We start from the raw sequence: 57671 nt of genomic DNA, 5'->3' as shown, positions 1-57671 counted from the left end.
TATTCTGAACATGCTTTTGGGCGAACATCATAAATAAGACATTTATTATCAGATTCATCAAAAAACGAACAAGGCGCAGTTTTTAACACCATAAAATCGTCTTGATCTCTTTCTAAATACTTCCCTTTAAAATCAACAACTTTCATTCTCAAGTGCTTAGAAATACGCTCTGTGTCTTTCTCTGTAAAAATTGGGCTGGTAGTTCTACAACAATTTCCACAGTCTAAACAATCTGTTTTTGCAAACTCTTCATCATGCAATTCTTGCATTACATAATCTAAATTTTTAGGCGTTCTTTTCTTTAAATTTGCAAAATATTTTTTACTTTCTTTTTTAGCTTGTTCAGCTAATTTTGGCAGTTTTTCTAGACTTGTTTCCATGTTGCAAAAATACAAATATTATGTCCCTTAAAATTTATATTCCCACAAACTTTAAAAATGTTTTAGATCAAATTAAGCAACTTAGTGCCTTATTTAACAGAAATACAATCCCTTTAGTGACTAAATTAACATAAATTTAGTCACTAAAGGTGTTTTTCTATATTTGTACTATGAAAAATGAAATAGAAAGAGCTATCGCAGAAAATATTTATAAAAAATTACAACCAAAGAAAGTATTGCTTTTTGTTGGAGCACGACACGTTGGAAAGACTAAATTTATCAAAAGTTTTTAAAAAAGTATGCTTCAAAAAATGTTTTAAAATTAAATGTAGAGTACAAAGAAGATACAAGTTTACTTTCTAAAAGAAACGTTGCTAATTATAAAAGACTGCTTTATGGTATTGATTTATTAGTAATTGATGAAGCGCAGCATATCAAAAACATTAGTTTCATAAGGTTGTTCGTTACAACTTTTTAGTTTAATTGATTCAAATTTAGTGCTTTTATTTTAAAGACTTCATGGGTTTCTGTAAAAATTTCAGGATCTAATTAATTCAATTTTTCTATTGCATTAAAGGGCGTTTTAACTTTGAGTTCTTTTCTTAAACTGCCGTGTCTCCTATTTAAGAAGAACTGAGATAAAAAAGACTCCTAAATGGATGTCCTTTAAAAGTTAAGGTTAGGAGAAAATAGGCACAAGTATTAAGACATTGTTCTTTTTCTAACAAGCAATATTTCATCATCTGAGAAAGACATCCAACCAAAATCATATACCCAAAAAAAGGTTTTATTCTTGCTATTAATATGCAAATGTGTATTGTACTTAAAATTAAATTTCTTTTTTTCTAGCAGTATTCTAGGCACTTTTTTTTGTGACAAATTTTTCCCTAAAACTTCTAACAATATGGATCGATTTCTATGTAAAATGATATCGATATCTTTGACAGCAATGGCCGTTACTTTTCGTAAATTAATATGATAATAATTTTTACATCGCTGCGAACAAAATTTCTTATCGCTTCGTCCTTTTACTAAGTTATTACATATTTTACATTTCATATACCTAACAAAGGTACGTTTTATATGTTTTTACACGCTATTCGTTATTAACGGTTAGTATACGCCTATATTTAAATCAACTTCATAATGATACAATTATCTTTTATATTTGAGAGATTAATAGGACTACTATGCATAATATACCAATTATTTATCAGCCTTTAAAGAATGCAAAACGCATTAAAATTTATATCCCTTATGAACTAAAGGAACTACGTACTACCTTTAAGAAAATTAATACCACTTTTTGGCATCCCAATCAAAAGTTATGGTCTATTATGTATACACAAGAAAACGTGGCACTGATAAAAAACCTTTTTGGTAAAAACTATAAAATAGTAAATCAGGTAACGCCTACTCCTATTGAAAAAAGACCGCTTAACCAATATGCAATCGAACAGCTTTTTAGATTGGAAAAAGCGTTAGTTTTAAAGAAGTATAGTGCCTCGAGTGTGCGAACCTACAAGAATATGTTTAGCACCCGTTGTGCATTATAAATAGTTAAAAAAAGTTATTCATTTGACTATTAAAAGTCGTATATTTAATTGACAATCAATCGATTAAATACGATGAATAACTTTAGAGCAAATTACGATAAAATTTTAGAAGTCTTAGCCACAATTACAGAAAAGGAACAATTTTTACGTCAAAACAGGAAACCAAAACTAAAAGACATTGAATTAATCGCTATGAATTTAACAGCAGAATATATGGGTATAGACAGTGAATGTCAGTTGTTTCGGGATATTCCAGAATATTTGTTTGCTAAAATAGAGCGATCAGTTTACAATAAACGGAAGCGAAAATTATTTTTTGCCATTGAATTTATAAGAACTCAACTCTCCAATAAGTTCACGGAGTTTGAAAACTATTATGTAGTAGATAGTATGCCTTTGGAGATTGTAAAACTCTCAAGAAGCGGGAGAAGTAAAGTTTGTAAAGAGTACTTTTATTCAGCCCCAAATAGAGGTTATTGTGCTAGTCAAAACATGCATTATTATGGCTATAAAATACATGCTGTTTGTTCTATTGATGGCGTGTTTAAAAGTTTTGATATTAGCAAAGCTTCTGTACATGATATTCATTATTTAAAAGACATTAAAAATCAGTTTAATAACTGTGTGGTTTTAGGGGACAAAGGATACCTAAGTGCTGACTATCAGTTAGATTTATTTGAGAGTAAACAAATTAAATTAGAAGTTCCAATGCGTAAAAATCAACAGAATTACAAAAAACAAACGTATATTTTTAGGAAGAAAAGAAAACGAATTGAGACCTTGTTTTCTCAACTTTGTGACCAGTTTAAAATACGGAATAATTATGCGAAAACTTTTGAAGGTTTTAAGACAAGAATTCTCTCAAAATTAACAGCACTAACTATCATTCAATACATTAACAAATTTGTTTTTAATAGGAATATAAACAATTTAAAAGTCAATATTGTTTAAATGCACAACGGGTGTTTAGCGTTTTTTTAACCAAATTTTCTAATAAAGATATTAGCCTAATATCCAAAGAAGAAATAGAAGGTTTTGTTTATGAATTAATTACAAAAAATAAAATTGGAGAGAGTTATCAAAATCAACTTATAAATGCTATTAAAGCCTATTATGAACACGTTTTAAAACTACCGAGAGAATATTACGAAATACAACGCCCAAAAAAGGCCGTGAGCATTCCAAATGTATTAAGTAAGGAAGAAGTTTTAAAAATTATACAGCATCCCAAAAACGTTAAGCACAAGGCCATTTTATGGACTATTTATAGTGCTGGACTTCGAATTTCTGAGGTCTTAAATTTGAGAATTATAGATGTTCATTCTAAAGAAGGATACTTGTTTGTAAAGGATAGTAAAGGAAAAAAAGATCGAAAAACTATTTTATCAAATCATTTAGTGGTGCTATTGCGTAACTATTTTAAAAAAGAAAAACCATCGTATTGGTTGTTTGAAGGACAAACAGGAGGGAAATACAGCACTACAAGTGTACGCGCTATTTTTAGAAAAGCAGTAGCAGAAACTAATTCCAATCCTTGGGCAACGGTGCATACCTTGCGTCATTCGTTTGCTACACATTGTATAGAAAACAATATAAATTTAAGGTATTTACAGAATATGTTAGGGCATAACTCTCCCAAGACTTCAGAAATATATACCAAAACGATTCATATTAACAATAAAAATATCGAAAGTCCTTTGGACAATATGCTAAAAAACGTTAATTTTAAACCGTAAAGCATATATGCAATATATCAACAATGAGCATATACAATTGTTGTGTGGCATTAAAAACAACATAGAACTCAAAAATAACAATTGTGAAAATAAAAGACATCCATTTAAAAAACTTTAGATCTTTCGAAAATTGTTTGATTGAATTTGAAGATTTCTATACTGCAATTTGCGGAAAAAATAATTCTGGAAAATCCAATATAATTCGGGCTGTATTAAATGTTTTACAAAGGCAAGGTTTAAGAAGGAATAGAATTAATTACAGTTCTGATTTCCCAATTTGGAAAGCAAAATCAGAAGAAGAAAACATATCGATTAATGTCAGAGTTCAACTTGACCAACAAGCGGATGTTGGATTAATTAAATTCTTAAAAGTTTTCTTACAAGATAAAAAAGATGATTCTGAAGATTTCGAAATAAAAGATACTTTGCTTGCTATAAAAATTGAACTTAACACTAAAACTTCATCAACTGAAATTATTGTAGACGATAAAACCGTAACTGACAAATATAAAGTTGGAGAAATTTTAAGACGTATTCATTTTGCTCAAGTAATAGTTTTTCATAACTCAACACAGCCTAATTCTTCATTCAGACACTCTCATCACGGACAAGTTGATAACTTAAATGAAAAGACTAAAGAACTTATTGAGGGAAAAGTTAGTCAGATAAATAAAGAGTTATCAAAGGCTGTACAAAAACACAAATCAGAACTACAAGAATTAATCGGAAGACTACAAGAAAAGTATCAAGTTGGGTTGACTTTTAGCGGTATTGATATGGATTATGAACGAATTCCTTACGAAATTTCACTCGGAGAAAAGAATTTTGAATTGCCTTTAGAAGATTGGGGAAGTGGAACAAAAAATAGAACTTTAATTTTAAGTAGTATTTTTAATGCTAAAAATATTACAGACCAAGATGATGAATCCAATACAATAACACCGATTGTAATTATTGAGGAACCTGAATCATTTTTACATCCTTCTGCACAATCAGAGTTTGGAAGAATTTTACAAGATTTAAGTAAAGAATTAGAAATTCAAGTTATTGCAACTACTCATAGTCCTTATTTATTAAGTCACCATAATCCAAAATCAAACATTCTTGTTAAAAGAAATGTATTTAGAAAAAAAATAAGAGAATCAATCATTGAGAATGTACAAGATGAAAATTGGAGAGAACCATTTGAACTTGCTCTTGGTATGGTTGGCCCAGAATTTGAAAGTCTAAAAGATGCATTTTTCAGTAAAGAAAATAATATAATTTTATTAGAAGGTACAATAGATGTTGAATATTTTAATCTATTAAGAGATAGTAGACATAAAGACAAAAAATTAATATTTGACGGAGAATTTTATCCATATGGTGGTTATGGATTTTTAAACAATCCTGTTCTATTAAAGTTTATAAAAGAACGTTTTAACAAGCTCGTGGTTACTATTGACCTTGACGCTATTAGTAATGTAAAAGCGAATTTTGAAAAAGCAAGTTATAAAAAAGACCAAGATTATTTTCTTGTTGGATTGGACAAACCTGGCTTTAGATGTATTGAAGGTCTTCTACCAGATTTTATAAAAAGCAAAGTTAATTCTGAAAATTCAGAACTTATTTATGGACTTCAGTCTGAAAATAAAGATGAACGTAAATCAGCAAAAGATAGACTTAAATCACTTTATTTAGAGGAATTCAAAAAGGACTTAAAATTTAATGAAACATACTTTGGAGAATTTTACAAATTAGTAGAAAAAATGAATAAGAAACTGAACAAATAACGCCACACAATCGAGTAGACGGCTGACTACCAAAAAGTAGCCAGTGCGCCTCTCACACCACCGTACGTACGGGTCTCGTATACGGCGGTTCACCAAATTGAAGTTTGCTTCTTATTTATGTAATCTACCATGGGTTTGTAACCTTTTCTTTTAAGTATAGAAAGGGTAATTGTAGTTTTAAGTATAGGGCTTTGGGCTACTGCCCAGCCTCCCATTCTTGTTCTACTCCAAGCATACGCTTGTCCGTTTTCTATTCCTAATCGAATTAGGCTTTTACGTTTTCTTTCTAGTTTTTTCCAATCATGCCAAATGCAATATCGTAACCTATTTCGCAACCATTCATCCAACTTTTTAAGTTTAGCATAAATGTTTGTTAATCGGTAATTATTCATCCAGCCCCTGCAAACTTGATTTAGTCGCTCGAGTCTTTCTAGTAAAGACATTGGTTTGGTTTTCTTGGTTAAACTTTTAAGATTGCGCTTAAACTTTTCCCAACTTTCCTGTTTTACAACTAGTTGATACTGCCCTTTTATGCCTTTCTTATAGATTGGCACAAAACCGTGTCCTAGCAATTTAAAATTTACAGGTCTGCGTATACCACTTTTAGCACCATTTATAGGGAGCTTTAATTTGTCTCTAAGAAACAAATACATGCTATTTCCTATTCGTTTTGCCTCGCTTTTGCTTTTAGCATACATACTAAAATCGTCTGCATAACGCACATATCGTACCCCTTGTTTTTGCATTTCTTTATCCAGAACGTCTAATATAATATTAGATAGTAATGGACTTATTGGACTGCCTTGTGGAATTCCTTTTCGGCGTTTATAAAGTTTTCCATTTATTGAAATGGGAACTCTAAGCCATTTTCGGATTAAACGCAAGGTGGTTCGGCATTGTACTTTGTTGTAAATAAGTTGCAGTAGGATGCAATGGTCTACTTCATCGAAGAATCCTTTTAAGTCAATATCTACAATATCCTGATAGCCATCATTGATGTATCGCTGGGCTTGTAGTACTGCCTTTTGGATGTTCTTCTGTGGGCGAAATCCGTAACTAAAGGTTTCAAATTCGTATTCGAACTTAGTCATTAATTGTTGGTTTACCCCCTGTTGTAACCATCTGTCTACTACCGTTGGTATTCCTAAAAGTCGGGTTTTACCATTTCCTTTAGGGATCGTTACTCCTAAAATTGCTTGTGGTACATAGCTATTATTACAAATGGATAGCAGTAGTTCTGACCTATTTTCCCTAATGTATTCAGGGAGTTTTTGATGCGACATACTGTCTATTCCGCTTGCTCCTTTATTGCGCATAACTTGACGTGCTGCTTTATAAAGATTCGTAGCTTCTAATACTTGGGCAATCATAGTTTTAAATAATTTGTTTACTCCTGTTGAGCTAAGACTAGGCTAGCAACGCCTCCTAGTCGAATTACAACGTAATTTAATGTTCAGTCCTTCCTTACTTGTGAGACCGTGAGGGTTTTCCCCTCCTCGTTTCCTGTAAGTACTATGACTTCTGCTGACTTCTCTATACAGCCAACTCGTGGCTCTAGAGACCTCCCCAGGTAATGGCATCTTCTTTCACTCAATTCCTGCCGTATCTACATACTTACCCTTTTGTTACTCTTTTGGGCGTTACAATGATGTGCTTGCTTACCCAAGTAAATATGCCTCTGTATACGATTTCTGTTCGTCAGTACCGAGTTTTGTAGTCTCGCTTTCTTCAGATGTAACTTCGCAGTTACCACCCTTGCGACTTACTAATGCTTCAAGACGTTACTCCTGTGCATAAGGGACTTGCACCCTCTAGTTGAATAACTTATCTTGCGATAAGTTAAAGATGCCCATACTGGGCACACACACCGTATAAAATTAATTGCTGGTTTTAGCTTATTTACGAAAGTTCTCGCAGATTTTAAATCTGTGTTTATTTACTAACTTTCGTGCTTAAAACACGCAACTAATCTTATACAATCACGTTGTAGCCAATTAACCGAACGAGATGAATTCAACAGAAAAAGGAAATATTGGAGAGGATTTTGTGAATGAAATTGCATTCAATTCTTTTATTGAACATTGGTGTTATCCAAGTCCAAAAGATGAAAATGGAGATAAAAAAGAAATATGTGACCTTTTAATTTTATTCGGAGACAAGCTAATAATTATATCGGTCAAGAATTATGAATTTAAAGACTTTTATTCTAGATACTTTAGAAGAACTATTGACAAGGCAGTTAAACAAATTTATGGAGCAGAAAGAAAGCTATTAAAAAGTAAAATAGATATTTTCATTAAGCACCCTAAAAGGGATATTGAAAAATTTCCAAAAGAAAGAGTTAAAGAAATTCATAGAGTTATTGTTAACCTAGGAGAAGGAGTACGATTTTATCCATTTAACAAAGAAACAAAAGATGAAAAATTCATTACTCTTTTGGATAAAGAAGCTTTTCAAACAATAGTTCGTGAATTAGATACAATTCCCGATTTTCTTGAATATTTAAGAAAGAGAGAAGAATTGTTTGCGAACAAAACTGCTACTATTATGCCTGGTGAAGAAGATGATTTCCCTGCAGAAACAGCAAAACAATTTTTTGAATATGCACAAAATAATTTTAACCCAACTGGCAATCAAAGTCTCTTAATTTCAGGAACTGAGCACGATTTATTAGCACATTACCTGAAAAATGAAAGGACATTTCCCGAACTAATTAATTCAGATGAGTATAATGGCATATTCATCCAATTAGATGGTGCTTGGAAAGATTTTAATGAACGCAAAGAAGTACAGCAAAAAAGAGAACTAGACAGGAACAGTTACTTTCTTGACGAACTAGTTAAAAGAGAAGTCTTAAACAATATCAATGAAAACTCAATAGAACTTGCAACAGCTATTATGTCTTTTGATAGGTTTAATCGGAGGATAATTTCCGAAAACTTTTTGCAATTCTACGACTCTTATAAAACCTCAAAAGGAAATTATTTAGCAAGAAGATATGCTGATTTTGGAGGCGTAGGAATTGTATTTGCTTTCTACCCAAAAGAAATGCCACAAGAAATGTCTAACAACTTACTTTCTGTAGCACTTGATAGTTTTTGTGTTTACTCTAATTATAAGAGTAAATCAATGATTCTAATAGCAACAACGAACGAATTTAAACAATTTAAAATGGGATTAATGAAAGACATAGTACCTTTTTCGAAAGAAGAAGAACTTGAGATAAGGAAAAATGTTGAATTACTTGGCTGGTTTACAAATCATCAAGAATTTAAAATAACTAGCAAAGAATATCCAGATTGAAAATAAAAAAACTGGCTACAACACCGTATATAATTTATTGCTAGTTCAAGCCTACTTACGAAATCCCTCGCGGACTTTCTTGGTCGGTAATTATTTACTAAATTAGTTGCTTAAAACACGCAACAAACCATATACAACAACGTTCTACGCAATTTAAAACAACAATCGTAACATATATGAAACAACTGATTTTAGTATTTATCATCTTTCTAAATTTTTCTTATGCTAATTCACAGAGCAATAAAATAGACCAAACAAAAATAAAGGAAGATTTAAACGAAATCTTAACTGATATATCTCAAAATTACATTTATCTACAAGAAAAAAATGTTGATTTAAATTGCATCCGAGAATATTACGAGAAACAAATTCCAGACATAAAAACAGAAGAACAAATTGTTCTTTTTTTTGAGTATCTCTTAGACGAATTTTATGATAGTCATCTAATCTTAAACACCAATAGAAATTCTTCATTCAGGTTATATTCACCAATATATGTAACTATCAAAAATGGAAAGCCGATAGTATCAAATGTTTGGCAAATCCAAATAGAAAATCTTGAACAAAATATAATTGGAGCAGAGTTATTAAAAATAAACGGAACTGATTTTGACAGAGCAATCGAACAATTTCCAACGCATTGCAGTGACAAAAAATCCCAAAGCGTTAGAGAGTGGATAGCTAATAAACTTTTGGCAGGTCGTTACAATCAACCTAGAATTCTAACCTTAAAATTGGAAAGTAAAGAAACTGTTGAATTTGATTTGGATAAACTAAAAATCAAACAATCTTCTGAACTTCTAACATTGACCGTAGAAAATGAGATTGGAATAATTACTATAAACAATTCATTGGGAAATAACGGTCTTATAAATGAGTTTGACAAAGCTCTCGACAAGTTGATGAACACCAAAGGACTGATAATAGATTTGAGAAATACCGTAGATGGTGGCAATTCATATGTGGCTCGTGGAATTATGGGACGATTCATCAATGAACCTAAGCCATATCAAAAACATTTGACAATCGAGCAATATGACGGAAATCCGATTTTAGAAAGAAGTTGGATAGAATATGTAAACCCAAGAAAGGAACAATACAAAAAACCCGTTGTGATTTTAGTCGGACGATGGACAGGAAGTATGGGAGAAGGACTTGTGATAGGTTTTGAAGGAATAGAAAGAGCAGAAATAGTTGGTTCTGAAATGGAGAGGTTGGCAGGAGAAATGAACGGGTTTTCGTTTAAAAATCAAAATTTTGGTTACCGCCTTTCAACAGCTAAACTATTTCACGTGAATGGAACGCCAAGAGAAAAGTACGTGCCTACCAATTATGTGAAACAAACGACAATTCAAAAAGATGAAACCCTTGAAAAAGGAATTGAAATAATTAACAAAAGTGAAGAATAAAAACTGCGTAGAATCGAGTAGACGGCTGACTACCAAAAAGTAGCCAGTGCGCCTCTCACACCACCGTACGTGCGGGTCTCGTATACGGCGGTTCACCAAATTGAAGTTTGCTTCTTATTTATGTAATCTACCATGGGTTTGTAACCTTTTCTTTTAAGTATAGAAAGGGTAATTGTAGTTTTAAGTATAGGGCTTTGGGCTACTGCCCAGCCTCCCATTCTTGTTCTACTCCAAGCATACGCTTGTCCGTTTTCTATTCCTAATCGAATTAGGCTTTTACGTTTTCTTTCTAGTTTTTTCCAATCATGCCAAATGCAATATCGTAACCTATTTCGCAACCATTCATCCAACTTTTTAAGTTTAGCATAAATGTTTGTTAATCGGTAATTATTCATCCAGCCCCTGCAAACTTGATTTAGTCGCTCGAGTCTTTCTAGTAAAGACATTGGTTTGGTTTTCTTGGTTAAACTTTTAAGATTGCGCTTAAACTTTTCCCAACTTTCCTGTTTTACAACTAGTTGATACTGCCCTTTTATGCCTTTCTTATAGATTGGCACAAAACCGTGTCCTAGCAATTTAAAATTTACAGGTCTGCGTATACCACTTTTAGCACCATTTATAGGGAGCTTTAATTTGTCTCTAAGAAACAAATACATGCTATTTCCTATTCGTTTTGCCTCGCTTTTGCTTTTAGCATACATACTAAAATCGTCTGCATAACGCACATATCGTACCCCTTGTTTTTGCATTTCTTTATCCAGAACGTCTAATATAATATTAGATAGTAATGGACTTATTGGACTGCCTTGTGGAATTCCTTTTCGGCGTTTATAAAGTTTTCCATTTATTGAAATGGGAACTCTAAGCCATTTTCGGATTAAACGCAAGGTGGTTCGGCATTGTACTTTGTTGTAAATAAGTTGCAGTAGGATGCAATGGTCTACTTCATCGAAGAATCCTTTTAAGTCAATATCTACAATATCCTGATAGCCATCATTGATGTATCGCTGGGCTTGTAGTACTGCCTTTTGGATGTTCTTCTGTGGGCGAAATCCGTAACTAAAGGTTTCAAATTCGTATTCGAACTTAGTCATTAATTGTTGGTTTACCCCCTGTTGTAACCATCTGTCTACTACCGTTGGTATTCCTAAAAGTCGGGTTTTACCATTTCCTTTAGGGATCGTTACTCCTAAAATTGCTTGTGGTACATAGCTATTATTACAAATGGATAGCAGTAGTTCTGACCTATTTTCCCTAATGTATTCAGGGAGTTTTTGATGCGACATACTGTCTATTCCGCTTGCTCCTTTATTGCGCATAACTTGACGTGCTGCTTTATAAAGATTCGTAGCTTCTAATACTTGGGCAATCATAGTTTTAAATAATTTGTTTACTCCTGTTGAGCTAAGACTAGGCTAGCAATGCCTCCTAGTCGAATTACAACGTAATTTAATGTTCAGTCCTTCCTTACTTGTGAGACCGTGAGGGTTTTTCCCTCCTCGTTTCCTGTAAGTACTATGACTTCTGCTGACTTCTCTATACAGCCAACTCGTGGCTCTAGAGACCTCCCCAGGTAATGGCATCTTCTTTCACTCAATTCCTGCCGTATCTACATACTTACCCTTTTGTTACTCTTTTGGGCGTTACAATGATGTGCTTGCTTACCCAAGTAAATATGCCGCTGTATACGATTTCTGTTCGTCAGTAACGAGTTTTGTAGTCTCGCTTTCTTCAGATGTAACTTCGCAGTTACCACCCTTGCGACTTACTAATGCTTCAAGACGTTACTCCTGTGCATAAGGGACTTGCACCCTCTAGTTGAATAACTTATCTTGCGATAAGTTAAAGAGGCCCATACTGGGCACACACACCGTATATAATTTATTGCTTGCTTCTTGCCTACTTGCGAAAGTCCTTGCGGATTTTCTATTTGGTTTGTACTTGCTAAATTTGTTACTTTACCACGCAACAAACCATATACCAAAAGTTGTGCACAAGCTGAAAAAAATTGGAACATAATGAAAAACACTACGATTGACATAAACGAATCCACTATTAAAAAGTATGTGGAATCATTACGACCTGAAAACCTTGAAGTTCGTAAACAAGTTGATATCGGGTATTCATTCGACGGGAAAGTTGTAATCCTATTCGAAATCAGACCTGAATGGGACAACCCAAAAAAGATGCAACAAATTGATTTTGCTAAAATCCGACATTATAAATCAAAGAAAAAATGGAATCTATTTTGGATGCGAGCTAGCGGAAAATGGGAGATTTACGAACCATTTCCTGAATCTACTCATTTAGGGGAAATTATAGAAATCATAAAAAAGGATAAACACGGTTGCTTTTATGGATAATTCAAAACAAAGTGTAGTTAGAGAAATTGCGCAAGAATTAGATTGCGGAAATGAATGCTACTACAATATGAAAACGAATGAAATTATAGCAATTCCTGATTTTTCACAAATTTCAGACGAAGAAGAATTTAAAGAGATTTTCCGTGAGCATTTAGAAAAGATAAATCAGAAAAAGAAAATTTTATAAAAATTGAGATACTTGAAAGTTTCGAATCATTTAAAATAATGGAGCGATTTATCGAGCAGTTAAATGACCAAAATTTAAAATTGGAATTACAAGATGTTTTACAACAGAAAAAACCTTTTCAGAATTTTAAGCATAAAATAGACCAATCTAATTTTCGCCAATCTTGGTTTGACTTTAAACAAAATGAATTGGAAAAAATAGTAGAAAATCAATTAAAATGAGAAAAGCCTGTGCACAACAAAGTACTGTGGTAAAAAACAAGTAAAATCTCATTAATTTTTCACTAAAGTACTTATATAGGTGTCATCATATATTAATCCTGATTTTGCTATGGCAAATGCCTGTTTTAATAGCTTATTACAAACTGCAATTAAAGCTAATTTTTTACGCTTACCTTTTGCGACTATTCTATCATAAATTGCCTTACACCCTTTATTGTATTTACAGGCATTAAAGCTGCACATAAATAATAAATTTCGCAGCTTTTGATTTCCTATTTTACTAATTCGTGCTCGGCCATTTACACTAGATCCACTTTGTCTAATTATAGGGGTTAATCCTGCATAACTACATAACTCACTTCCACTTTTAAAACGATCGAATCCATCCGTTAAAACCACTAACATTAAGGATGTTTTCTTTCCTATTCCTGGAATACTTTTTAAACGTGTTAAAATATCTTTATGCACTTCATTTACCAACAACAAAAGCTTTTCTTCTATAGTATCTATTTCTTTTTTGAGTTGTCTTAAACTCCTTTTTAATGAAGTAACAACTAATTTACTAGGTTGCCCTAAAACAGCTTCTCCATGTAATTTATTTTTTAACATAGTACTCTGTTTTGTATACACAGAAAGTAATCTTGTCATTTGAAGACATTCTAATTGGTGTTTTGAGTTTCCCTGCCAAAGCTTTAAATCTACTTGTTTTGCGTATTCACAAATAAGCTTAGAATCACTTTTATCTGTCTTTATTTTAGATAGTTTCATCTGAATAAAACGTTTTACTGATAATGGGTTTTCTACGGATAATACAACGCTATTCTCCTGTAAATAATACGCTAACTGATAGTGATAATAACCGGTAGCTTCCATCACACAATGGCTATTAAAATCCAAAAGTTTCATGAATTTTTTAAATCCAATTAAGCTGTTTTTAAATTGATAGTAATTACCATCAGAATCTGTAACATCAAAAACTAAATGGCTGATGTCAATACCAAAATATTTAATATCTTTATTCATAAGAAAATGTTTTTTGAAAGGACATACTACGCGAGTTTCAACGACTTAAAATCGAGGTCTAAAAAGCCTCATAGAACTGTACGAAATCTGTGTAGAAAAGAGAGGTGATTTTCAATGTTGACGAAGTCTTAAGCTTCTGCGTATATCATAACCTTAATCCCCTCTTTTGTTCTTTCTAATTTATATGTCTAATTTAGTGTTTTTATTAAAATGCTAACTTAAGCCGTATATAATTTATTGCTAATTCTAGCCCAATGTTATTAAGTTAAGGATTATTCATATTGTATCTTTCTGGTTTTTAGTTACTTTAGGTTTTCTTCGCGTTCTATATTTACTGGTATTTCTTTTGTTAGCGGGAACCGGACTCGAACCAGTGACGTTCGGGTTATGAGCTCTGTGTTTAAAATGATTTAAGCACAAATATTAAGCTAAAAAACCCTTAAAATTATAAAATCGTATGCAAAAACGTTTTTAGTTTTTAGATTATTGAAAATATTTAATGCATGTAAAATTTAAAATCAAATATTTATGATCATATTCAACTAATTTATAAACCAATATCAAACTTAAATTTATTTTTGTTCACATTATGACAAAAACCAAATATCACATCATTTAAACATACAGATATTTGTATCATTTTCTTTGTTTAATTAGGCGATAATAATAAAAGTAAAAGTCCAAATATTAGAGTGTTTAGCAAACCATATGGACTTATTCTCGAATCAAATTTTAGATCAATTTTAAAATTTAACCTATTTTTGACAACAATGCCCCTTTAGTCTCAAGAATAGGTCAATATGGTTTACATTCTAGGACAAATCATCCTTTTTGATTTACCCATTTTTTAATTCCTCTCCAAACCATTGTTAATTATGGAAATCTTCAACATAGTAAGTTGATTTTGGAAACCTTCCTATTTTATTATACCTTAAATAACTATCAAATATTGTGAAATCGGGGCCAACAACACGTGGGTCGTTTGTTCTCTTTAATTCTTCTATTAGAATATTTTTCATTTGTGCTTCTAGTATATGGTAATCTTGCTGACCTGACAAATTATTTAAACAATCCTTATCTTTATCTAAATTATAAAGCTCAAATTCTGGACGTTTGTTAAAAGCCAAATTAAAATATGTCTCTGTTTTTTCAGCCTTATAATTTTCAATAAGGTATGTTTTGGATGGCGACTCATCAATGTCTGCAAATATGCCTTCATAAACATAGTTTCCGGCTTTATTTAAGCCATAAATGGGTAGTAATTTTGTGGAATCCCTATCAGAGAATTTTTGTGGAGCGCCTGCAGGCCAGCGCTCTGGAGTTATATTCCAGATAAATAGATAGTCGTTTTTTCTAACGGCACGTTGCGGATAACCTTGGTTCAGGTATCTTGAAGAAGAATGGCGCTCCCTACCTGAAAACACTGGCTTATTATAACTTTCATTATTTGATGTTAATAGTCTTACCAAACTTTCACCAGTAATTGGCATCATATTACTTGGGCTTGTATTTGATAATTCCAATATTGTTGGAGCAATATCAATTAAACTTATTGGTGTATTGTATATTCTGCCAGCTTGAATTGCTTTGGGATATCGAATAGCTAAAGGAACATGAACACCAATGTCGTAACAATTAGCTTTAGAACGAGGAAATGGCATTCCATTATCTGATGTTACAATAATAACAGTATTATCTAGTTCTCCAATTTCTTGAAGATATTCCAATATTTTTTGAAGCTCTAAATCAAACCATTCGATTTCTACCGCATAATCCAATAGATCACCTCTAATTTCTTCATTATCCGGTAAAAATTTTGGAACGTCAACATCTTTCAAATTTTTACCCATTCTTTTCCATGATCCTTTTTCATAACTGCGATGTGGTTCTCTGGCTCCAAACCAAAAAAAGAATGGCTTATCTTCCTTTACATTATCGATGAAATATTTGAAATTTTTAGAATAATTTATGTTGCTAATGCCAAGAGCAAATCGGTCATCACCTTTCTCTTCATATTTAATACTATTATAGGCTTTACCTGCAGCATTTTCTGCACGCCATAGAGAATCTGCTGAACTTCTTGCATATTGGAATGGATCTACACCCTTTCCTGTTCTTCCTGTGACATAACCATTTGCTTCAAGCTCATCTAAAAAGGGAACATATTTATTTAACCATGATGAACTATGTTGTCCAGATTGTTCATTTTGCCAAGGGTATCTGCCGGTAACAATTGAACCCCTAGATGGTGCACATCCAGGAGAGCTAGCATAACAATTTGTAAAATAAATGCCTTCACTTGCTATCTTATCAAAAGCGGGAGTATTGATAAATTTACAACCTATAAAACTTGTGTGAAGATAGGACTGGTCATCACTGACAACAAATAGAATATTTGGTCTTTTCGTTTGATTTGAATCCGTTCTACAACTTGTAATCAACATCGTAATTAAGAATCCTCCATACCAAGCTATTTTTAATTTCATGCTATTATTTTATCTTCTTACTTCAATAAAAACTGTGTGATACCCCGTTAATGAACCATCACTAACGTTTAGTCGGAAACGATACATGCCGGGTTTTGTAAATATAACTTGGGTTACTAACGAATTTGGATGTGTAAATTCTATACTTTTTTCGTCCCCAAAACTATAATATAATTCATTCCCATTGGAATCTTCTCCAAAAGAAACTATTTCGGCATCTGCGGGTATGGCTTCCCATTTAAAAGATAGACGATGCTCTTTGTCTATCGCATCTCCCATAAGCGTAATAACATTTTTTTGTGAAAGAATAATTACTTGCTCTTCCCCGGCATAAACATCTGGTGGTATATTGTTGTTTTGCTGAATGATTTTTTCTTCATTTGAGCCTTCCACTAATGCAAATAATGGTTTATTGCCAACGGTCATGTTATGAACAAATAATGTTTTTAAATCAACATTTGTAATGACATTGGGTTGCTCTCCAGCTCCTAAATGCACACCATCTAAAACAAAATCTTTAATAAGCACTCCTGCAGAACCCTCTAATTTTAATGGGAATATGGATGTTCCTGTAATGATGTTTTCTAAGCGAATATCTTTGAATTCAGAAGGCCTGTTATATTTTACGCCTATACTATCATAATTAGTAGTCACATCAATCATTCCTAATTTACGAGCATTTTCTGGCAAATCAACCAAATCACCTAAAGTAAGGTTTCGAATTCTAATGTGTTCAAAATGATTTCCTCTATTATTATTTCCTTTAAAATAAAAACCTTTTCTTAAATTACTACCTTCTGAATTTTCTACAAAAATGTTTCGGACTCCACCTGAAGCCTCACTTCCTAGTGCGATAGCGTCATCTGCTAAGAATCGCACATTTTGTATGACAATATTTTTACTGGGAATCATTTTTTGCAAGCCTTCAAGATCTCGACTTGATTTAATTGAAATACAATCGTCACCAGTTGCAAAATCAACATTGTAAATATGCATATCTTGACTAGACTCTATATCTATTCCGTCATTGTTTTTATTTAGTGACTTTAAGACAATATTTCGTACCGTAATATTTTTACACCTATAAAAATGATTTACCCAAAAAGGGGAATCAATAATATTGACCCCTTCTAACAAAATGTTTTCCGAATCATAAAATTGAATGAAATGAGGTCGAAGATTTCCAGAGCGGTCAGACATTCGCTCAAATAGCGGAACATTATTATTATTCATGTCACGAAATTCCTGTTCCCAATTCCCTTTACTTGAACCTGGGACACGAGTTAATCCGACTTCTGAAGCCTTTTTCACCCAAGTAGCCCATGAATCTTTTGCTTGTCCATTAAGCGTTCCTTTACCAGTGATAGCTACATTTCTTTTCTGATACACATAAATAAGCGGAGAAAAATTATACACATCAGCACCTTCATAGCGGGTAAGTACTTGAGGCAAATAGCTTTCATAGTTAGTACTAAATAGTAATTCGGCACCCTCTTCTATATGAAAATTAACATTATTTTCCAATCGTAACGTCCCATCTATTAAATATTTTCCCGCAGGAATATTAACCATACCCCCACCAAAACGAGAGATATCAATAATTGCATTTTGTATGGCCTCTCTAGCGTCTGTAACGCCATCGGCTTTGGCATTATAAGGAGCATCTGTTACACTAAGTGCTCTATCTGGGAAACTTGGCGCTTGAATTCGTGACAAGATAACTGGAACTTGGGCCCAAGAACCACGATATTCAGGATTACTTCCAACTACTTGCCCAAACCCTTTAGAAGGAGGATGAGAACATCCAAGGAATGCTAATAAACAAGAAATAGTAGCAATTGTTTTTACCCATTGTAAATTTCCGTTTTTTAATTTATGGATATGAATAGTTTCCATTTTTCTAATCATATGGTTAATTAATAGGTTTTTCATAACGCTTAAAGACTCTTAACCCATACCAAGCGATATATATAAAACAAAGCAGAGGAAGGATGAATGAGAAGTTAACTTCAGACACTCCCATTATTTTAGAATCTGCAACGCCATTACCCCCAATATCTATAATAATACCTTGTAGTTTTGGCATTAAGGCACCTCCCACAATAGCCATTACCAAACCAGCAGAACCTATTTTGGACTGTTCTTCGGATAAATCTACCAATGCAATACCATAAATAGTTGGAAACATTAAGGACATACAAAAGGAAACACCCACCAGGCTGTAAAGACCTATTATTCCTTTTATAAAAATGGTTCCTATTACAAATACAATGGCTAATAAGGCAAAATACATTAATAATTTACCAGAACTCAAAAATTTCAGCAAGTAAGTCCCTACAGCACGACCAATTGTAAATAAAACAAAGGCAGCCATTTGATAATAACCGGCTGTTACACTATCCATACCAATAGCTTCCGCGTATTGATAAATATAAGTCCAGCACATAATTTGTGCTCCTACATATAGAATTTGAGCTAAAACTCCTAATACATACTTTTTATTTTTAGCTAAAACAGCAAATGTGTCGCCAATATTGGGCATGACTCCTTCTTCTCTGGATTGTGGCATTTTACTAACTACAAATAAAATAAATACACCAATAAGAACTAAACCTAAAATAACATATGGATCACGGATTACCAATAAATCCGAGGTTTTAATCAAAATTTTAGACGCTTCATCTAAAGCGCTAAAATCTTTTATATCATCAGACTTTAAATTTTTCAACACAAAATGCTGTGCAACAAACAAACCAGCAATTAATCCAACAGGATTAAAGGCCTGTGCCAAATTTAACCGTTGGGTAGCCGTTTCTTTGTCTCCCATCGCTAATGCATAAGGATTAGCAGCAGTCTCTAAAAAGGCCAGCCCGAATGTTAAAACATAGAGCCCTAAACAGAAAAACCAAAACTGCTCTGTAATAGCAGCTGGGTAAAACAATAATGCACCGACAGCATATAATCCTAGACCTATTAAAATTCCAACTTTATAAGAATATTTTCTCATAAGCATTGCTGCCGGTAAAGCCATAGTGAAATAACCGCCATAAAAGGCCATTTGAACCCAAGCTGCCTGTGAATTAGATAATTCCAATACTTTTTTAAACGCTTGCACCATAGGGTCAGTAACGGCATTGGCAAAACCCCATAACGCAAATAATGAGGTGATTAAAATAAAAGGAATTAGGATCTTCTTTGAAACAACTGGATTGGTCTTGGACATAATTAAAAATTGTTTTTAGTTATACTATTATTATTTTGTTATCTCAATATATTTTTGATCCAACTCTTTTGAGTCTTTGTATTTAGTTCTTAATTTACCTAACTTCATTTTTAGTTTTTTTACTAAATTCGCATAGTTAGAATCATTGTAAACATTGTTCATTTCTTGTGGGTCTTTTTTACGATCATACAATTCCCATTCATCGATATCGTAATAGAAGTGCACCAATTTATATTCTTTTGTAACTATTCCGTAATGGCGTTTTACCATATGAACAGAAGGGTACTCATAGTAATGGTAATAGACAGCATCTCTAGTCCATTTTTTATTATTTCCCGTTAATAACGGAATTAGGCTTTCACCTTGCATATCATCAGGAGCTTTTATTTGTGCTGCTTCTAAAAAGGTCTGAGCAAAATCTAGGTTTTGAACCATTTCATTATTCGTACTGCCCTCTTTTATTATATTTGGCCAACGAATCATTAATGGAGTTTTAAATGATTCATTATAAATAAATCGTTTATCAAACCACCCATGTTCTCCTATGTAAAATCCTTGATCTGATGTGTATACTACTATTGTGTTTTCAGCTAAACCACTTTCTTCAAGATAGTCTAAAACACGTCCAATATTATCATCTACTGAAGAAATACATGCCAAATAATCTTGCATATATCTTTGGTACTTCCATCTCATTTTTTCCTCATCACTCATTGATGGCCAATTTGCTTTAAAATAATCATTTATTGAATCCAATATTGGTTCATATTTTGCACGTTGCTCGTCATTAGCCCGCCCATAGGGTCCATAAAAACCATTTTTTATTTCAATGATACTTGGCTCTACTTTCTCCATATCAGCAAGGGTTTCAGGTCTTATCTTACTATCATGGCTATAAGTCATATGCTTTAATAAATTCATTTCAGCAGTTTTCGCAGCTGTACCTCTGTTTTTATAATCATCAAATAATGTTGCAGGCTCAGGAAAAGTCTTCCTACTAAATTCTTTAAACTTTTCTGGACTTGGCCACCAAGGGCGATGTGGCGCTTTATGCAGGTACATCATCATAAACGGTTTTTCTTTGGAACGTTTTTTTTCCAGCCAATTGATAGTCAAATCTGTTATTATATCTGTTACATAACCGGTTATTGTTGTATCTCCTTTTTTAGTAATAAAATCAGGATTAATATAATCCCCTTGGGCCGGTAAAATCATAAAGTCATCTACTCCTTTGGGACTATTACCAAAATGTAATTTGCCAAACATTGCAGTTTCGTAACCAGCTTTTTGAAATAATTGGGGAAACGTTACTTGAGTTGTATCAAATGGCATATGATTATCTATTTTGCCGTTTATATGAGTATGCTTTCCTGTAAGGATTGTTGCTCTGGAAGGAGCGCAAATGGAGTTGGTAACGCATGCATTTGTAAAAAGCATTCCTTCGCTGGCAATACGATCAATATTTGGTGTTTTAATTAAATGATTATTATATGCACTAATTGCATTATAAGAATGGTCATCACTCATAATAAAAAGAATATTAGGGCGGGAATCCTTTTTTAAATTTTGACTGTAACTAATAAGTGAATTCAAAATTATTAAAGACAGTATAATCGTTAATTTTTTCATGAGTGGATTCAGGTTATAATCGTGTTAAATCTATTTACTATTATTTTCTAACCATTTTTCATATTGTTTCTCTAATTCTGAAACAATAGCAGGGTATTTATTCGCGACGTTAGATGTTTCTCCTAAATCATTATCAAGATTAACAAGAAATCTGTTTTCTATAAATTTATAATCCCTATTACCCGTATCATAAGGATTTCCTAGTAATTTCCATTTTCCTTTTCTGGCTACCCACATGTCTTTATATGCCCAGCAATATCCTTCTGTATGTTGCGTATCTTTATTACCATCATCAATAATGGGCAATAAACTTTTACCATCCATTTCTTCTGAATTCAATTTAATACCACATAATTGTGCTAATGTTGGCATCCAATCAGTGTTTACTGCAAATTGGTCTCTAACTTCTCCAGATGGAATTTTATTAATCCAACTTATTGCTGCAGGCACTCTAATACCTCCTTCAAACAAACATTGTTTTGCGCCTCGATATGGACCTGCACTACCTCCTCCAAAATGTGCACGCTCTTCGGTTGAATGTCCATTATCCGATTGAAATATAATAATGGTATTCTCTTTAATTCCCAAGACTTCAAGCTTTTTTAAAAGTAAGCCAATTCGGTCATCTAAAGTTGAAATGAAAGCTGCATACAAATCTCTTGGATAGGCGAGCCCTTTTTCTTGATAATATTCAAGCCATTTAATATCTCCTTGATATGGATAATGCGGCATATTTACGGCAAAGTATATAAAGAAAGGATTGTTTTGATTTTGTTCCATAAAAACGGAAGCTTCTTTTACCATTAGGTCTGGAAAAAATTGTCCATCATAATATACTTCTTTTCCATTTCTGAATAAATCATGCCTATTAGGACCGTTCCAATAAAAAAAGTGTGAATAATTATCAATACATCCAGCCATATGACCAAAGGAGTAGTCGAATCCTTGTTCATTTGGACTCATTCCTTGCGTATATCCTAAATGCCATTTTCCAATATGGGCTGTAGAATATCCAGCATCTTTAAACATTTCTGCCATTGTATATTCTGTTCCAGGAAGTCCGTTTTCTTCATTTAAATGTGAATTTCTTTCCACTCCTGCTCTTTGTGGGTTTTTACCCGTTAACAGAGAAGCTCTAGAAGGGGAACAAATTGGTGAAGCATAAAATTGTGTGAAGCGAACGCCGCTTTTTACAATGCTATCCATATTAGGCGTTTCTAAATCCTTTGCGCCATAACTATTCAAATCTACAGAACCTTGATCGTCGGTATAAATAATAATGACATTGGGTTTATCTTGCGCGTTTACCGTTCCGCTACAACAAATAATCACAGCTAAAAGGATTTTTTTTAATAATGTATTAGGTCTCATAACTTTTATATTTTGTTAGAATGGTACAGGATTGTAACGTATGTCAACCCCATTATTAATAATCAATTCACTTAAACTTTGTGCATAATTGGTGATTCTATCACCCTCAATAGGTTTTGTCATTGGGTTATAAAACTCCAGACTGGATTGAATAAATTTCTTATTAAAAAGATCTAAGGCTTCATCTATATTTAAACTAGAGCGATATAGGTACAAATCTTTAAGTTCGATAAAAGAAGCTGTGCCACCAAAGTGAATTTGAGCTGGAACTAATCGTTCATTTATGTTACCTATTAATTTTCCATCTACAATAAACATCGTTTGCTGATTGGCATAGCTATGAGAAAGCACAACATGAGTCCAATTATTTAGAGAATCCGGAAGGGTTACAGAGTGGTTTTTATAATAAAGTTTATTAGTGTTAACTGTAATTTCATGTTTTAAATCATTCGAAGTAAAACCAGCGATGCTCCCGTTATCTGTTTTTTTAAATCTAAAACTTAATGTAAATGAATGAACCGTGTTTTTAAGTTCCAGAGATAAAGGGTTTTCAACATGTTCGTCATTTCTAAATGTATAATAACTCTGATTCCAATCATATGAAGGTGTTTTTTTACCAACTTGTATCGCATCAAAAAGAGAAGGGACGATGGCATAAGACATCTCCTGATGCCCGAGAGTATTCGGGTGGCCTGCATTGGCAACATAGCCCTCTGCCCACCGGCCTTGCCAATCATCTATAGTTCCTAGAACATTAATACTTGGATATTTCCAGGTGTTTATAATACGGTTCATTTTTTTTGTGAACATGTATTCATCTGGAGTAAAGTCTGAATGTGGATAACAATTCACTATCACAGGCTTTATACCTTGTTGGTTTAACGAATCGGCTAATGCAAGTAATCTACTTCTAAATTGTTCCAAAATTTGTTCTCTGCCATTGTTGTCCCCATTCCCCCTAATTCCTTCATTGCTCAATGACAAACCTATTACAACAATGTCAGGGTTTGTTGGGTATAACTTATTCGTTAAGCGATCGAATTTTTCAATTTTTATGGTATTGTCACCGCCAGTGGACACATTAATATAGTGATATGTAGTTGTATCAATTGTGTTACTATAATAAAATTGCCAAGCATAGCCATGCTTACTTTCAGCATTAGAGCCATTGCAAACGGATGACCCAAAAAATGTGAGATTGAGTTTTTGGTTAGTTTGTCCAAAAGCAGAACAATTGAATGCCAATAACAAAAGAATACATATGTTTTTAAATTTCATATTATAAGTTTTATTAGTGTAGTTTTTCAATACTTACAAGCAACCCATCCTCATCAGAATACAAAAAATGTCCAGGATAAAAATTAATGCCTGCAAATTTTACAGGAATATCATATTCACCAGTAAGGCGTTTGATGCTTTTTACTGGACTTGTATTGATGGCCTTTATGCTTATTTTCATTTTATTGATTATAAAACTATCTCTGATGCATCCGTTAACAAGGATGCCCTCCCAATGGTTTTTGATGGCTAGTTCAGCAAGTTGGTCACCTACCAATGCACATCTTGTGGAACCGCCTCCATCTATAACCAACACCTTTCCATAGCCTTGCGTATTTAAGCGCTCCCGAACAAGTGAATTATCTTCAAACAGCTTAATGGTTGTAATTTCTCCAAAAAAGGTTTTTTTAAGACCGAATTGAATAAAAACGGGATCGGCACAGAGAAGTTTTTCTCCATATTGATCACAAAGGTCTGCCGTTTGCAAATTAAAAACTACTGACATATTTTTATAATTTTTCGATTTCTAAATAAAAAGGCGTTAGATAAGAAGTGATACTTATAGAATACCAACTGTCAATTGTGAATTTTCCTTCTTCTAATAAAACCGTATCAAATACTAATTTTTCAATGCCAGTATTTTTATTTTCCATACTAACATTTTTATTTCCTATTCTGAAATAGAGTTTCCCTTCATGTTCCAATTTATTCACAAAATAACAACTCACCTTATAGTCTCCGGCGTTTTCGATTAGTACATCCCAACTAACATGAATGGCTTCCTGATCTCTTATTTCCTGTATTCCGCGTGCTTCATTACGATTGAGCATGGTTGTGGTCTCCTGTTCATTTCCAATAATAATTCGCGGTAAATCAATAATGTTCGGGCTACGCATGATGTCGTCATACCAGCGGTCTATCTCGCTCTTTAATTCATTGGAAACATTAAGTTGTTTATTAATAATGTCCTCAGCTTCATAAGGGTCTTCGTTCAAATTGTATAATTCGAATTCAGAAATCAAAGCATCTTCTTGTGTATTTCCAATTAATTTAAACCCGTTCTTTATAACGGCTATATTTTTATATTTTTCAGGATAACTTCTTTGCCATTCGAAAAATAAGGGTCTCTCTAAATTTTGTGAAATTGGAGCGCTTAAATAAGGCACCATACTCACGCCATCAATCTCTAAATCTGCGTTAATTTGAATATCACAAAGATTGGCGATAGTTGGTAAAACATCTATATGCGCGAACCGTTCATTTATTTCTTTTACCTTCTTCATGCCCTTGGGAAGTTTGATATAAAAGGGTACATGAATCCCCCTTCTTGAACTAAACTTTTTTTACCTTTAAACCCTCCCGTGTATCTATATTGAGCAGGTCCATTATCTGTCATGAAAATGATAATAGTATTGTCATATAGCTTGTGCTTTTTTAATTCCTTAAAAAGACGATTAAGATTATCATCAATATTTGTCACCATTCCATAAACTTTTCTTGCATCCTCTTTATCCTTCTCGGTCATGCCATGAACATAGAATCCCTCATTCCTATAATATTCTTCATTTATTTCCTTACCCTTATATTGTTCATAATACGCCTGTGGCAATTGTAAAGGCTTGTGGGGAGCATTATAAGCGAGATACATAAAAAATGGAGCATTCCGATTGTCTTGTATGAATTGGATAGCTTCATCGGTCCAGACATCTGTGCAATAACCAGTGCTCTGGTATTTTTTTCCATTTTTCCACAGTACAGGATTAAAATAAGAGCTATCTTTTTTGTAATAATTAAAAGGATCGCCCGAATTACCAATTGCCCCTCCTGTATTCCATACAGATGTTTCAAACCCTTGGTCCTGTGGTCGTGAAGGATAGTTACTTCCTAAATGCCATTTTCCAAAGTGTCCTGTTCTATATCCAGAATCCTTAAGCAATTCAGCAATGGTTATTTCCGAAGAAGCCATGATAGAGCCGCCAGAAAAAGTATCAAATACACCTGTTCTAATATTATACCTACCCGTTAAAAGACTTGCCCTTGTGGGTGAACAAACAGGAGAGACGTAGAAATTATTTAATCCGATGCTTTCACTTGCAAAAGCATCTAATGTAGGAGTTTTGATATCCGGATTTTTATGATAGCCTAAATCACCATAGCCTTGATCATCTGTCAAAATCAAAATTACATTTGGTTTATTATTCGATTTAATTTTCGATTGACCGTTTAAAGGACAAAATAAAAAAATCAGAGTTAAAACAATTAATAATCTCCTCATAGTATTCAATTAATTAGACATACTTAAATAGTTTTCTTTTTTCGTTTAATAAATGGATAAATAAAAGACACCAATGCAATAAGCAACATCACAGCCGATAATGGCCTAGTGAAAAGCAATGTGTAATCACCCATTAACAAAGTCCTTCGTAAATTAGCTTCAACCATAAAGCCTAAAATTAAGCCTAAAACAACTGGAGCAGTTGGGATGTCATTACGTTTAAGTAACCATCCTAATATTCCAAACCCAACACACGTGCCAACATCAAACATGGAACGATTAATTGTGAAGCTTCCCACAACTGCAAAGGCTGGTATAATAGCCAACAGTATTGCTGGCGGAATAGAAATTACTTTTACGAAAAGCCTGTTACCCCACCACCCTATCACCAACATAAAAACATTGGCTATAAGCAATGCCACAAATAAACTATAAACAACATCAGTTTGCTTTGTAAATAATTCGGGACCAGGAACCAGACCATGCATAAAAAGCGCACCAATTAATACCGCAGTAGAAGCACTGCCTGGAATACCTAAGGTTAGCAATGGAATTAAAGCACCGCCTACCGCTGCATTATTTGCAGCTTCCGGAGCAGCTACCCCCTCAAGACTTCCTTTACCAAATAGTTCGGGAGTTTTACTGGATTTTTTTGCTTGATCGTAAGCAATAAAAGTAGCGACAGTTCCTCCAGCACCAGGAATTGCACCGACTATAGTTCCAATAATGGATGATTTAAAAATGACAAACTTCATTTTACTAATTATATTCCAATTTGGATATTTTTGAGAAAATTCATCAATCTTTTTAGGTTTTGAATTAAAAGATTCTGCCTGAACCAAAACCTCACCAATGGCGAACAATCCTATTAATGCTGGAATAAAAGAGAACCCATCTCCTAAGTCGGATAAACCAAAAGTGAATCTTGGAAAGCCTGTAAAAGGATCTACACCAATAGTAGTTAAAAGCAAACCCAACAGGGTCGCTATAAGTCCTTTAATTAAATTATCAGAAGAAAGTGAAGAAATAATAGTTAGCCCCAAAATTGCTAAAGCAAAATATTCTGGAGGTCCAAAAGAAAGAGCAAATTTAGCTATAGGAACAGAAAAAAGGATTAAAATAAAAGTTCCTATAATACCACCAATTGTTGAAGATATAATAGACGTTCCCAATGCCAGTCCTGGCTTACCTTGCTGTGTTAAAGGGTAACCATCAAATGTAGTAACTACAGATCCAGGCGTTCCTGGAGCATTAACCATAATAGCTGTAATTGAACCTCCATAACTGGAAGCCATATATACTGTTGTAAGCAGAATCATTGCTTGGCCAGCATCAAGACTATATGTAAAGGGCACCAACAAAGCAACTGCAATAGAAGCAGAAATACCAGGTATGGCACCTGCCAAAATTCCATATAAAATTCCTGTCAATATAATCAAGAGTGTTTGCCAACTCAATACATTACTTAAAACAATTTCAATTAATTCCCATGTATTTTCCATTATAACCAAATTCCGTTAGGTAAGTTAATATTCAGTGCTATTTCAAATAAAAGATAAATTAGTATTAAAAAAATTGAAGCAACACTCATTGTGATAAGGGGTTTTCTATAATTTAAAACCCAAAGGATTATAACGATAAATAAAAATGCAGAAAGGTAATATCCAAAAAAGAAGATACATCCAAAAAAGCTTAAAAGAAGTAAAACAGAACGAATGGCCAATGGTCTCGACTGTTTTTGTAAATCATTAGAAGCAGTCACAGCTTTATTTCTAAATAGCAAGATTATACTAAATAATAATAATCCCGAAGACCAAATTCTTGGAATCAATGCTGGTCCATTTTCTGTTATTTCTTGTGCTCCTGGAAAGAAACTACTTTTATAAAAAAAGAACAAAGGAAGCCCAATTAAAAAAATATGAATAAAAAACTCTCTATCTATTTTCTTTTTTTAAGCTTATAAATAATGAATATAATCCCTGTTGATAAAATTAAAAATACAAGTAAGGATAACCAAGAGTTCTTAGATGCTTTCCCTCTTACGTCACTAATTATACCCGTTTTTGTAAGTAATCTTTTAGCCAATTCTTCATCTTCTTTTAACTGAGATACCATTTCAGAGTTATTAAAAAATACAGGATCCGCATATCCCAATTTTATATAGGATATCCATTCTGGATCTTGGCTTATTTTATATAGGAGATTCTCCAGAAATTTCAATTCATGTTTTGGTGTGCTTTGTTTAACAGAGAAGCCCCTCCACATTTGTTCTACTACATCAAAACCTTTTTCTCGAAGTGTCGGGACATTAGGAAAATCTGCTAAGCGATTTGGACTTGCAATAGCAGCAATATTTAAATCGGGACGCCCTTTTATATCTAAAGGATTTCCAACGTAAACAACTCCATTTCCTCCTAAAAGAGCAGCTATAGAAACTGAACTACCCTCAAAAGGAATCCATCTTGCTTGAATCTTGCATTTTTCCCAAGTTTTCAATGCCATCAAATGATCCATGCCGCCAGTATTAGGTCCTAGCCATCTCTGACGCCCATTTTTTCTTTCTGCATCGTCAAGAATATCCTCAAGAGTGACAACTTCTGAGTTTCTATTAGTTATGATAGCTTCCCAATCATAAACCATACAAGCAACTAAATGAAAATCATGAATACTTATACCGTCTTCTGATAATAATCCCGTTGATATGTATGATTTTAATGTAGCTAATAGAGTGTATCCATCCGCTGGTTGATTAAGCACATAATTCATGGCCGCTGTGCCAGATCCTCCCGGAATATTTTCTACGATGATTGTTACATTTTCATATTTTTTTGCAATAATAGCCAGTTTTCTTGCCATTAAATCAATAACTCCCCCCGGGTTATTGCTGTTAACGATGGTAATTGTCTTTTCAGGATATTGAGCAAAAGATTGTGTAATACCAAAAAACTGAAATGCTATTACTAAAAAAAGCAAACGATACGAGTATTGTTGTTTTTGATGATACATATTATAAAATTATATAGATATCTAAATCCTTATTTTAATTCGTTTGACATTGATGGTGGGACATCCTCTTCAGCATTACCCCAATTTTTATTTGGTTTATCCCCCATTTCTAATTTTAATACGCCTCCTTTAATAAGCTCTTTATGAAAAAACCAAGGCTTTGACAAATTATCTCCATTTAAACTTGCGGATTGGATATATCTATTTTCTTTCGAATTGTTTACCGACTGGATTACAAATGACTTTCCAGGAAAGTAATTTTCATCCAGATGTATCACTATTTCATTGAAGATAGGACTACTTATTTCATAAACAGGCTCTATAGCTGTTCCCCCTCTCATTGAAAAAATTCCCATTTTCATCAATACAGACAGCGCTCCCATGAGTCCTTGATCTTCATCTCCACTATAGCCCTGAAATGGTGACACACCGCTATACACTTTTTCTATAACTTCCCTAGCCCAATATTGTGTTAGCCATGGCGATCCTGAATAATTAAATAGATAGGCAGCCTGCATGCTTGGTTGGTTGCCATAATTTAGGTACGGCTCCTCTTTTTCTTTTTCAATTTTTCCACCCTGTTTGAGATTATTGCCAGTAACTCCTGTGCGGTCACCATGTTCTGAAGATTTAAAATCATATTGACTTGATACCTCGAATGATCTATTTAATTTATCATTAAAATTTTGGCGCCCACCCATCAGTTGAATTAACCCGTCAACATCATGCGGTACGAACCATGTAGATTGAACAGCATTAGCTTCAACCCAACCATGGTTATACATTAAACCATCAAAAGGCTCTTGCCAAGATCTATCAGGGGTTCTTACCCGCATCCATCCAATTTTACTATCAAATAAATTTTTATAATTATTGGATCGCTCTGAAAATAAATTATAATCATCATTTTTATCAAGAGATTTGGCCATTTGCGCCAGTGACCAATCCTGATAAGCATATTCTAAAGTCTGACCCGCTCCATCTTGATGGGATCCATAAATTTTATCCTTAGGATAATTCGATTCCGGAAGAGGATATGGTATATATCCTTTTTTAATATAATGTTCCAAACCGCCACCAATAAATGTATTATGCTCATAGCCGGCTTTACTCATTAAGCCACCAGGAAAATGATTTTTTCGCATACCCTCATAGGCAAGTTTAATATCAAAATTCCTGATACCCTTCATATATGCACTTATTATGAATGGAGTGCTAGTAGCTCCAGTCATTACGTAAGTATAATTTCCTCCAGAAGGTCCTCTTGGTATTAATCCTCCATCCTTATACATAAGAAGCATCGATTGAATAAATTCTTCTGAAATTTTAGGATATACTAAATGCCAGAGTGTATTTAGAGTCCATTGTGCGCCCCAAAAGGAATCTGAGTTATAATGGTTAAAAAGCGGTTTATTATTACTATCCAGAGGGATTTGTTTAATTTTTTTAGAATCTCCAGTCCGATCGCAGTACATACCATCCACATCACTTATGATTCGTCTTCCTTGAAGTGCATGCCATAAGTCTGTATAAAATCTACTTCTCTCCTCTTTGTTACCTCCTTTTACTTCAATTTTACTCAAAATGTCATTCCATTCATTTCTGGATTCATCTACGATGGATTCAAAATCCCAATGTGGTAATTCTTGATTTAAGTTTTTTCTAGCTTGTTCAGAACTTACATAAGACAAACCCACCTTCATCTGGCGAACTTCACGATTTAAAGATTCAAAAGTCACATAGCCTCTTATCCCATGTCCTTTTATAGAATCATATACGTCATTTTCTATACCATCCTGCCATGCTTTAAGAGTGGAAAAAGGTTTATCGAATTGTATTACATAATAAACCTCTACAGGTTTAGGTCTTCTTCTGGTAGAAGCCATAACCGCATAACCTTCTAACTCCGTATCACTTATACGCTTTATGAATCCACTTTCTGTCTCACTTGGGCCTAACTCAATGGCCAAGTCTATAACAATGTGATTCTGTTTTGATTTAGGAAAAGTATATCTATGAAAACCGACTCTTTTAGTGGAAGTAAGTTCAACTTGAATTCCATATTTTTCCAATTCTACTTTATGGTATCCTGCTTTTACAACTTCTTTATCATGACTAAATTTCGATTTATAAACCTCAGGACCCATTGAACCGTTAAAATCTCCTGAAATAGGCATTACTGGAATACCTGACAATTGCCAAGCATGAACATGGCTAAAAGTTCTAATAGTGTCAGTATTATAACGATAACCTGAACCCCAGGCACCACTTAAAATATTATCAGGACTCAGATTGACCATTCCAAATGGTCTTGTTGCGGAATTGAAAAAGAACCATCTGGAGTTTGCTGCATCTACCAGAGGGTTAACGAGATCAACTGGTGATTCTTTCAAATCATGTGTTTTTGGAGACTCGCAACCTGAAATCGCAAATCCTAGAAAAAATAGAAAAAAAATAGCTTTCATTTATTTTTTATTTTAGTTAGTAACGCATTCAAATCAGATAATTTATTATAATTAATATCATATAAATTATTAGATTCTCCTATATCGTCTTTTAAATTATATAATTGACCTTTCGGCTCTCCTTCTTTAGGATCATAAAACTGGGGGACTGAAAATCCACCAGACCCTCTTTTCCTTATTAGTTTCCAATCGCCTTGTCGAATAGCAAACAAACCTTTAGAAGATTGATGTACAATAGCTTCTTGTTCTTTAACCATATCTGATTTTCCTAATAGGATAGGTAAAATGCTATAACTATCTTCAGCTTCATCTGGATTTACAGCCACATTTAAAATATCGGCAATAGTAGCAAACAGGTGCGTTAATGCGGTTAATGCTGAACTGATGGTGGATGACGGGATTGTACCTGGCCAACTGGCAATAAAGGGAACCCGATGTCCGCCTTCCCATATATCTCCTTTCATACCCCGTAATTCGCCTACCGCTTTATGGTTGTATTTTTCTGCCAGAGCTGGTGTCCAATATGGTCCGTTATCGCTCGTGAAAATTACGAGCGTATTATCTTTTATACCTACTTTGTCTATTACTTTCAAAACATCACCAACAACTTGGTCTACCATTTTCACATAATCACCATAACTACCTGCGGAAGCCTTATTTATAAATTCAGTACTTGGCATCCAAGGAGTATGCGGTGCTGTTAGTGAAAAATACAGAAAAAATGGTTGTTTAGTTTCAGCATTATTTTTAATAAATTCTAAAGCTTTATTCTTAATTGTAGGTAATACTTGGTCAAATTGAAATCCAGGAGCCATAATACCTGGTCTCCAAAAAGCATCAGTATAGCCTGTATTCAATTCATTTCCAGATGTGTAATCTGATGGAATCGAGGTTAAGGAATCATTTTCTAAAAAGCAATATGGAGGCATATCCAGAGATGCTGGCAGAATGTAAGAATAATCGAATCCGTGATTAAGAGGTCCATCTTCAGGCTTTTTTGTGAAATCAATATGAATTGGATTCATATCTTGAACATGTCCATATTCATTAACTTGGGTATCCTGTTCATTGAATACGGTTTTATGTCCATCTTTAATAGCCCAATTTAAGCCTAAGTGCCATTTGCCTACAACTCCTGTGGCATAACCATTTTCCTTTAATAAAGTCGCTACTGTTTTCCGTTTCGGTTCAATTAGGGCTCTACCATATCCTCTTAAGTTGCCCAATGGAAGTTGACTTCTCCAACAATATCGTCCAGTTAGAATCCCATACCGAGAAGGAGTACATACAGAAGCCGAAGCGTGTGCATCTGTGAATATTATCCCTTCGGATGACAATTTATCAATATAAGATGTTTGAATTTTAGAAAGTGGGTTATATGCTGAAATATCGCCGTAACCTAAATCATCAGTTAATATATAAATGATATTAGGCTTTCTAGCTTTTGATACTATCTCTTTTTCTCCTTTTACTTGAGGACAGTTAACAAAAAGCATTAATAATATTAACAACCTCATCGCTATAAATAAATATTTTTCGCTTTTTTTATAAATTAGATAAGCCATAATTCTTTAAATGAATAATAAATAATTAGCTATTGATAGAAGTATTATCAATTCAAAGCAAAGCGCTTTATTCAAATAACAGTAGTTTAGGGTATATTAAAATTACCAAGCAGATTACTTGCCCGGTAATTTTAATTAACCCAAAAAAACTAATTCAAATAATTATTGTTAATAATGAATTTATAAATTATGCCTATTCATCAGCTACAGTTGGGCCTCCAAAAGTGTAAACATCCAATCCTAATGTCTGTAGTTCACGGGCAGGAATAGGCAAACTTCTTGGTGTACCCACATAGTGTTGATAAACACCACTTCCATTGCCTCTAACATAAGGACCCGGAAACTCCCATCTCCTTTTGTCTCCGTAGGTTAGCCCGGCAGCATTATAACCAAGTTCTAATAGCCTTTCGTACATAAGCGCGTTTAATAACACCTCTTTTGATTCTGTTCCATTTAGAGCTGGAAGTTGACCATTTGTTACGCGAGTTTTATTAATAATAGTCACTGCCTCCGTATTTGAACCATTAGTTCTTAATAAAGCTTCAGCGATAATCAAATCATTTTCATCTTCAGTACAATAATTACTGGATCCAATAAATCCCGTATGAGAAGCATATCTTATAGGGTAATATCGAGATTGACGATACCAACCTCTACTTAAAGACCCATGAGTTTTGGCATTATAGGCAAAATAAAGACCAGGGGCCGTGGGATCTCCAGCTGCCGTCACTCTGCGGTCATCTGTTTGCACTATTATTGGCCTTCTGTCATTTGGAGGAAGCGCTAACCATGCGGCTAACTTACCAGAATTATCTGCTATACCAACTATTTCATTTGAAGTTCTAATTCTATCAGGACGATGTGATTCCCTTTTATAAGAATCCACCCAAAGTCCAGGCTCATCTGCTCCTTGAGCTGCCGGTGCAAAATCCCAACCTTTCACTCCTTTTCTAGCATAGCTTAAAACTCGTATCCAATCTGTTTGTAAATTCTCCTCTTGGGTGCGCGCACCATTCATTAGAAAACGAGCTGCCATCGTGTTAGCAAATTGAGCTAATTTTACATTATCCAAGGGATTGCTGGCATCATACCCACTAATAAAACCATCGGGCAAAGAAAATGATCCCGTACTAGCCGTTAAAATAGCCGCATCTAGCTTTTCAATGGCCTTTTCAACAACATCGCCATAAGGCGCAAATTGAGAATTAGCAATTTCTTCTTCTGTAGAATTCTCATCTACAATAACTGCTTTATCAAACCAAATACCTAGATGACCTAGAGAAAGCCCTTGTAAAAGTTGAGCAGTAGCGGTTAACATAGTCTCACTTTGAGGTGAATCAAGTCTAACACCGTTATTAAGTGCTCTCAAACCTGCGTTGGCTGCTGCAAGTGCAGCATAATTCTGAAACCATGGATTATCAACAGTTTCTTGACGATTATAAAAAACAGAATTTGGGTATGCAATTCTAGGAATAACCGAAAAATCTTCTTGACCAGCTCCAGCTCTTTCTCCAGTAGTAAAGTTTGCACCAATTGCCAGCGCTAAACCGGGATGTTGATTTCCGTTAGCACCATTCCACCATGTAAGCAAACCACCACCAACGGCGTTTACAAGATCATTAGGGTTAGAAAATGCTCGAACAATATCTGGTTCATTTTCGTTTTGGACATTTAAACTAGTCTCACAAGCTAGTAACCCAAATAAGCACAATATGCAAGACGAAATAAGAGTATATTTAAAATTTTTCATAATGTTTATATTTAAAATTCTATTGCTATATTAAAAGTAAATTTCCTAAAATTAGGATAGCTAAAATTATCATAAGGAAACAAAGTAGCGTCAGATGATCCTACTTCTGGATCGAAACCTGAATAATTAGTAAGTACAAATAAATTTCGACCAGTTAATCCGAATGTTACACTTTCCACATCAACAATATCCTTAAATGTGCCTAAAGAGTTTCCTTTAAATTTATAGTTAATGGCTAATTCACGCAACTTTAAATAGGTGCCATCTTCAACAAAATGACTACTAGAAGAGTTTGTAGCATATAAAGTTTGATAGTAACCTACTGGTTTTCTAGATTCTAATGGCTTATTAGATTGATCTACATCACCATGGCGAGGTGTTTCATAAAGATTTTGTCGAGTATTATTATATATATCCCCTCCTTGTTTCCAGTCAAACAATATGTTTACGCTCCAATTTTTGTATCTAAAACTATTATAAATTCCCATTTGAAAATCTGGGTTTACATCTCCAATTTTTACAGAAGCTATCTGACCGTTTTCATCTAATAAAACTATAGGTTTTTCTGAAGGAGTTCCATATTGATTTGCTAATACAACATAGCCATCTTCGTTAATCACATATGAGTCTTCGTTTGGAATTGGCGATCCAGAAGAATCTAAAAGTTGCGGTACTTGGTCTAAACTCACCGCAAATTCTCTTCCAATCATAGTTCCAAAACTTACACCTTCTTCTACTAAAAATATTGAAGGTCCAACAGGTTCTTGTCTTATTGAAGTAAGCACATTAGATTGTAAAAAAGGTGCTACACTTAATTTTGTAACCTTTTGTTTTGTGCGATCAAATGATAATTGCAAATCCCATTTAAAATCTTTTTCACGAAAAATAGATGCATTTAATGTTGCTTCAAGAGTTTCTGATTCCAAAGAACCAGCATTTTGCCATTGAAAAGGAAATCCAGCAGCTGATGAGAGTGGAACTTTTAAAATTTGATCATCAATAATATTCTTAGCATAAGAGAACCCTAATGAAAACCTATCAAAAAAATCAATATCAAAACCTAATTCTGTAGCTTTTGATACGGCTGGCTTAAGATTAGTGTTTCCAAGAGTTGAAAACTGAAGACTACCTCCAACTACATTCAAAGTCTCATACTGCGCCTCAAATGGAGGTCTTAAACCAGCTGTTCCATGTGAAGCCCTTAATTTAAATTCATCGATACCATTTATATTGAACCAAGGTTCTTCTGATATCCGATATGCTCCTGATACACGAAAGTAATTCGCATTTCGTTGATCTGATCCAAAAAGAGATGAATTATCTCTTCTAAAAAGAACGTCTGCAATATATCTATCTTTATAGTCTAAACTTGCAATTGTAAAGAAATTTGTTGAACGAATATCCTGATTAAAAGAACTAGCTGTTATAATAGTAGCAGCATTTAAGCTTGGGGTATCATCAACCACAAAATTACGGCCTTCAGTAGTTATCCCATTAATATTTAGGTCTTCAAATAGTATACTAGGACGAACCTTTAGAGATAAGTCACCAAAATCCTTAAAAATTAAAGCCGTTAATGAAGAATTAATTGCCTTAGTCTCAGTGTGCTTTTTTGAAAGTAATCCATTTTCTAAGGCTGGATCTCTCAAACTCAAATAACCTCTTGGAAAATAATCTGAGTCAAATCGTTGCTCTCTATCAAGACTAATATTTCCTGTAAAGTGTAACCAATCTAGTGTTTTATATTTAAAATCTGCTCCTGCTAATTGTCGTACCCGTTTAGTTTCATTCGTTCTATTGTTTATCTCATAAAGGGGGTTTCCAAAATCATCATCTGGAACTGGGTTGTATATATAAGGTGAACCATCAAGATTTGGCAATGTTAAATCAACATCTGGAGGAATTACTAGTGCTGTATAAAAAGGACTATCCTTACTCCTCTCTATATTTTGACCCTTAGATTCTATATACTGGGTACTCAAAGACATTTCTAATTTAGAATTAATTTTATGATCAATATTTAATCTCAATGTTTGACGATTATAGCCATCAGTATCTCTTAAAATCCCTTCTTCTTTATAGTTGCTTGCCGTAGCGGCCCAATTGGTTCCTCCATTTTTTTTTGCAACAGATAAATAATTGGTCAATGAATTTCCGTTAACATACATTAAATCCTGTTGGTCATTTAACACTGGATAAGGATTATCCACTAAACCATCTGCTTCTAAGATACGATTACCGCTCCCATCTACAACAAATTGACCATTTCCGTCTAATTGATATGGATGATGAGTAGCAAGGGGGTACTTTCTACCAGGTGAAGAATACCCAAACTCATTACGAAGATTTATTTTTATTTCTCCATCTGATAGATCAGAACCACGTTTGGTAAAAATTTGAATAACTCCATTAGCTGCTCTAGCACCGTAAATTGATGCAGCTGCAGCATCTTTGATGATTTCCATTGAAACTACATCATCTGGATTTATATCGGAAATAGATCCTTCTGTAATAATCCCATCAACGATAACTAGAGGCTTTTGTGAGCCTGTAAGTGAGGTAGCACCTCTTAGTCTCACTGAAGGTTCTGACCCTGGCTGACCCCCAGACTGAACTACCCTAACACCAGCTACTCTGCCTGATAAGGCTTGTAATGCATTACCAGATGTTGTTTGTTGAATCTCTTCAGCTTTCACTTTAGAAACTGTAAATGCTAACTTCTTTTTTGATGTACCTGAAATCACACCAGTAACTACAATTTCGTCTAATTGAGCAGCATCTTCTAATAAGGTAATTGTAAATGTCTTTTGACCGTTAATAGCCACTTCTTTTCTAGCAAATCCAATATATGATACTACCAAAGTTTTAACACCTTCTGTAATGGTTAACGCGAATTTTCCATCAAAATCTGTTGTTGTTCCTATAGTAGTACCCTTTGCAACTATTGTGGCTCCTGGCAACGGAACTCCCTGGCTATCGGTAATAGTACCTTTAATAGTGATTTCTTGCTGCTTTTCAATTACGGGTGTTTCTTTAATAACAATGGTATTGTTGTTATCGTTAAATTCAAAATTAAAACTACCACTAGCAAGGCTTTTTTGTAATAACTCCTTAACTCGAATAGTCCCCTTTATTAAATGTACCTTCGGGGTGTCTTTAAAAAGATCTTCTTGGTAAAGAAACGCGAATTCTGTTTGCTCTCTTAAAATATCAAAAATCTCGTCAAGTGTTACCGTTTTGTCCATATCAATTTTAATTTTAGTGTTCTGTGAGAAAATATTGCTCGGAGAAAAACTAAAAACTGTAGTACAAAACAGAATAATAAACATTCGCATCATAAACTGTAGAATTTTTTTCTTTTGGAAGAAAAGACGGTTAGTGCATTTAATTTTCATAAATTTGTGTGTTAGTTAGTTAAACATTTAGTTAATTAATAATCTAAAAGGGGATGAAGTGCAGTACTGTCCAGGTATAAACTTTGTTCCCTTTCTTTTTAGTATATTGTAATTTTTTGTCTTTTATATCATAATCTTTAATAAATTTAGTGTCCTTAATTGTGGTTAGTATCTCTTCAATAGTCTGGTTTTTACTTAAAACCCGTTAAACTTAATAGTTTCAATTTTTGGATTAGAGAATACAAAATTAACATCATACCAGCGAGATAATACATTCATAATCTCTTTTAATTCTGTGCTTTTAAAACTGAAGAGCCCTTTTTTCCATGAAGTCTCACTATAAACATCAACTGAACTGATAGTTATTGTATTATTTTTAAGATTTAAATTTGATTGTTGGGTTGGTATTAAATTTTGACTGGAAAAACCATTATGTATAACCACCTTACCTTCAGCTAAAGTTGTGTAAATATTGGTTTCATCTTTATAAGCTTTAATATTAAATTCTGTTCCCAATACTTCTACTTCCTGCATTGATGTGAGCACTTTGAATTTGGATCCATTATGATTAGTGCTCGGAGACACCTCGAAATAAGCTTCTCCATAGACAAGTTCTACTTGACGTATTTCACCTTCAATAAAGGATATTGGGTATTTTAATTGAGATTCAGAATTTAACCAAATTTTAGTTCCGTCTGACAATTGTACATAAAATTGACCTCCTCTTGGAATAGTTAAGTAGTTATATTTTATTTGTGCTTTTGTGATATTTTTTGGCTGGTAAACTAATTCTTCTCCATTACTCTTCAGGTTCTCTGCCATGTAATCTTTACCTTTTTCTAATGTTATATTTGAACCATTTTCTAAAGTCAAAATTGCTTTGTCTGTTCCCATTATAATGGTGTTTTCTATTTCATTATTATTATCTACTATAATAGATTCTATTGCAGGAGTTTTATTGAAGTTAAAAACAAAGGATCCGGAAATTAAAATAACAATAGAAGCGGCAGCTATATATTTCCATAAATTAATTTTTCTTGACGGTATAACTATTTTGTTTTCAAGGGTAAGCCATTCTTTTTTAATGTCAATATGAGAAAAACCATTGTGGTAATTGGCCTTTACATTTTCAAAATAATTTTGGTGCCTCTCAGATTCATTATACCATTTAATAAAAATAATTTCCTCATCTGGAGTGAGAGTTTTATTAATGTTTTTAATAATTAGTTTAAATTCCATTTAATTGAATATATATACTTTGTTATTACATAGACAACTAAAAAAATAAAAAGGGTGACAAAAAATAAAATAAATTAACAAAAAAGTGTTAAAAAATTAGAGAAACCTTATTTTATATAGGTTTTTATTGTCGTATTTGTAATAGGATTAAAATGATTGTAACCATTTGTATAATTTTAAATTTAGCTCTTTTAAGCTGAGTTTTAACAGTGTTAATTGAAATATCCAGTTCTTTAGCAATTTCAGAATACTTATAATTATGTAAAAATTTTAATTGAACAATCTTTCGCATTTTATCTGGAAGTGAATCAATAATTTTTAATATTTGATGATACACTTTTTCTTTATCTTCTTCTAAAGTAGAATCGAATACATCCTCGTTAATTATGTTAATGTTAAATTCTAAAAAGGCAAGATCATCTGTTACTTTAATTGACTTTAAATAGTTAAAACATCTATTACGAACCATGGAATATAAATATCCCTTAAAGTTTGTTTTAATTTCAATTTTATTAGCGTTTTCCCAGATGTAGATATATACTTCTTGAACAATATCTTTACTAGAATCCATTTGAAAAAGATAGCCATTGGCATATACGACCAACTCTTCAAAGTGATTATTAAAAAGCGTTTTAAAAGCTTTCTGATTTTGATTTCGTATTTCTTCTAGAATAAGGTTCATTCAATATTTAAAATAAATTAAAGTATTAATTTTTTTACAATGGCAACTTAATCAAGTTTTTTATCTGTTTTAATTTTTTAATAATTATGAAGGATTAAACATAAGAATAATTATAGTTCAAATGTTCATCATGTTGTTTAAGGCATTGTTTTTATTTCATAGATATAATATAGTATTATGTAAAATAGTCGTTTGCCAATGCGCTCGATTGCTTTTTTAAAATTTAAATGCCTATAATGTCATTTATTTTTAAACACAATTTCCAACCGCTTTGTCAGCTCCAAAAAAAACCTAGCTTTTAAATCTCTGCACATAATCAAACCTATAAATTAAATTCCTAATAAAAAACTATTTATTAACAATTATTTAACTTTGAAGTATCTATTTACAAATTACACCCGTTGTATTATGATTTAAATAATAAAAATTGTCCATCTTACTAAAAATCAGTAAATTATTTTAACTATAAAACATTAATTATGAACAACTTAAATGAAGATTACGAAAGAATATTGGGAGTTTTAAGAAAAATATCAAAAGAACAACTTTTAACTTATCAAAGAAGGAAACCGAAGATAAGCGATTTAGAGCTGATTAGCTTGAGTTTAACTGCTGAATTTATGAGTATCGATAATGAAAATGATTTATTTAGGAATCTTCCTAAACCTCTTTTATCAAAAATTGAAAGAAGCGTTTACAACAAAAGAAGGTGAAATTTATTTAATCATATCGATGTAATTCGTTTAAAGTTAGCCTCATTTTTTAATGATTTCGAAAAGTATTTTGTGTTTGATAGTATGCCTTTGGAAGTTTATAAAGAAAAAATTAGTACGATTCCAAACAAAGGTTATTGTGCTTCACGAGATTCAAGATATTATGGCTATAAATTGCATGCTCTTTGCTCCGTTAGTGGTGTGTTTCAACGTATAGATTTGAGTACAGCTTCTGTTCACGATATCAATTATTTAAAAGATATTAAGCATCAAATTAGTGACTGTACTTTAATTGGAGATCGTGGTTATTTATCAGCAGAAATTCAACTTAACTTATTCGAAACTTGTAATATAAAATTGAATACTCCGATGAGAAATAATCAAAATAATTAGAAAAAAAGCCCTATCTCTTTAGGAAAAAAAAAGGATTGAAACTTTATTCTCTCAACTTTGTGACCAATGTAATTAGAAGAAATTACTTAGAATCTTTTGATGGCTTTAAAACTAGAATAGTATCTAAAATAACATCCTTAACAACAATACAATACATCAATAAGTTTCTTTTTAATAAAAATATAAACAATATTAAAATTAGTATAATTTAAAATGCACAACGTGTATAATAGTTACATGAATAGTATAATTTATTAAACTATTTCCTTAAGTGTTAATACATGTATAATTATTTTAATTATTAATAATTCTTGTGTACTCTATTTTACAAGGAGCATTAATAGTTATGCCTTCTATTTCGTTATTTACCTGTCCTTAAGACAGCATAGAATAGAAGATTAAGATTATTGTTAATTTTTTCATATGTTTAAATTTTAATTTATAAATATAGGCATACTTGCCCATTTATTAAATAACGAAGTACACGATTTTTATATTGTGAATACTTCTGAAGAAAATAAATTCCTTATTGCTTTTGGTAAAAATCTTAGACTAATTAGAAAAAGTAAAGGTGTTACACAAGAAAACCTTGCTAATGTTATGGGGATAGAGGTTTCTCAAATTAGCAGAATTGAAAGAGGAATTATCAGATGCACTTTATTTATGCATCCTCTAAGTTAAATTGAATTTTCTGATTATGAGAATTATAAAAATACTACAGAAAAACTAAAAGAACCACTGCTTTTTGGAGGCTATCCAGAATTGATTCACATTAGTAATTGGGCTGATAAACAAAAGTACCTTCAAGAAATTATAAATGATTACTTATTAAAAAATATCTTAGTTTTTCAAAATATAAAAAAGGTTGAAAAAATATACGATCTACTGAAGCTGTTAGCTTTTCAAGTAGGAAATGAAATTTCTTTAACTGAATTAGGAAATCAATTACAAATTTCAAAAAACACTCTAGAAAGCTATCATGACGTACTTTCAAACGTTTTTATAATTTTCAAAGTTGAAGGGTTTAGTAAAAACCTTAGAAAAGGAGTTACAAAATCTAGCAAGTGGTATTTTCATGATACAGGTATTAGAAATGCCATCATTAAAAATTTAAATTTGTTAGAAAACAGAAATGATGTTGGTCAATTATGGGAAAACTATTTGATTTCTGAACATTTAAAAAAGCATGAATATCAAAAAATTAGTAGCAATAATTATTTCTGGAGAACCTATGATCAGCAAGAGTTAGATTGGCCAGAAGAAAAATCTGAAAAACTATTTGTTTATGAATTTAAATGGTCGCCAAATAAAAAGATAAAAATTTCAACTGCTTTTAAAAAAGCATATCAAGATGCCAATTTTGAGGTTATTCAAAGAGATAATTCCCTTGATTTTATGACCTAAAATAAATGAAAATCGAATAAATTATGTCACAAAAAAACAAATAAAATTACGTAATTTTGCAAACAATTTAACAAATCCATGAATATTCAAAACCGAATAGAAACCAACGTAAAAGAAGGTTTCTTAGCTTTATATAATATAGAAATTCCTTCTGTAGAATTTCAAGCAACAAGGAAAGATTTTGAAGGAGATATTACAGTTGTAGTTTTCCCGATGTTGCGTTACAAAAAAGGAAATCCGGTTCAAATTGGAGGGGATTTAGGGAACTATTTAGTTGAAAACGTTGCAGAAATAACAAATTACAATGTTGTAAAAGGCTTTCTAAATTTGGTAATTAACGATGCTTTTTATACCAATTTTTTCAATTCCATTTATACAGATTCAAGTTTTGGTTTTGTTTCGCCTATAGCGGATGACAAAGCGATGATGGTAGAATATTCATCTCCAAACACCAATAAACCACTACATTTAGGGCATGTTCGTAATAATTTATTAGGCTTCTCTGTTGCCGAAATCATTAAAGCATCCGGTAAAAAAGTGTATAAAACTCAGATTATAAACGACCGAGGAATTCATATTTGTAAATCGATGTTGGCTTGGCAGAAGTATGGTAACGGAGAAACGCCAACTTCTACCGGTTTAAAAGGCGATAAACTGGTTGGTAATTACTACGTGAAATTCGATCAAGAATATAAGAAAGAAATTGCGCAATTAATATCTGAAGGAAAAACCGAAGAAGAAGCAAAAAAAGAAGCGCCACTTTTAGTAGAAGCGCAACAAATGCTTTTAAAATGGGAAGCTGGAGATGACCAAGTAGTTTCTCTTTGGACAGAAATGAACTCTTGGGTTTACAAAGGTTTTGAAGTTACTTACAAAAATATAGGTGTAGATTTTGATACTTTATATTATGAAAGTGATACTTATTTATTAGGAAAAGATGTGGTTACACAAGGAATAGAAAAAGGTGTGTTCTACAAAAAAAAAGATGGTTCTGTTTGGTGCGATTTAACGGATGATGGTTTAGATGAAAAAATTGTGCTGCGTTCAGACGGAACTGCCGTGTACATGACCCAAGATATTGGCACAGCAATTCAGCGTGTTAAGGATTATGCAGATGTTGGCGGGATGGTTTATACCGTTGGTAATGAGCAAGATTATCACTTTCAAGTATTGTTTTTAATCTTGAAAAAACTAGGATTTGATTGGGCAAAACAACTACATCATCTAAGCTACGGCATGGTAGATTTACCTTCTGGAAAAATGAAGTCTAGAGAGGGAACTGTTGTGGATGCTGATGATTTAATGGTTGAAATGACCGAAACTGCAAAAGAAATTTCAGAAGAATTAGGAAAATTAGATGGTTATTCCGAAGAAGAAAAACAAGAGCTATACAAAACGATTGGTTTAGGAGCCTTAAAATATTTTATTCTAAAAGTAGATCCTAAGAAAAGAATTTTATTCGACCCAAAATCGTCCGTAGATTTTCAAGGCAATACGGGACCTTTTATTCAGTATACCTATGCTAGAATTCAATCTATTATTAGAAAATCAGACTTTGAGTATTCAAAATCGGTTTCTATTGATTTACATCAAAAGGAAAAGGAATTATTGAAACAACTGGCGTTATTTCCAGAAACGATTCAACAAGCCGCGACAAACTACTCACCCGCAATTATTGCAAATTATACGTATGATTTAGTAAAAGAATTTAATTCTTTTTATCAAAATGTATCCATATTAGGCGAAGAAAATGAAGATAAAAAAATATTTAGAGTACAATTGGCTCACAAAGTTGCGGAGACTATAAAATCAGCTTTTTCTTTATTAGGAATACAAGTTCCTGAGCGAATGTAAATTAGCAAACAGTAAAAAAAATTGTAACTAAAAATAAATGGTAGTAAATTAGCTAATTGGGGTTTTAATTCGTTAAATATCTGTTGATATTCTTAACCTGTTTATACTAAACTTATTTTATTCAAAAAAACAGAACAGAAAGCAGTTTAGGAGATCAAAAAAATAGTTTTCATTTTTACTAGAAATAAAGTTAGAATGAATAAATTTGCGCTAAACGCATCAAAAAACAAAAACAATAGAGTTTAACATCTTTTTAAACTTTAAAAATAAAAAAATAAAAATGAAATACGACATCATAATTGTTGGAAGTGGTCCTGGAGGATATGTAACTGGAATTAGAGCATCACAATTAGGCTTTAAAGTTGCAATCGTAGAAAAAGAATCGTTAGGTGGAATTTGCCTGAACTGGGGATGTATACCTACAAAGGCATTGTTGAAATCTGCTCAAGTGTACGACTATTTAAAACATGTTGATGAGTATGGTTTAAAAGCGGAAGCAATAGACAAAGATTTTGAAGCTGTAATTAAACGTAGTAGAGGAATTGCAGACGGAATGAGCAAAGGTGTTGCTTTTTTGATGAAGAAAAACAAAATCGATATTATCTATGGTTTTGGTAAAATTAAAACAGGTAAAAGAGTAGATGTTACAGCCGAAAACGGAACTGTAACTGAGTATAGCGCAGACAACATAATTATTGCAACAGGTTCTCGTTCTAGAGAATTACCAAACCTACCACAAGATGGTGTTAAAGTAATTGAATACAGAAAGGCAATGACGTTACCAAAGCAACCAAAATCTATGATCGTTGTAGGTTCTGGAGCTATTGGTGTTGAGTTTGCGCATTTTTATAATACGATGGGAACGGACGTTACTATTGTAGAGTTTATGCCTAATTTAGTACCTGTAGAAGATATTGATATTTCAAAACAATTTGAGCGCTCTATTAAGAAAGCAGGTATAAAAGTAATGACAAGTTCAGAAGTTTTATCTGTTGATACTTCTGGTGATGGTGTTATTGCCACTGTAAAAACAAAAAAAGGCGAAGAAAAGTTAGAAGCAGATATTTTATTGTCAGCAGTTGGTATAAAGTCTAACATTGAAAACATAGGTTTAGAAGATGTTGGAATTATTGTTGACAGAGACAAAATTTTAGTTAACGATTGGTATCAAACTAATATTCCTGGTTACTACGCTATTGGAGATGTAGTTCCTGGACAAGCATTGGCACACGTTGCTTCTGCCGAAGGTATTACTTGTGTTGAAAAATTAGCTGGTTTACACACAGAAGCGATAGATTACGGAAACGTTCCTGGTTGTACATATGCTACTCCAGAAATTGCCTCTGTTGGTATGACTGAAGCAAAAGCTTTAGAAGCTGGTTATGAGCTTAAGGTTGGTAAATTCCCTTTCTCAGCATCCGGTAAAGCCAAAGCTGCAGGAACGCCTGATGGTTTTGTAAAAGTAATCTTTGATGCAAAATACGGTGAATGGTTAGGTTGCCATATGATTGGTGCTGGTGTTACAGACATGATTGCGGAAGCAGTTTTAGGTCGTAAATTAGAAACAACTGGCCATGAAGTTTTAAAGACAATTCATCCACACCCAACAATGAGCGAAGCGGTTATGGAAGCGGTTGCTGATGCTTATGGAGAAGTAATACATTTGTAATATTTTATTAAATACAAGAAAAAAGTTGCATTTGAACCGAAGTAATTAGCTTCGGTTTTTTTGTGGCATTAATTTTGATTATTAAAAAAATCAATAATAAAATATATTATGAGAAAAATTACTTTAAGTGTATTATTTATAATGGCTTCATTAATTATGATTGCACAAGAAAAACAACAAGAAGTCGGAATTGCTTTCAGAGATTTAAATAATTTTGGATTTACTTATAAATCTGTTAATTCTACTGCTTTATGGCGATATAATATATTATCAGGAAACTTATGGAGTACTAAAAATAAATCTGAAAACTCAACTTATGAGTCCAATTCTTTTAGTTTTAGTGCGAGTATTGGAAAAGAAATTAGAAAATTAATTACTAAGAATTTAGAGTATAGGTATGGAGCAGATGTTGCATTTTCATATGGATACTCAAAAAACGATAGTAATGGTGAATTTACGAGTAAAATATCTTCTTATAGCCCATCAATCAATGCTGTAATAGGTTTGAACTACTTATTTAATAAGCATATTGCTTTAGGTATAGAATTATTACCAGGAATAAGTTATGCTTTTGGAACCCAAGAAAACGAGAACAATATTGGTATTACTAAATCAGAAAGTCAGACCTGGGGCGCTGGTTTTCAAAATAATTCTGCAAGATTATCGCTCCCTATCGGTTTTAAGAAAAATCTTCTAAATCACAATCGTTTAAAAAATCATTTCTTAGGCGATTTTTTTTATTAGAAATAAAAAATTGTTAGAACATTCTATTTAATAGAAACAATTTTAAATGTATACTGCTTCAAATTGTTACAACTAGTATATTTAATGAATGAAAAATCACTATTTTTAGCCTTGATAAAAAGCTAAATGATTACCAACAACAAAAAATTCTATACCGAAATTTTAAAAGCACTTGCAAAACTAATAATTGCCGGCATTTTTATTGGAGTTTTAAAAAAGTATGACGCTATTATTGCTGTAATTCTACTTTTAAAAATTTTTCATAATAGCTACACAGAAGTTATAAAACCAAAAACCAATAAAAACTGGCTCCTATTATTAGGTATGCTACTAACTGGTTTTGGAGGAATTGTCGGCGAAACTTGGGGTGTTACAAATGGGTATTGGAAATATCATGAAGTTGCAAGAAAACTGCCTTTATGGCTCCCATTTGCTTGGATGCTAGCTTTTCATTACTTATATAAACTAGAACGAAATTTAATTCCTTTTTTAACAAATCAAACGCAAAAAAATAAAATTATTCTTGCCATTATCTTAGCACTAATTTTACCTGCTTTTGGTGAGGTAATTACAATTTATTTAGGCGTTTGGACCTATTTTTGGCCGTATCAGGTTTTAGGTGTTCCGCTTTATGCTTTTATTTGTTTGGTTTTTGTGCACATGTTAGTCTATACAATTTTACATTTAGTTTGTAAAAAGTATAAAATTAATGATATTGTTTTTAATTAAACGCTGTTTGTTATTGCTAATTATGAAGCAATCTTTTTTTTATCATAGTAAACTTTTTTAAAATCGCCAACACACAATTCTAGTAACTTTATTTCCTTGATTCATATCAATTACTTTAAATTCCTTGGCACCTAATTTCCTTGATGAAGCTTGTAAACTTACTACATTCTCTTTTTTAGAAACTAAACTTGTAAACCACATACTCTGTTTTGAATACAAAGAGCTTTCATACAAATAATTATGTAAAAAGGCTTTTTCTCCTCCAGGATACCATAATTCATTATTATTACCAGAAAAATTCCTAACGGCATTATTACCTAAGTTTTTAGTTTTTCTTCTGTTTGCGCCTTGTGCTTCTTCCGCCGATTTATAAAAAGGAGGATTACACATTACAGCCGCAAAGGAATCATCATCTTTTAAAATTCCTTTTAAAATTTGTTGTTCATTTAGCTGTTGACGCAATTCAATCTTTGATTCTAATTTATTGTCATCAATAATATCTTGCGCAGCATCTAAAGAATCGACATCAATATCTGTAGCAACAAAATTCCAGCTATACTGAGCAACACCCAACAAAGCATAAATACAGGATGCCCCTGTACCAATATCTAAAATTTTAATATCTTTTTCCGATGAAAGTAAATCTGATAAGTAAAGAATATAATCTAACCGTCCAGGAATTGGCGGACATAAGTTCTCATCCGCAAAATTCCAAATTTTTATTTTATCAAAAGTAAAAAGTAAGGCTTTGTTTAATTCTTTAACTGCTTTAGGATCTGAAAAATCAATACTAACAGCACCAAATTTATTTTCTAAAACATACTCTTTTAATAACGGATTTTTAACAACTAAGTCGTCAAAATTATACCCCTTATTAAACTTATTTTCTGGATGTAAACCTTTTTCCTTCATTATAATTCTAATAGTGTAAACTCTAATTGCAAAGGTTTTAAAGCACCTTTTAAAGCTTCAATAAATGATGAACCATATTCTAAATAATACTCAGAAAAATTTCGCTGGCGTTCTTCTAAAGATTGATTTGGTAAAAGCTCATTCTGTAATAATGTAATTCTATCAACTAAATCTCTTTGTCTTCTTTTTTCTGCTTTAAGCAAGCGCTTTTCAAGACTTTCTAAACCTTTAATTTGTTTTCTTTCCTGTGCATTTACGGCGTTTATAAAAGAAACATCTGTTTTCTTAGCGACTTCTTTTAAGTCAGAAAACTGGTTTTGTAAAAATTCAATTTTTTGGCTAAAATTCGTTTTGATCTCAGAATTATCTATCACTTTTTTTGATAATAAATCATACTGATTTAGAAATAGTTCCTCTTGTGAGATCTTTAAATTTTCTAATTTTTTGGATTGTTTTACTGACACAACTTGCACAGAATTACGCAACAACAAAACAGGAAAAGGAATATAAACTTTTTCAAAATAGGCTTTTAATTCAAACCAATATGCCATCTCTCCTCCTCCACCAATATAACACAAATTGGGTAAAATCACTTCTTGAAACAAAGGCCTCATTATCACGTTTGGCGAAAATGCTTTTGGATTTTCATCAACTTCCGCTAAAATTTCGGCTTTCGAAAAAGTTATGTTTGTATTATTTACCTTGTAAATATTATCTTCTAAAAGAATGCGTTCTCTAAAATCATCACCTAAATAAAACAAGTTAATTTCTCTTGGATTTACCTGAATAGGATAGTTTTTTTCTAATTCCAAAATAGTATTAGAAACCTCTTTAAATGAAGTCTGATTTTCTAATTCTTCTTTTACAAACGGATTAAATAACTGTTTTAGATTTGCATCATCACCATCAATAATTACTAGACCAAACTCACCAAATAATTTATTTGCGATAAAACGAGTTGCATCTGCTAAATTGTTGTGTTTTAGATAGCCATCAGAAAATAACTCTTTTAAATATTTTGCATTTTTAGAGTTCCCTAAATGATTAGAGAAAACTTTAAAAACCTCTTGTAAACCTTCCGTAGAAAAACGACCCACTGCGCCTCCATCTTTTCTATTCCAACTTACTTTTTTACCATCAAAATTAAAATAATTAATTTCATCAAAATCATGATCTTCTGTTGCCATCCAATAAATGGGAATAAAATGCTGTTCAGGAAACTTTTCTGATAATTCTTCCGATAAATTAATAGCAGAAATAATTTTATATAAAAAATATAAAGGTCCTGTAAATAAATTTAACTGATGACCAGTTGTAATCGTAAATGTATTTTGTTGTTTTATCAACTCAATATTTTCTATGGTTTTTTCTGATGTTTCAAAAGATATATATTGATTTTTTAAAGCATCAACTAACGCTAATCTAGTCTGTAATCTGTAAGATTTTTGCTTTTCTTCAATTTGATTATGAAACCCAGAAATATCAGGAAAGTTATTATAAAAAGGTTGTATATTTTTATTCTTCTCTAAATAATCGTGCATAGTTTTAGAGAAAAAACCTGTTTTTTGAAAAGGGATTTGTGTAGTTTTCATTCTAATTTATTCTTTGAAATAATGCATAAATATAAGGTCTTTCTGCGCCAAAAGGATTTACAAATGTATAGTTAAAACTATTTTTGAGTTTAAAATCGGTTCCTAGTTCATTACCTAACATTTCCAAATCATAGCGTTTAACCGGCAATCCACAGCATTTTTCTGCTCCGTTTTTAGCAAAAACAGAAATGATTACAAATCCGTTCGCTTTTAAAACTTTCTTTAGTAAGTTAAAATAAGCTTTAATTTCTTCTTCTTTTAAAAAAAAATGTAAAACTGCTCTATCATTCCACAAATCAATATTTTCTAATTTATTTAATTTTGACGGATTCAATAAATCATCCACAATAAACTTCACTTTATCATTTTTACCAATTCGATTCTTTAAAGATTCTAAAGCTTCTTCGGATAAATCATTTGCGATAATATTAGAAAACCCATCAGCTAATAAATTATCAATTAAAGTAGAAGAACCAGCACCAACATTTAAAATTAAAGCATCTTCAGATAATCTTGCTTCTTTAATTAAAGTCAAAGTTTGTTCAGATTTCTCTTCAAACCAACCTAATTTTTCAGTCTTATTATTGAGATAAGCCTCATTCCAATGATTTTTAAAATCAAAAGTTGTTTCTATAATTTCACAATCGCTTTCGTTTATTGCCATACCTCAAAAATACTAAATTTTGATGGTACTTTCTTCCCTCAAATTGAAACTAACAAATTTTTAACCTCTTTACAAAACAACAATTACAAATAGTAGTAATTATTCCTTATTTTTGATCATAATCAAAACTTAATTCATGAAAATAAAATCACTTTTTTTACTTACTTTTCTAACTTTTGGAAGCATATTATCACAAGGAATAAAATCACCTTCAGAATTTTTGGGCTATGAAATTGGTACTCGTTTTACAAGACATCATAAAGTAGTAGACTATTTTATCTATGTAAGTAATACAGTATCAAATATTAAACTAGAAAAATATGGAGAAACCAATGAAAACAGACCTTTATATTTAGCTTACATTTCATCGCAAGAAAACATCAATAATTTAGAGCGTATTAGAGAATCAAATTTAGCTCAAACTGCAATTTTAGAAGGTAATTCTGATAATAAAACTGCAATTGTTTGGCTGAGTTATAATGTTCATGGAAATGAAGCTTCGAGTACTGAAGCATCTATGTTAACGATTTACGAATTGGTTACCGACAAAAAAGCTTGGTTAGAAAATACGGTTGTAATTATGGATCCTTGTATAAATCCTGATGGAAGAGACCGATATGTAAATTGGTACAATCAAGTAAAAAATACGCCTTTTAATAGTTCGCAAGATGCGAAAGAGCATCATGAACCTTGGCCTGGCGGAAGAGCAAATCATTATTTATTTGATTTAAATAGAGATTGGGCTTGGGCTACACAAGTTGAAACACAGCAGCGAATTGCAATTTATAATAAATGGATGCCACATATTCATGTAGATTTTCACGAACAAGGTATTAATAGTCCTTATTATTTTGCGCCTGCAGCGGAACCTTTTCATGAAGTTATTACAGATTGGCAGCGTGATTTTCAAACAAAAATAGGAAAAAATCACGCTACCTATTTTGATAAAGAAGGATGGTTGTATTTTACAAAAGAAAGTTTTGATTTGTTGTATCCCAGTTATGGAGATACCTACCCTACTTTTATGGGTGCTATTGGCATGACATATGAACAATCTGGAGGTTCTGAAGGAGGATTAGGTGTTCAAACGGATGAAGGAGAAGTCTTAACTTTGAAAGACAGAGCTATTCACCATATGACTACGGGTTTATCGACAGTTGAAATTTCTTCTAAAAATGCTGAAAAATTAAATACTGAATTCAAAAAATTCTTTGACAATAAGGACCTTGAATACAAGAGTTTTGTATTAAAAAATGACAACCAGGATAAAACAAATCGTCTAAAAAATTTATTAGATACTCATGAAATTAAATACGAATACGCGACGAACGGTTCTGTAAAAGGTTATAATTATAATACACAAAGCGAAGAAAAATTAAATACTTCGGATGGTGATTTAGTTGTTCACACAAATCAACCAAAAGGAAAAATGGTAGAAGTTTTGTTTGAGCCTAAAGCAAAATTAGTTGATTCTTTAACATATGACATTACAGCTTGGTCTATTCCGTATGCGCACGGTTTCGAAGCTATTGCGTCTAAAACTAAAGTGAACTCCTCTAAAATTTCATCAACCAAAAATAATTTAAATACTATTGATTACGATGCCTATGCGTATATATCTAAATGGAATAGTATTGAAGATGCCGCTTTTTTAGGGGATTTATTACAACAAAATATAGCTCCGCGTTATGCAGGAAAACCATTTTCTTTAGAAGGAAAATCTTATGACAGAGGCACTTTAATTATTTTAAGAAATGATAATAGGACTGAAGAATTTGATAAAAAACTGATTGAAATCGCAAATAAACATGAACGAAATGTGCAACCAGTTGCAACAGGTTTTGTAGATACTGGCTTAGATTTTGGTTCTTACAGTGTTAAACCAATTAAAAAACAGAAGGTAGCTTTGCTCTCTGGCGAAGAGACTTCTTCCTTAAATTTTGGAGAAGTTTGGCACTTTTTTGAAACCGAACTAAAATACCCAATTACGAATTTAAATTCAGATTATTTTAGTAGTGTGGATATTTCTAAATATGATGTAATTATTATTCCTGAAGGATATTACAGCAGTTTTTTAACTACAGAAATTCTTGATAAATTATCCTCTTTTGTAAGTTCTGGCGGAACTTTAATTGCCTTAGGGAATGCTGTAAATGCTTTTGCTGATAAAAAAGGATTCGCTTTAAAAAGTAAAGGAGTTAAAAAAGATTCTACTACCTTTAATTTAACTCGATATGAAGATTTAGAGAGAAAAGGTGTGAAAAACCTTATTACGGGAGCAATTTTTAAAAGTAAGGTAGATGTAACACATCCGCTAGCCTTTGGATATAAGAAAGATTATTTTTCATTAAAGTTAAGCGGTGATTCTTACCTATATTTACAAGATGGTTTTAACGTTGCTTATTTTGACAAAGACTCAAAAAATGTTTCTGGTTATGCCGGCAGTGAAGCCGTAAAACAGGTACCTGAATCTTTATTATTTGGAGAAGAACAAAAAGGAAGAGGAAGTGTTGTTTATTTGGTTGATAACATACTACTAAGATCTTTTTGGAATAATGGAAAGCTATTTTTAGCAAATGCTGTATTTCTTTTGAATTCTGATATCATAAAATAAAAGTTTCATATAAGTATTATAAGTACAAAAACGATTACAATTCGCAACGGTCTTTTATTGTGTTTTCTTGATGCGAATACTAGAAATAATAAGATAGCTAAAAGCCGGTAGAAAGTTCCGTTAGGGGTCGAAATGGCATCCTTTTTAGGCATATCTCATTTAAATATATGTGGACTTCTTAACTTAAAATTGACATAAAAAAGCTGATATTAAAATAATTTAAGCATAAAAAGATACAATGTAACGCCTAACTAAAAGGCAATACCCAAAGTATGATCTTAATTTTATTCCATAAAAAAAAGTCGATACAAAATTGTATCGACTTTTAAGTATTAAAAGTATTAGCTTAAAAAAAAATTATTTTTTCTTTTTGCTTTTAGCTTCCATTATTGCTTTTAAGTCTGCAAGACCTCCAATATCACCTAAAGTAGTTTTTTCTGCTTCTGCTGCTTTTTTAACGGCCGCTTTCACATTTCTTTTCTCTTGTTCTTTAAATAAAGATGTATGAGAAACTACTACTCTTCTGTATTCTTTAGAAAATTCTAAAACGATAAAATTAACTTTATCTCCTTTTTCTAAAGTAGTACCGTCTTCTTTTTCTAAGAATCTTGTTGGTGCAAAACCTTCTACTTTGTCAGTAAAAGTTACAACTGCTCCTTTATCATTCTTTTCTTTAACGATTCCTTCGTGAGTAGATCCAATAGCGTACGTTTCTTCATGAACATCCCAAGGATTATCTTTAGTTTGTTTATGACCTAAGTTTAACTTTCTGTTTTCTACATCTAATTCTAAAACTTGAACTTCTAATTGATCACCAACCGTTACAAAATCTGATGGATGCTTAATTTTCTTAGTCCAAGATAAATCAGAGATATAAACTAAACCGTCAATACCTTCTTCTAACTCAACAAATACACCAAAGTTTGTATAATTTCTTACAGTTCCTGTATGAGTCGAACCAACAGGGAATTTAGTAGTAATATCTGTCCAAGGATCTGGATGTAATTGTTTGATACCTAAAGACATTTTACGGTCTTCTCTATCTAAAGTTAAAATTTGAGCTTCCACTTTATCACCAACTTTTACAAAATCTTGTGCAGAACGTAAGTGAGTTGACCAAGACATTTCAGAAACGTGAATTAACCCTTCTACTCCTTGTTCTACTTCAACAAACGCACCGTAATCAGCTAAAACAACAACTTCTCCCATTACTTTATCTCCAATTTTTAAGTCAGAATTTAAAGCTTCCCATGGATGAGCATTTAATTGTTTTAATCCTAATTGAATTCTAGATTTGTTATCATCAAAGTCTAAAATTACAACGTTTAATTTTTGATCTAATTCCACAACCTCATTTGGATGATTGATTCTTGACCAAGATAAATCAGTAATATGTACCAATCCATCAACACCACCTAAATCAACAAAGACACCATAAGAAGTAATATTTTTAACAACACCTTCTAGTACTTGTCCTTTTTCTAATTGACCAATAATTTCTTTTTTCTGTAATTCAATATCTGCTTCAATAAGAGCTTTGTGAGATACAACAACGTTTTTAAATTCGTGGTTGATTTTAACAACTTTGAATTCCATTGTTTTCTCAACGTATTGATCGTAATCTCTAATTGGCTTCACGTCAATTTGAGATCCTGGTAAGAATGCTTCGATTCCGAAAACATCTACAATCATACCACCTCTAGTTCTACATTTAACGAAACCATTAACAACTTCACCTGTTTCATGAGCGTTATTAACACGTTCCCAAGCTTTAATTACTCTAGCTTTTCTGTGAGATAATACTAATTGACCAGAAGAATCTTCTCTTTTATCAACTAATACTTCTACTACATCACCAACAGCTAAACCTTGGTTGTAACGAAACTCGTTTAAGGAAATAACTCCTTCAGATTTAGAGTTGATATCAATAATTGCATCTCTATCTGTAATTCTAATTACAGTTCCTTCAATTACATCACGTTCGTTAACAAAACCTACAGTACCAACTAAGGCAGTTTCAAATGCATTTAATTTTTCTTCATCAACGGCTTCAATACCTTGCTCGTATTTGTGCCAGTTAAAGTTTTCTAAAAATTCTTGTGGAGTTAAAGTTTCTACAACTGTTTCTGCAACAGCTTCAGTAGCTGTTTCTTGTACTTCCGCAGCAACTACTTGCTCTTCAGTGTTTTTTGTTTCTTCAGACATTTCTGAAAATAAATTTTGTATCTTGTTGTTTTTCAGATTTTTAACGATAAAAACACCAAAAGTAGTTTTTATTTATTGTTTTTTAAATTTCCTTTTTTAAATCTGTGCTCGTAAAAAGGAGTGCAAATTTACAAAAATGTTTTGATTATTAAGGGATTATCATAAAAAAATAACAGGAATTTCACCAACTTATATGGATTCTTTACATTTTTAATTTTTATATATAATCTATGTAATGAAGAACTATGTTTCCTACTTTAAATACTACCTATACTGCTTATTTTTTTTGTCCTAAATTGGAGGTCTAAAAAAAAAGTAAAGATTTTCCTGGAAATATCGATAGGAAAAGATTGTAAAAATTCTATTCTAACCTATTGACAATTTTAAAAATTTATTCAAAAATAATATCTCCTAAATTTTATAAATTTTTCTGAGTAAATCCTTAAAAACTGTGTCCAAGGAATAATTTTCTAAACTTTTGTATTAATCTAACAATCATTTTATTCTTGATACTCAAAAAACTACCTTTGCATTTTTAAAACCGTTTTGGTTGATTTTAATGTAGATGGATAAAAAGACAAAAGATTTAGTAGATCAAGGTATAATGCTTCCGTTAATGGAAGAGTTTTACACGATTCAAGGTGAAGGTTCTCATACGGGAACTGCTGCTTATTTTATAAGAGTTGGTGGCTGTGATGTTGGTTGTCATTGGTGTGATGTTAAAGAAAGTTGGAATGCAGATTTGCACCCGCCAACTTTAGCAGATACTATTGTGAAAAACGTAACAAAACACGCCAATACTGTAGTGATCACTGGTGGTGAACCGTTAATGTGGTCTATGGATTATATAACAGAATTACTTCAAAAAAACAACATAAAAACGCACATCGAAACTTCTGGAGCCTATTCTTTTTCTGGAAAATGGGATTGGTTTTGTTTATCACCTAAAAAAAACAAACTGCCTTTAGAAGAAGTGTACAAAGAAGCAGATGAATTAAAAATGATTATTCATAATAATTCTGATTTTGATTTTGCAGAACAAGAGGCTGCTAAAGTTGGAAAAAGATGCCAACTTTTTTTACAACCAGAATGGAGTAAGAAAGAAAAAATGACGCCATTAATTGTCGATTATGTAATGAAAAATCCGAAGTGGAAAATTTCTTTACAAACTCATAAGTATTTAAATATTCCTTAATATTTTTTTTGAAGCTGTTTCCTGCTTTCTCTACTCGCTTCCCGCTAAAAAAAGCAGGAGAGCTCAAACAAACCGTTCAATCAGGGCTAAGTTTATGTACTAATTTTTAGAAGTTATAAAAGCTTTCTATCTACCAAAGTACAAATTCTTTCAAACTGTTCCTCAATCCCCATATCAGAATTATCAAATTCAATAGCATCATGGGCTTTCATCAAAGGAGAATCCTCTCTTGTAGAATCTAATCTATCTCGCTCTTGGACATTAAAAAGAACTTCATCAAAATTCACAGTATTTCCTTTATCTATAAGCTCTTTATAGCGCCTGGTTGCTCTTTTGTCTGACGAAGCAGTCATAAATAATTTTAATTCCGCATCAGGAAAAACAACTGTTCCGATATCTCTTCCATCCATCACAATACCTCCATTAACCCCCATTAATTGTTGCTCTGCCACTAATTTTCTTCTCACGTCAGAAATAGCTGCAACTTTACTAACCATTTGTGAAACTTGTAAAGTTCTAATTTCTTTTTCTACATTAACATTATTTAGAAACATTTCTGCAAAGCCTAAAATTTTATTAAACTTAAAAGTCAATTTTATATCTTTTAATTTTAAAATAAGTGATTCTGATTTTAAAACATCCTTACTCACCAATTTACTTTTCATTCCA

44 protein-coding genes and 1 pseudogene (2 of these 45 cut by a window edge) are annotated in these 57671 nt (G+C 32.4%); 18 read left to right on the top strand and 27 right to left on the bottom strand.

Going from position 1 to position 57671, the window contains the following annotated elements; all coding sequences use genetic code 11:
• Positions 1-380, bottom strand: partial view of a YkgJ family cysteine cluster protein gene (locus BST83_RS03990; RefSeq protein ID WP_104808676.1) — the 5' portion only. It extends 145 nt beyond the left edge of the window; only the first 380 of its 525 coding nucleotides appear in the window; its start codon is at positions 378-380; its stop codon lies off the left edge, out of view.
• A 1190-nt stretch (positions 381-1570) separates the two neighbouring features.
• On the opposite strand from BST83_RS03990, the gene BST83_RS03980 reads away from it, so the two are divergent.
• From BST83_RS03980 to BST83_RS03965, 4 genes are all read left to right on the top strand, one after another.
• Complete coding sequence (locus BST83_RS03980) at positions 1571-1936, top strand: hypothetical protein (RefSeq protein ID WP_205853547.1); 366 nt, start codon at positions 1571-1573, stop codon at positions 1934-1936.
• A 72-nt stretch (positions 1937-2008) separates the two neighbouring features.
• Positions 2009-2887 carry an IS982 family transposase gene (locus BST83_RS03975; RefSeq protein ID WP_104808411.1) on the top strand — a complete coding sequence of 293 codons (879 nt, stop codon included), beginning with the start codon at positions 2009-2011 and terminating at the stop codon, positions 2885-2887.
• Between the two features lie 11 nt (positions 2888-2898).
• On the top strand, positions 2899-3672 hold the full coding sequence (locus BST83_RS03970) for a tyrosine-type recombinase/integrase (RefSeq protein WP_240614637.1): 774 nt from the start codon (positions 2899-2901) through the stop codon (positions 3670-3672).
• An 83-nt stretch (positions 3673-3755) separates the two neighbouring features.
• Entirely contained in the window at positions 3756-5444 is a 1689-nt protein-coding gene (locus BST83_RS03965) for an ATP-dependent nuclease (RefSeq protein ID WP_170062733.1), read from the top strand.
• A gap of 89 nt (positions 5445-5533) precedes the next feature.
• Here BST83_RS03965 and ltrA (BST83_RS03960) read toward each other — a convergent pair whose 3' ends face one another.
• The gene (ltrA, locus tag BST83_RS03960) at positions 5534-6814 is read right to left on the bottom strand and encodes a group II intron reverse transcriptase/maturase (protein WP_104808356.1); all 1281 of its coding nucleotides are present in this window, start codon (positions 6812-6814) and stop codon (positions 5534-5536) included.
• Between the two features lie 637 nt (positions 6815-7451).
• Between ltrA (BST83_RS03960) and BST83_RS03955 the strand changes: the two genes are divergently transcribed.
• Complete coding sequence (locus BST83_RS03955) at positions 7452-8747, top strand: hypothetical protein (RefSeq protein ID WP_104808673.1); 1296 nt, start codon at positions 7452-7454, stop codon at positions 8745-8747.
• A 176-nt stretch (positions 8748-8923) separates the two neighbouring features.
• A complete protein-coding gene (locus BST83_RS03950) occupies positions 8924-10156 on the top strand; it encodes a S41 family peptidase (RefSeq protein WP_104808672.1) in 1233 nt (410 codons plus the stop codon).
• A 92-nt stretch (positions 10157-10248) separates the two neighbouring features.
• Here the strand turns inward: BST83_RS03950 and ltrA (BST83_RS03945) are convergent, their stop codons facing one another.
• On the bottom strand, positions 10249-11529 hold the full coding sequence (ltrA, locus tag BST83_RS03945) for a group II intron reverse transcriptase/maturase (protein WP_104808356.1): 1281 nt from the start codon (positions 11527-11529) through the stop codon (positions 10249-10251).
• A 645-nt stretch (positions 11530-12174) separates the two neighbouring features.
• Here ltrA (BST83_RS03945) and BST83_RS03940 point away from each other — a divergent pair.
• From BST83_RS03940 to BST83_RS20410, 3 genes are read left to right on the top strand one after another with little or no spacing between them, the layout of a single operon-like run.
• Positions 12175-12519, top strand: a complete 345-nt coding sequence (locus BST83_RS03940) for a DUF3024 domain-containing protein (RefSeq protein ID WP_104810778.1) — start codon at positions 12175-12177, stop codon at positions 12517-12519.
• Complete coding sequence (locus BST83_RS20415; RefSeq protein WP_240614615.1) at positions 12512-12706, top strand: hypothetical protein; 195 nt, start codon at positions 12512-12514, stop codon at positions 12704-12706. The genes BST83_RS03940 and BST83_RS20415 overlap by 8 nt, the downstream gene beginning before the upstream one ends.
• Positions 12707-12744: 38 nt before the next feature.
• Complete coding sequence (locus BST83_RS20410) at positions 12745-12927, top strand: UPF0158 family protein (protein ID WP_240614614.1); 183 nt, start codon at positions 12745-12747, stop codon at positions 12925-12927.
• A 51-nt stretch (positions 12928-12978) separates the two neighbouring features.
• On the opposite strand, the gene BST83_RS03930 is transcribed toward BST83_RS20410, so the two are convergent.
• The 19 genes from BST83_RS03930 to BST83_RS03840 all read right to left on the bottom strand — a co-directional run bounded on the left by BST83_RS03930 (position 12979) and on the right by BST83_RS03840 (position 40314).
• A complete protein-coding gene (locus BST83_RS03930; protein WP_104808671.1) occupies positions 12979-13950 on the bottom strand; it encodes an IS110 family RNA-guided transposase in 972 nt (323 codons plus the stop codon).
• Between the two features lie 869 nt (positions 13951-14819).
• Positions 14820-16436: a sulfatase family protein gene (locus BST83_RS03925; RefSeq protein ID WP_104808670.1), complete on the bottom strand. Its 1617-nt coding sequence runs from the start codon at positions 16434-16436 to the stop codon at positions 14820-14822.
• A gap of 9 nt (positions 16437-16445) precedes the next feature.
• Positions 16446-18368: a glycoside hydrolase family 28 protein gene (locus tag BST83_RS03920; RefSeq protein WP_104808669.1), complete on the bottom strand. Its 1923-nt coding sequence runs from the start codon at positions 18366-18368 to the stop codon at positions 16446-16448.
• The gene (fucP, locus tag BST83_RS03915; RefSeq protein ID WP_104808668.1) at positions 18349-19659 is read right to left on the bottom strand and encodes an L-fucose:H+ symporter permease; all 1311 of its coding nucleotides are present in this window, start codon (positions 19657-19659) and stop codon (positions 18349-18351) included. Before fucP ends, BST83_RS03920 begins: the two co-directional genes overlap by 20 nt.
• 30 nt (positions 19660-19689) lie before the next feature.
• Positions 19690-21288 (bottom strand): sulfatase family protein, encoded by a 1599-nt coding sequence (locus BST83_RS03910; protein ID WP_104808667.1) that lies wholly within the window; start codon positions 21286-21288, stop codon positions 19690-19692.
• A 30-nt stretch (positions 21289-21318) separates the two neighbouring features.
• Complete coding sequence (locus BST83_RS03905) at positions 21319-22659, bottom strand: sulfatase-like hydrolase/transferase (RefSeq protein WP_104808666.1); 1341 nt, start codon at positions 22657-22659, stop codon at positions 21319-21321.
• A 15-nt stretch (positions 22660-22674) separates the two neighbouring features.
• Positions 22675-23937: an SGNH/GDSL hydrolase family protein gene (locus BST83_RS03900; protein ID WP_146092111.1), complete on the bottom strand. Its 1263-nt coding sequence runs from the start codon at positions 23935-23937 to the stop codon at positions 22675-22677.
• Between the two features lie 13 nt (positions 23938-23950).
• The gene (gene rraA, locus BST83_RS03895) at positions 23951-24442 is read right to left on the bottom strand and encodes a ribonuclease E activity regulator RraA (RefSeq protein WP_104808664.1); all 492 of its coding nucleotides are present in this window, start codon (positions 24440-24442) and stop codon (positions 23951-23953) included.
• Between the two features lie 4 nt (positions 24443-24446).
• Complete coding sequence (locus BST83_RS03890; RefSeq protein ID WP_104808663.1) at positions 24447-25220, bottom strand: sulfatase/phosphatase domain-containing protein; 774 nt, start codon at positions 25218-25220, stop codon at positions 24447-24449.
• Entirely contained in the window at positions 25217-26212 is a 996-nt protein-coding gene (locus tag BST83_RS03885; protein ID WP_104808662.1) for a sulfatase-like hydrolase/transferase, read from the bottom strand. The genes BST83_RS03890 and BST83_RS03885 overlap by 4 nt, the downstream gene beginning before the upstream one ends.
• A 23-nt stretch (positions 26213-26235) precedes the next feature.
• A complete protein-coding gene (locus BST83_RS03880) occupies positions 26236-27714 on the bottom strand; it encodes a tripartite tricarboxylate transporter permease (RefSeq protein ID WP_104810777.1) in 1479 nt (492 codons plus the stop codon).
• Positions 27714-28109, bottom strand: a complete 396-nt coding sequence (locus BST83_RS21360; protein ID WP_170062731.1) for a tripartite tricarboxylate transporter TctB family protein — start codon at positions 28107-28109, stop codon at positions 27714-27716. Before BST83_RS21360 ends, BST83_RS03880 begins: the two co-directional genes overlap by 1 nt.
• 41 nt (positions 28110-28150) lie before the next feature.
• Positions 28151-29218, bottom strand: a complete 1068-nt coding sequence (locus BST83_RS03870) for a Bug family tripartite tricarboxylate transporter substrate binding protein (RefSeq protein ID WP_104808660.1) — start codon at positions 29216-29218, stop codon at positions 28151-28153.
• A 29-nt stretch (positions 29219-29247) separates the two neighbouring features.
• The gene (locus BST83_RS03865) at positions 29248-31683 is read right to left on the bottom strand and encodes a GH92 family glycosyl hydrolase (protein WP_104808659.1); all 2436 of its coding nucleotides are present in this window, start codon (positions 31681-31683) and stop codon (positions 29248-29250) included.
• On the bottom strand, positions 31680-33248 hold the full coding sequence (locus BST83_RS03860; protein ID WP_205853546.1) for a sulfatase family protein: 1569 nt from the start codon (positions 33246-33248) through the stop codon (positions 31680-31682). Before BST83_RS03860 ends, BST83_RS03865 begins: the two co-directional genes overlap by 4 nt.
• A 193-nt stretch (positions 33249-33441) precedes the next feature.
• Positions 33442-34959: a RagB/SusD family nutrient uptake outer membrane protein gene (locus tag BST83_RS03855; protein ID WP_104808657.1), complete on the bottom strand. Its 1518-nt coding sequence runs from the start codon at positions 34957-34959 to the stop codon at positions 33442-33444.
• Positions 34960-35009: 50 nt separating this feature from the next.
• Positions 35010-38243, bottom strand: a complete 3234-nt coding sequence (locus tag BST83_RS03850) for a SusC/RagA family TonB-linked outer membrane protein (RefSeq protein WP_170062730.1) — start codon at positions 38241-38243, stop codon at positions 35010-35012.
• A gap of 345 nt (positions 38244-38588) precedes the next feature.
• Positions 38589-39632 carry a FecR family protein gene (locus BST83_RS03845; RefSeq protein ID WP_104808655.1) on the bottom strand — a complete coding sequence of 348 codons (1044 nt, stop codon included), beginning with the start codon at positions 39630-39632 and terminating at the stop codon, positions 38589-38591.
• A gap of 124 nt (positions 39633-39756) precedes the next feature.
• Entirely contained in the window at positions 39757-40314 is a 558-nt protein-coding gene (locus tag BST83_RS03840; RefSeq protein ID WP_104808654.1) for an RNA polymerase sigma factor, read from the bottom strand.
• A 479-nt stretch (positions 40315-40793) separates the two neighbouring features.
• On the opposite strand from BST83_RS03840, the pseudogene BST83_RS03835 reads away from it, so the two are divergent.
• The 7 genes and pseudogenes from BST83_RS03835 to BST83_RS03805 all read left to right on the top strand — a co-directional run bounded on the left by BST83_RS03835 (position 40794) and on the right by BST83_RS03805 (position 47820).
• Positions 40794-41632, top strand: a pseudogene (locus BST83_RS03835) (IS982 family transposase).
• A 286-nt stretch (positions 41633-41918) separates the two neighbouring features.
• Positions 41919-42101, top strand: a complete 183-nt coding sequence (locus BST83_RS03830) for a helix-turn-helix domain-containing protein (protein ID WP_170062729.1) — start codon at positions 41919-41921, stop codon at positions 42099-42101.
• A complete protein-coding gene (locus BST83_RS03825) occupies positions 42102-42824 on the top strand; it encodes a DUF4143 domain-containing protein (protein ID WP_104808652.1) in 723 nt (240 codons plus the stop codon).
• Positions 42825-42902: 78 nt separating this feature from the next.
• Positions 42903-44678: an arginine--tRNA ligase gene (gene argS / locus BST83_RS03820; protein ID WP_104808651.1), complete on the top strand. Its 1776-nt coding sequence runs from the start codon at positions 42903-42905 to the stop codon at positions 44676-44678.
• A 280-nt stretch (positions 44679-44958) separates the two neighbouring features.
• On the top strand, positions 44959-46347 hold the full coding sequence (lpdA, locus tag BST83_RS03815; RefSeq protein ID WP_104808650.1) for a dihydrolipoyl dehydrogenase: 1389 nt from the start codon (positions 44959-44961) through the stop codon (positions 46345-46347).
• 108 nt (positions 46348-46455) lie between these two features.
• Positions 46456-47091 carry a BT1926 family outer membrane beta-barrel protein gene (locus BST83_RS03810; RefSeq protein ID WP_104808649.1) on the top strand — a complete coding sequence of 212 codons (636 nt, stop codon included), beginning with the start codon at positions 46456-46458 and terminating at the stop codon, positions 47089-47091.
• A 126-nt stretch (positions 47092-47217) separates the two neighbouring features.
• Entirely contained in the window at positions 47218-47820 is a 603-nt protein-coding gene (locus BST83_RS03805) for a hypothetical protein (RefSeq protein WP_104808648.1), read from the top strand.
• Positions 47821-47877: 57 nt separating this feature from the next.
• Here the strand turns inward: BST83_RS03805 and rlmF are convergent, their stop codons facing one another.
• The 3 genes from rlmF to BST83_RS03790 are packed head-to-tail and all read right to left on the bottom strand — an operon-like array spanning position 47878 to position 50988.
• On the bottom strand, positions 47878-48732 hold the full coding sequence (gene rlmF / locus BST83_RS03800; RefSeq protein ID WP_104808647.1) for a 23S rRNA (adenine(1618)-N(6))-methyltransferase RlmF: 855 nt from the start codon (positions 48730-48732) through the stop codon (positions 47878-47880).
• Positions 48732-50324 carry a bacillithiol biosynthesis cysteine-adding enzyme BshC gene (bshC, locus tag BST83_RS03795; protein WP_104808646.1) on the bottom strand — a complete coding sequence of 531 codons (1593 nt, stop codon included), beginning with the start codon at positions 50322-50324 and terminating at the stop codon, positions 48732-48734. Before bshC ends, rlmF begins: the two co-directional genes overlap by 1 nt.
• Before the next feature lies 1 nt (position 50325).
• Positions 50326-50988 (bottom strand): class I SAM-dependent methyltransferase, encoded by a 663-nt coding sequence (locus BST83_RS03790; RefSeq protein ID WP_104808645.1) that lies wholly within the window; start codon positions 50986-50988, stop codon positions 50326-50328.
• Between the two features lie 136 nt (positions 50989-51124).
• Here BST83_RS03790 and BST83_RS03785 point away from each other — a divergent pair, with 136 nt between their 5' ends.
• Positions 51125-53602 carry a M14 family metallopeptidase gene (locus BST83_RS03785; RefSeq protein ID WP_104808644.1) on the top strand — a complete coding sequence of 826 codons (2478 nt, stop codon included), beginning with the start codon at positions 51125-51127 and terminating at the stop codon, positions 53600-53602.
• A 357-nt stretch (positions 53603-53959) separates the two neighbouring features.
• Here BST83_RS03785 and rpsA read toward each other — a convergent pair whose 3' ends face one another.
• Complete coding sequence (rpsA, locus tag BST83_RS03780) at positions 53960-55807, bottom strand: 30S ribosomal protein S1 (RefSeq protein ID WP_104808643.1); 1848 nt, start codon at positions 55805-55807, stop codon at positions 53960-53962.
• A gap of 565 nt (positions 55808-56372) precedes the next feature.
• Here rpsA and BST83_RS03775 point away from each other — a divergent pair.
• Entirely contained in the window at positions 56373-57002 is a 630-nt protein-coding gene (locus BST83_RS03775) for a 7-carboxy-7-deazaguanine synthase QueE (RefSeq protein WP_104808642.1), read from the top strand.
• A gap of 113 nt (positions 57003-57115) precedes the next feature.
• Here the strand turns inward: BST83_RS03775 and cmk are convergent, their stop codons facing one another.
• Positions 57116-57671, bottom strand: the 3' portion of a protein-coding gene (cmk, locus tag BST83_RS03770; RefSeq protein ID WP_104808641.1) for a (d)CMP kinase. Its footprint extends 134 nt past the window's final position; only the last 556 of its 690 coding nucleotides appear in the window; the start codon falls outside the window, past its right edge — the gene reads right to left on this strand; its stop codon occupies positions 57116-57118.

The organism is Polaribacter filamentus (assembly GCF_002943715.1).
Classification (GTDB): Bacteria; Bacteroidota; Bacteroidia; order Flavobacteriales; family Flavobacteriaceae; genus Polaribacter; species Polaribacter filamentus.
The sequence above is the reverse complement of the archived record's forward strand: the minus strand, read 5'-3'. Positions and strand labels throughout refer to the sequence as shown.

Excerpts from the sequence above, each read along its gene's own strand:
- BST83_RS03980 (WP_205853547.1), top strand. The coding sequence starts at position 1,571 with ATGCATAATATACCAATTATTTATCAGCCTTTAAAGAATGCAAAACGC.
- BST83_RS03845 (WP_104808655.1), bottom strand. The coding sequence starts at position 39,632 with ATGGAATTTAAACTAATTATTAAAAACATTAATAAAACTCTCACTCCA.
- BST83_RS03930 (WP_104808671.1), bottom strand. The coding sequence starts at position 13,950 with ATGAATAAAGATATTAAATATTTTGGTATTGACATCAGCCATTTAGTT.
- rlmF (WP_104808647.1), bottom strand. The coding sequence starts at position 48,732 with ATGAAGGAAAAAGGTTTACATCCAGAAAATAAGTTTAATAAGGGGTAT.
- BST83_RS20410 (WP_240614614.1), top strand. The coding sequence starts at position 12,745 with ATGGAGCGATTTATCGAGCAGTTAAATGACCAAAATTTAAAATTGGAA.
- ltrA (WP_104808356.1), bottom strand. The coding sequence starts at position 11,529 with ATGATTGCCCAAGTATTAGAAGCTACGAATCTTTATAAAGCAGCACGT.
- BST83_RS03790 (WP_104808645.1), bottom strand. The coding sequence starts at position 50,988 with ATGGCAATAAACGAAAGCGATTGTGAAATTATAGAAACAACTTTTGAT.
- BST83_RS03775 (WP_104808642.1), top strand. The coding sequence starts at position 56,373 with ATGGATAAAAAGACAAAAGATTTAGTAGATCAAGGTATAATGCTTCCG.
- BST83_RS03880 (WP_104810777.1), bottom strand. The coding sequence starts at position 27,714 with ATGGAAAATACATGGGAATTAATTGAAATTGTTTTAAGTAATGTATTG.
- fucP (WP_104808668.1), bottom strand. The coding sequence starts at position 19,659 with ATGTCCAAGACCAATCCAGTTGTTTCAAAGAAGATCCTAATTCCTTTT.
- BST83_RS03865 (WP_104808659.1), bottom strand. The coding sequence starts at position 31,683 with ATGAAAGCTATTTTTTTTCTATTTTTTCTAGGATTTGCGATTTCAGGT.
- rpsA (WP_104808643.1), bottom strand. The coding sequence starts at position 55,807 with ATGTCTGAAGAAACAAAAAACACTGAAGAGCAAGTAGTTGCTGCGGAA.
- BST83_RS03940 (WP_104810778.1), top strand. The coding sequence starts at position 12,175 with ATGAAAAACACTACGATTGACATAAACGAATCCACTATTAAAAAGTAT.
- BST83_RS03890 (WP_104808663.1), bottom strand. The coding sequence starts at position 25,220 with ATGAAGAAGGTAAAAGAAATAAATGAACGGTTCGCGCATATAGATGTT.
- BST83_RS03785 (WP_104808644.1), top strand. The coding sequence starts at position 51,125 with ATGAAAATAAAATCACTTTTTTTACTTACTTTTCTAACTTTTGGAAGC.
- BST83_RS20415 (WP_240614615.1), top strand. The coding sequence starts at position 12,512 with ATGGATAATTCAAAACAAAGTGTAGTTAGAGAAATTGCGCAAGAATTA.
- BST83_RS03870 (WP_104808660.1), bottom strand. The coding sequence starts at position 29,218 with ATGTATCATCAAAAACAACAATACTCGTATCGTTTGCTTTTTTTAGTA.
- BST83_RS03955 (WP_104808673.1), top strand. The coding sequence starts at position 7,452 with ATGAATTCAACAGAAAAAGGAAATATTGGAGAGGATTTTGTGAATGAA.
- BST83_RS03805 (WP_104808648.1), top strand. The coding sequence starts at position 47,218 with ATGATTACCAACAACAAAAAATTCTATACCGAAATTTTAAAAGCACTT.
- ltrA (WP_104808356.1), bottom strand. The coding sequence starts at position 6,814 with ATGATTGCCCAAGTATTAGAAGCTACGAATCTTTATAAAGCAGCACGT.
- BST83_RS03810 (WP_104808649.1), top strand. The coding sequence starts at position 46,456 with ATGAGAAAAATTACTTTAAGTGTATTATTTATAATGGCTTCATTAATT.
- BST83_RS03975 (WP_104808411.1), top strand. The coding sequence starts at position 2,009 with ATGAATAACTTTAGAGCAAATTACGATAAAATTTTAGAAGTCTTAGCC.
- BST83_RS03925 (WP_104808670.1), bottom strand. The coding sequence starts at position 16,436 with ATGAAATTAAAAATAGCTTGGTATGGAGGATTCTTAATTACGATGTTG.
- BST83_RS03885 (WP_104808662.1), bottom strand. The coding sequence starts at position 26,212 with ATGAGGAGATTATTAATTGTTTTAACTCTGATTTTTTTATTTTGTCCT.
- BST83_RS03950 (WP_104808672.1), top strand. The coding sequence starts at position 8,924 with ATGAAACAACTGATTTTAGTATTTATCATCTTTCTAAATTTTTCTTAT.
- rraA (WP_104808664.1), bottom strand. The coding sequence starts at position 24,442 with ATGTCAGTAGTTTTTAATTTGCAAACGGCAGACCTTTGTGATCAATAT.
- BST83_RS03900 (WP_146092111.1), bottom strand. The coding sequence starts at position 23,937 with ATGAAATTTAAAAACATATGTATTCTTTTGTTATTGGCATTCAATTGT.
- bshC (WP_104808646.1), bottom strand. The coding sequence starts at position 50,324 with ATGAAAACTACACAAATCCCTTTTCAAAAAACAGGTTTTTTCTCTAAA.
- lpdA (WP_104808650.1), top strand. The coding sequence starts at position 44,959 with ATGAAATACGACATCATAATTGTTGGAAGTGGTCCTGGAGGATATGTA.
- BST83_RS03860 (WP_205853546.1), bottom strand. The coding sequence starts at position 33,248 with ATGGCTTATCTAATTTATAAAAAAAGCGAAAAATATTTATTTATAGCG.
- BST83_RS03850 (WP_170062730.1), bottom strand. The coding sequence starts at position 38,243 with ATGGACAAAACGGTAACACTTGACGAGATTTTTGATATTTTAAGAGAG.
- BST83_RS03920 (WP_104808669.1), bottom strand. The coding sequence starts at position 18,368 with ATGAAAAACCTATTAATTAACCATATGATTAGAAAAATGGAAACTATT.
- BST83_RS03910 (WP_104808667.1), bottom strand. The coding sequence starts at position 21,288 with ATGAAAAAATTAACGATTATACTGTCTTTAATAATTTTGAATTCACTT.
- argS (WP_104808651.1), top strand. The coding sequence starts at position 42,903 with ATGAATATTCAAAACCGAATAGAAACCAACGTAAAAGAAGGTTTCTTA.
- BST83_RS03840 (WP_104808654.1), bottom strand. The coding sequence starts at position 40,314 with ATGAACCTTATTCTAGAAGAAATACGAAATCAAAATCAGAAAGCTTTT.
- BST83_RS03905 (WP_104808666.1), bottom strand. The coding sequence starts at position 22,659 with ATGAGACCTAATACATTATTAAAAAAAATCCTTTTAGCTGTGATTATT.